This is a genomic window from Paenibacillus sp. EKM301P, from assembly GCF_011800295.1.
Classification (GTDB): domain Bacteria; phylum Bacillota; class Bacilli; order Paenibacillales; family Paenibacillaceae; genus Paenibacillus; species Paenibacillus polymyxa.
On sequence record NZ_JAALFM010000001.1, the window covers coordinates 980418 to 1038088 of the forward strand.

At 43.4% G+C, this 57671-nt stretch carries 50 protein-coding genes and 1 pseudogene (2 of these 51 cut by a window edge); 20 read left to right on the forward strand and 31 right to left on the reverse strand.

Going from position 1 to position 57671, the window contains the following annotated elements:
* Nucleotides 1-86: the 3' portion of an amino acid permease gene (locus HFD99_RS04435; RefSeq protein ID WP_016821827.1), read on the forward strand. The gene continues 1258 nt to the left of window position 1, outside the view; the window shows 86 of its 1344 coding nt (coding positions 1259-1344); the start codon falls outside the window, past its left edge; the stop codon is at nt 84-86.
* 7 nt (nt 87-93) lie between these two features.
* Nucleotides 94-1257 (forward strand): VanZ family protein, encoded by a 1164-nt coding sequence (locus HFD99_RS04440; protein ID WP_123797493.1) that lies wholly within the window; start codon nt 94-96, stop codon nt 1255-1257.
* A 142-nt stretch (nt 1258-1399) separates the two neighbouring features.
* On the opposite strand, the gene HFD99_RS04445 is transcribed toward HFD99_RS04440, so the two are convergent.
* The 8 genes from HFD99_RS04445 to HFD99_RS04480 form a co-directional block, all read right to left on the reverse strand.
* Nucleotides 1400-2053, reverse strand: a complete 654-nt coding sequence (locus HFD99_RS04445; RefSeq protein ID WP_016821829.1) for a nitroreductase family protein — start codon at nt 2051-2053, stop codon at nt 1400-1402.
* A 50-nt stretch (nt 2054-2103) separates the two neighbouring features.
* On the reverse strand, nt 2104-2496 hold the full coding sequence (locus HFD99_RS04450; RefSeq protein WP_026065410.1) for a MarR family winged helix-turn-helix transcriptional regulator: 393 nt from the start codon (nt 2494-2496) through the stop codon (nt 2104-2106).
* Nucleotides 2497-2779: 283 nt separating this feature from the next.
* Entirely contained in the window at nt 2780-4156 is a 1377-nt protein-coding gene (gdhA, locus tag HFD99_RS04455) for an NADP-specific glutamate dehydrogenase (RefSeq protein WP_019688217.1), read from the reverse strand.
* A 417-nt stretch (nt 4157-4573) separates the two neighbouring features.
* Nucleotides 4574-5965: a threonine synthase gene (gene thrC, locus HFD99_RS04460; protein WP_123797494.1), complete on the reverse strand. Its 1392-nt coding sequence runs from the start codon at nt 5963-5965 to the stop codon at nt 4574-4576.
* A 215-nt stretch (nt 5966-6180) separates the two neighbouring features.
* Complete coding sequence (locus tag HFD99_RS04465; protein ID WP_123797495.1) at nt 6181-7524, reverse strand: TldD/PmbA family protein; 1344 nt, start codon at nt 7522-7524, stop codon at nt 6181-6183.
* A 3-nt stretch (nt 7525-7527) separates the two neighbouring features.
* The gene (locus HFD99_RS04470) at nt 7528-8922 is read right to left on the reverse strand and encodes a TldD/PmbA family protein (RefSeq protein WP_123797496.1); all 1395 of its coding nucleotides are present in this window, start codon (nt 8920-8922) and stop codon (nt 7528-7530) included.
* A 404-nt stretch (nt 8923-9326) separates the two neighbouring features.
* A complete protein-coding gene (locus tag HFD99_RS04475; protein WP_029515560.1) occupies nt 9327-9632 on the reverse strand; it encodes a hypothetical protein in 306 nt (101 codons plus the stop codon).
* Nucleotides 9633-9987: 355 nt separating this feature from the next.
* Nucleotides 9988-10860, reverse strand: coding sequence for an AraC family transcriptional regulator (locus HFD99_RS04480; protein WP_031461979.1), 873 nt, complete (start codon nt 10858-10860; stop codon nt 9988-9990).
* A gap of 372 nt (nt 10861-11232) precedes the next feature.
* Here HFD99_RS04480 and HFD99_RS04485 point away from each other — a divergent pair, with 372 nt between their 5' ends.
* On the forward strand, nt 11233-12105 hold the full coding sequence (locus HFD99_RS04485; protein WP_123797497.1) for a copper amine oxidase N-terminal domain-containing protein: 873 nt from the start codon (nt 11233-11235) through the stop codon (nt 12103-12105).
* Nucleotides 12106-12909: 804 nt separating this feature from the next.
* Here HFD99_RS04485 and HFD99_RS04490 read toward each other — a convergent pair.
* Nucleotides 12910-15150, reverse strand: coding sequence for a carbohydrate binding domain-containing protein (locus tag HFD99_RS04490; protein WP_031461980.1), 2241 nt, complete (start codon nt 15148-15150; stop codon nt 12910-12912).
* Nucleotides 15151-15350: 200 nt separating this feature from the next.
* Here HFD99_RS04490 and HFD99_RS04495 point away from each other — a divergent pair.
* Nucleotides 15351-15602 (forward strand): annotated as a pseudogene (locus tag HFD99_RS04495) (phenolic acid decarboxylase); the annotation flags it as partial.
* 171 nt (nt 15603-15773) lie between these two features.
* Here the strand turns inward: HFD99_RS04495 and HFD99_RS04500 are convergent.
* Entirely contained in the window at nt 15774-15941 is a 168-nt protein-coding gene (locus HFD99_RS04500) for a hypothetical protein (protein ID WP_017426816.1), read from the reverse strand.
* Between the two features lie 595 nt (nt 15942-16536).
* Between HFD99_RS04500 and HFD99_RS04505 the strand changes: the two genes are divergently transcribed.
* The 6 genes from HFD99_RS04505 to HFD99_RS04530 all read left to right on the forward strand — a co-directional run bounded on the left by HFD99_RS04505 (nt 16537) and on the right by HFD99_RS04530 (nt 24696).
* Nucleotides 16537-19749: a CdiA C-terminal domain-containing protein gene (locus HFD99_RS04505; RefSeq protein WP_167440811.1), complete on the forward strand. Its 3213-nt coding sequence runs from the start codon at nt 16537-16539 to the stop codon at nt 19747-19749.
* A gap of 1 nt (nt 19750) precedes the next feature.
* Complete coding sequence (locus tag HFD99_RS04510; protein ID WP_031461983.1) at nt 19751-20278, forward strand: hypothetical protein; 528 nt, start codon at nt 19751-19753, stop codon at nt 20276-20278.
* A gap of 101 nt (nt 20279-20379) precedes the next feature.
* On the forward strand, nt 20380-20802 hold the full coding sequence (locus tag HFD99_RS04515) for a hypothetical protein (RefSeq protein WP_031461984.1): 423 nt from the start codon (nt 20380-20382) through the stop codon (nt 20800-20802).
* A gap of 695 nt (nt 20803-21497) precedes the next feature.
* Nucleotides 21498-21983 (forward strand): hypothetical protein, encoded by a 486-nt coding sequence (locus HFD99_RS04520; protein ID WP_031461985.1) that lies wholly within the window; start codon nt 21498-21500, stop codon nt 21981-21983.
* Nucleotides 21984-22289: 306 nt separating this feature from the next.
* Nucleotides 22290-22649, forward strand: coding sequence for a putative zinc-binding protein (locus HFD99_RS04525; RefSeq protein ID WP_013311396.1), 360 nt, complete (start codon nt 22290-22292; stop codon nt 22647-22649).
* A gap of 619 nt (nt 22650-23268) precedes the next feature.
* A complete protein-coding gene (locus HFD99_RS04530) occupies nt 23269-24696 on the forward strand; it encodes a pyridoxal phosphate-dependent decarboxylase family protein (protein WP_031461986.1) in 1428 nt (475 codons plus the stop codon).
* Between the two features lie 274 nt (nt 24697-24970).
* Here the strand turns inward: HFD99_RS04530 and HFD99_RS04535 are convergent, their stop codons facing one another.
* From HFD99_RS04535 to HFD99_RS04560, 6 genes are all read right to left on the reverse strand, one after another.
* A complete protein-coding gene (locus HFD99_RS04535; RefSeq protein WP_167440812.1) occupies nt 24971-26476 on the reverse strand; it encodes an alpha/beta hydrolase family protein in 1506 nt (501 codons plus the stop codon).
* A gap of 147 nt (nt 26477-26623) precedes the next feature.
* Nucleotides 26624-26929: a hypothetical protein gene (locus tag HFD99_RS04540; protein ID WP_031461988.1), complete on the reverse strand. Its 306-nt coding sequence runs from the start codon at nt 26927-26929 to the stop codon at nt 26624-26626.
* Nucleotides 26910-27422 carry a stalk domain-containing protein gene (locus HFD99_RS04545; RefSeq protein WP_031461989.1) on the reverse strand — a complete coding sequence of 171 codons (513 nt, stop codon included), beginning with the start codon at nt 27420-27422 and terminating at the stop codon, nt 26910-26912. The genes HFD99_RS04540 and HFD99_RS04545 overlap by 20 nt, the downstream gene beginning before the upstream one ends.
* Nucleotides 27423-27471: 49 nt before the next feature.
* The gene (locus HFD99_RS04550; RefSeq protein ID WP_123797500.1) at nt 27472-27996 is read right to left on the reverse strand and encodes a VOC family protein; all 525 of its coding nucleotides are present in this window, start codon (nt 27994-27996) and stop codon (nt 27472-27474) included.
* Nucleotides 27997-28047: 51 nt separating this feature from the next.
* Nucleotides 28048-28674 carry a type 1 glutamine amidotransferase family protein gene (locus tag HFD99_RS04555; RefSeq protein WP_123797501.1) on the reverse strand — a complete coding sequence of 209 codons (627 nt, stop codon included), beginning with the start codon at nt 28672-28674 and terminating at the stop codon, nt 28048-28050.
* 109 nt (nt 28675-28783) lie between these two features.
* Entirely contained in the window at nt 28784-29746 is a 963-nt protein-coding gene (locus HFD99_RS04560; RefSeq protein WP_123797502.1) for a helix-turn-helix transcriptional regulator, read from the reverse strand.
* Nucleotides 29747-29994: 248 nt separating this feature from the next.
* On the opposite strand from HFD99_RS04560, the gene HFD99_RS04565 reads away from it, so the two are divergent.
* Genes HFD99_RS04565 through HFD99_RS04595 form a run of 7 tightly spaced genes read left to right on the forward strand, consistent with a single transcriptional unit; the run spans nt 29995 to nt 37776 of the window.
* Nucleotides 29995-31494, forward strand: a complete 1500-nt coding sequence (locus HFD99_RS04565) for a hypothetical protein (protein ID WP_123797503.1) — start codon at nt 29995-29997, stop codon at nt 31492-31494.
* Nucleotides 31495-31514: 20 nt separating this feature from the next.
* Nucleotides 31515-32618, forward strand: coding sequence for a pentapeptide repeat-containing protein (locus HFD99_RS04570; RefSeq protein ID WP_123797504.1), 1104 nt, complete (start codon nt 31515-31517; stop codon nt 32616-32618).
* Between the two features lie 12 nt (nt 32619-32630).
* Nucleotides 32631-33143 (forward strand): imm11 family protein, encoded by a 513-nt coding sequence (locus HFD99_RS04575; protein ID WP_044787571.1) that lies wholly within the window; start codon nt 32631-32633, stop codon nt 33141-33143.
* Between the two features lie 12 nt (nt 33144-33155).
* Entirely contained in the window at nt 33156-33785 is a 630-nt protein-coding gene (locus HFD99_RS04580; RefSeq protein ID WP_031461995.1) for a hypothetical protein, read from the forward strand.
* 30 nt (nt 33786-33815) lie between these two features.
* Nucleotides 33816-34295: a DUF4280 domain-containing protein gene (locus tag HFD99_RS04585; protein WP_123797505.1), complete on the forward strand. Its 480-nt coding sequence runs from the start codon at nt 33816-33818 to the stop codon at nt 34293-34295.
* A gap of 25 nt (nt 34296-34320) precedes the next feature.
* A complete protein-coding gene (locus tag HFD99_RS04590) occupies nt 34321-37284 on the forward strand; it encodes an HNH endonuclease signature motif containing protein (protein ID WP_123797506.1) in 2964 nt (987 codons plus the stop codon).
* 18 nt (nt 37285-37302) lie between these two features.
* Complete coding sequence (locus HFD99_RS04595; RefSeq protein WP_123797507.1) at nt 37303-37776, forward strand: SMI1/KNR4 family protein; 474 nt, start codon at nt 37303-37305, stop codon at nt 37774-37776.
* A 1048-nt stretch (nt 37777-38824) separates the two neighbouring features.
* Here the strand turns inward: HFD99_RS04595 and HFD99_RS04600 are convergent.
* The 11 genes from HFD99_RS04600 to HFD99_RS04650 form a co-directional block, all read right to left on the reverse strand.
* Nucleotides 38825-39337, reverse strand: a complete 513-nt coding sequence (locus HFD99_RS04600) for a stalk domain-containing protein (RefSeq protein ID WP_031462000.1) — start codon at nt 39335-39337, stop codon at nt 38825-38827.
* Between the two features lie 112 nt (nt 39338-39449).
* Entirely contained in the window at nt 39450-40628 is a 1179-nt protein-coding gene (locus HFD99_RS04605) for a hypothetical protein (RefSeq protein WP_123797508.1), read from the reverse strand.
* Nucleotides 40629-41157: 529 nt separating this feature from the next.
* A complete protein-coding gene (locus HFD99_RS04610) occupies nt 41158-42039 on the reverse strand; it encodes a carbohydrate ABC transporter permease (RefSeq protein WP_045244276.1) in 882 nt (293 codons plus the stop codon).
* A 55-nt stretch (nt 42040-42094) separates the two neighbouring features.
* Nucleotides 42095-42976: a carbohydrate ABC transporter permease gene (locus HFD99_RS04615; RefSeq protein WP_017426800.1), complete on the reverse strand. Its 882-nt coding sequence runs from the start codon at nt 42974-42976 to the stop codon at nt 42095-42097.
* Nucleotides 42977-43002: 26 nt separating this feature from the next.
* Complete coding sequence (locus HFD99_RS04620; RefSeq protein ID WP_017426799.1) at nt 43003-44346, reverse strand: extracellular solute-binding protein; 1344 nt, start codon at nt 44344-44346, stop codon at nt 43003-43005.
* A gap of 136 nt (nt 44347-44482) precedes the next feature.
* Nucleotides 44483-45283, reverse strand: coding sequence for a response regulator (locus HFD99_RS04625; RefSeq protein WP_017426798.1), 801 nt, complete (start codon nt 45281-45283; stop codon nt 44483-44485).
* A gap of 2 nt (nt 45284-45285) precedes the next feature.
* Nucleotides 45286-47046: a cache domain-containing sensor histidine kinase gene (locus HFD99_RS04630; RefSeq protein WP_167440813.1), complete on the reverse strand. Its 1761-nt coding sequence runs from the start codon at nt 47044-47046 to the stop codon at nt 45286-45288.
* 273 nt (nt 47047-47319) lie between these two features.
* Nucleotides 47320-47763, reverse strand: a complete 444-nt coding sequence (locus HFD99_RS04635) for a HEAT repeat domain-containing protein (protein WP_016821892.1) — start codon at nt 47761-47763, stop codon at nt 47320-47322.
* Nucleotides 47764-47916: 153 nt separating this feature from the next.
* Nucleotides 47917-48258, reverse strand: a complete 342-nt coding sequence (locus HFD99_RS04640) for a cupin domain-containing protein (protein ID WP_016821893.1) — start codon at nt 48256-48258, stop codon at nt 47917-47919.
* Nucleotides 48259-48332: 74 nt separating this feature from the next.
* The gene (locus HFD99_RS04645) at nt 48333-49583 is read right to left on the reverse strand and encodes a PTS ascorbate transporter subunit IIC (protein WP_025365550.1); all 1251 of its coding nucleotides are present in this window, start codon (nt 49581-49583) and stop codon (nt 48333-48335) included.
* Between the two features lie 340 nt (nt 49584-49923).
* Entirely contained in the window at nt 49924-50940 is a 1017-nt protein-coding gene (locus HFD99_RS04650) for a substrate-binding domain-containing protein (protein ID WP_016821895.1), read from the reverse strand.
* 337 nt (nt 50941-51277) lie between these two features.
* Between HFD99_RS04650 and HFD99_RS04655 the strand changes: the two genes are divergently transcribed.
* Nucleotides 51278-52471: a glycoside hydrolase family 5 protein gene (locus tag HFD99_RS04655; RefSeq protein ID WP_045244271.1), complete on the forward strand. Its 1194-nt coding sequence runs from the start codon at nt 51278-51280 to the stop codon at nt 52469-52471.
* 391 nt (nt 52472-52862) lie between these two features.
* Here the strand turns inward: HFD99_RS04655 and HFD99_RS04660 are convergent, their stop codons facing one another.
* On the reverse strand, nt 52863-54293 hold the full coding sequence (locus HFD99_RS04660; protein WP_031462010.1) for an aldehyde dehydrogenase family protein: 1431 nt from the start codon (nt 54291-54293) through the stop codon (nt 52863-52865).
* A 179-nt stretch (nt 54294-54472) separates the two neighbouring features.
* Here HFD99_RS04660 and HFD99_RS04665 point away from each other — a divergent pair, with 179 nt between their 5' ends.
* Nucleotides 54473-55135, forward strand: coding sequence for a TetR/AcrR family transcriptional regulator (locus HFD99_RS04665; RefSeq protein ID WP_016821898.1), 663 nt, complete (start codon nt 54473-54475; stop codon nt 55133-55135).
* Nucleotides 55136-55288: 153 nt separating this feature from the next.
* On the opposite strand, the gene HFD99_RS04670 is transcribed toward HFD99_RS04665, so the two are convergent.
* Together HFD99_RS04670 and HFD99_RS04675 are read right to left on the reverse strand one after the other, a co-directional pair.
* Nucleotides 55289-55870, reverse strand: coding sequence for an NAD(P)H-dependent oxidoreductase (locus HFD99_RS04670; RefSeq protein WP_031462012.1), 582 nt, complete (start codon nt 55868-55870; stop codon nt 55289-55291).
* Between the two features lie 74 nt (nt 55871-55944).
* Entirely contained in the window at nt 55945-56529 is a 585-nt protein-coding gene (locus HFD99_RS04675; RefSeq protein WP_031462013.1) for a TetR/AcrR family transcriptional regulator, read from the reverse strand.
* Between the two features lie 246 nt (nt 56530-56775).
* Between HFD99_RS04675 and HFD99_RS04680 the strand changes: the two genes are divergently transcribed.
* Entirely contained in the window at nt 56776-57447 is a 672-nt protein-coding gene (locus HFD99_RS04680; protein ID WP_080724236.1) for an oxidoreductase, read from the forward strand.
* 39 nt (nt 57448-57486) lie between these two features.
* On the opposite strand, the gene HFD99_RS25900 is transcribed toward HFD99_RS04680, so the two are convergent.
* Nucleotides 57487-57671 carry the 3' end of a DUF4183 domain-containing protein gene (locus HFD99_RS25900; protein ID WP_090889783.1) on the reverse strand. 421 nt of this gene lie beyond the right edge of the window, so the window shows 185 of its 606 coding nt (coding positions 422-606); its start codon lies beyond the right edge, outside the window — the gene reads right to left on this strand; it ends in the stop codon at nt 57487-57489.

A 57671-nucleotide genomic window follows, 5' to 3' on the forward strand; every position in this document is an offset into this window, starting at 1 on the left:
ATCGGATCAGCATCAGCGTATGCGTGGCTTTCATGGCATTTTTGGTCATCTGGTCTTTGGTGAAGTTCCGGAGAAAGCAGGCTTAAACAGCTCATGATTCAATCTTATCTGTTTCCCGTTTCATATGCTTTTCTGGCCTTCCCTGTTGCTGCGTTATTGTTTACACTTCCGTTCCTTATCGTGCAATATCGCAGACATGGCTATATTCACAAGGCTAGAGCGTGGTTGCTTTACTTGATGCTTTTATACTTGATGAACGCCTTCTTTTTGGTCATACTACCGCTTCCGGCATCGCGTCATAATGCAGCTTTGACCGGGGGAGCTTTGCAGTGGATGCCCTTGCAGTTCGTGCAAGACATCATAAGAGAAACATCCGTCTCACCTGCTCATCCCTCCAGTTATGTGCATCTGCTGAAGGAGCGTGCTTTTCTGCAAGTGGTTTTTAACGTGATGATGACCATGCCTTTCGGTATGTTCTTACGTTATTATTTCCGTGCACGATGGGGATGGTGCCTGATTTTGTCCTTCACCCTGTCTCTCTTCTTTGAGGTGACACAGCTGACAGGATTGTACGGATTTTTTGACCATGCGTATCGTGTATTTGACGTGGACGATCTGATGGCTAATACTTTGGGCGGTATGCTGGGCTTTCTATTGGGCGAATGGTTTTCACGCTTTCTTCCCCGCTTGGAGCATCTGGACAAGCATGTGGACATTACAACCAAACGGGTGTCCTATACGAGACGAGGAGTAGCCTTTTTAGTGGATTCTATCCTTTGGACGGGGTTACTCGGCATCACGGAGTCCCTGCATGTATCTGCTGCTTTCTGGATTTCCAGTGGGATATATTTTATGGTGGTTCCTTATCTGACGAATGGACGAACTCCAGGGAAATGGCTGGTACGTATTCATCTTACAGGGAGAGGAAAACGAGTTTCCCTGTGGGAGCTCATCAAGCGGTACAGTCTCTTGTACTGGTTGTATTTTGGACTGAATTACGTACTGGGTGGACCTGTGCTGCGGTCTCAAGTGTCCCCTTGGGTAAGTGTTCTGATCGGTCTTGTGCTGTTGGTGTTGAACGGATGGTTCTTTCTCCATCTGGTCATACGCCTGTTCAAGAAAGCACCGTTATTTTATGAGGAGCTTAGCCATACTTCTCACCAGATTATATGGCCCAAGCGTGATCATCCACCTCAGTATGACACTGCTGACTCTGGACAGACACCAGATGCAAATATAGGTCAAGGATCACCCTAAGACTAAAGGACGTCATCAATTCCCGAATCAGCGTTACATCCGGCAAACTAAAAACAGGCGGAGCAAAGGAATGTCCTTTGCTCCGCCTGTTTTTTATGTTGCGTATATTTTTATGTTGTATATAGATGTTAGTTCGTTTCCCTTATTTCCACTGTGCAATTTGATCAATCGGCAAACGTGTGGACGGGTGCCCCTCGTTGATTCCTTTACCCATCGAAATGAGCATAACAGGAACATAACGATCTTTGTCCATACCAAAGGCCTCGGCAATTTGATCCTTTTCATAACCACCGATAGCGTTGGTATCGTAGCCATGAGCGCGTGCCACCAGCATAAGCTGCATAGATACCAAACCACCGTCGATCAGGACCGTTTCTCTGTTCACAACTGGATCAAGGGCAGCAAAATGGGCTGTTACTTTTTCCTGTTGCATTTCTTTAATGTCTTGTGGCATATAGCCCAGTTCTACAGCTTCTCCGAAGATTTGTTCGAAATTATCAAAGTTGTTCAGATCCCCAAACACAGCGATCACGGCCGAAGAGGTCTCCACTTGACGTTGGTTGAAACGAGCCAATGGTGCCAGGGTTGCCTTACCTTCTGGGCTGTCAATCACAAGGAAACGCCAAGGTTGCAGATTAATGGATGATGGTGCACGTGTAGCTTCCGTCAAAATCTCAGTCATCTCCTCGCGGCTGATCTTCACGGACGGATCGTATACTTTTACCGAACGGCGTCCCAATGCGATTTCTTTAAAATCATTCGTTTTTACAATATTGGATGTATTCGTATTACTCATTCCAATCTCTCCTTTGTTCCTCTGTGGGTAAATGTAAAATTACAATGTTGTCAGTCCATACTGGATATATGACTATTCATCACTTGCAGCATATCAGCTAGCTGCTGCCGCTGGGTCTCGTCGAAGCTCTGTAGCAGCTGAGCTACAAACTGCGAGCGCTCCTGCTTAAAGATGACAATACGCGCACGCCCATAATCGGTTAGGCTTACCAAGGTAACCCTGTTGTCCTCTGGCTTCGTGCGTCGTGTGACCATTCCTGTCGCTTCCAGTTGCTTCAAATGACGCGTAACGGCTGCAGCGTCAATGCCAACCTCTTTTTGCAGCAGCGTTTGACTAATCTCCTCCACTTGATACAGCTTGCATAATAGCTGCAATCTGGATGCACTGACTCCTGCACACCGCTCGAACTTGGAGCTAATCTGCTTGTTCAGTAGCAGCAGCATATCAAAAATATAATCAGCCTCGGATGGTGTCTGGGTGATATCAATCTCTCCTCCCTTTAGCATATCGCTGGGCCTCGTGATCCAACCCTTGATCCATCAATTATTGATCTATCAAGTAATATACATCCTCTTTAGCAATAAATCAAGTCCCTGAGAAAAATAAAGTGCCTCATGCCAAATAAAAGCTGAGCGACTCACACGGAGCCGCTCAGCTTCAATTTTGCTTTTATTAGCTAGGTTATTCAATCATTGTACAATGGAGAAAAGGAATTGTGACGTTGAGTTAGATAATTCCGTGAGACAGCATAGCATCAGCCACACGCACAAATCCGGCGATGTTCGCTCCGACCACCAGATTGCCTGGCACGCCGTATTCCTCAGCCGCCTTCACGCTGTTAGCATAGATATTTTTCATAATATCATGCAGCTTGGCATCCACTTCCTCAAAGGTCCATGACAGGCGCATGCTGTTCTGCGACATTTCGAGCGCCGAAACCGCTACTCCGCCTGCATTAGCAGCTTTGGCTGGTCCAAACAGAACTCCGTTCTCCAAAAATACTTCAATGGCCTGTAGCGACGACGGCATATTGGCACCTTCACCGATAGCTTTTACGCCATTACTTACCAGCAACTGTGCTGCTTGCTCGTCGATTTCATTCTGTGTCGCACATGGCAGTGCGATGTCGCATGGGATTGACCAGATTCCCGAGCAGCCTTCTGTATAGATTGCGCCTGGACGCTCTTTTGTATACTCGCTAATCCGCAGACGATTCACTTCTTTAAGCTGCTTCACCAGCTTGAGATCAATACCGTCTGGATCATAGATATAACCATTCGAGTCACTACATGCCACGACTGTAGCACCGAGCTGCTGTGCTTTTTCAATCGCATAAATGGATACGTTCCCCGAGCCCGACACAACAACACGTTGTCCTTCAAAGGACAAACCTTGAGCTTGCAGCATCTCGTTTACAAAATACACACAACCGTATCCAGTCGCTTCTGTTCGTGTGAGACTGCCTCCGTAATGAATCCCTTTACCTGTCAGGACGCCGCCTTCATGTCCTCCGCGAATCCGCTTGTACTGCCCGAACATGTATCCGATCTCACGGCCGCCTACACCAATATCCCCTGCCGGAACGTCGGCATCCGGGCCGATATATTTATACAGCTCCGTCATAAAGCTTTGTGTAAAACGCATCACTTCGTTATCTGATTTACCTTTGGGGTCAAAATCCGAACCGCCTTTGCCACCACCGATAGGAAGACCCGTCAACGCATTTTTGAAAATTTGCTCAAAACCCAAAAATTTGACGATACCCAGGTACACAGATGGATGGAAGCGAAGTCCACCTTTATAAGGACCAATCGCACTGTTAAACTGTACGCGGAAGCCACGGTTGACCTGTACATTGCCTGCATCGTCTACCCAAGGTACACGGAAGGTAATGACACGTTCTGGCTCCACCAGCCGTTCCAAAAGCCCCTGCTGCATATACTTAGGATGCTTAGCCAATACCGGAATTAGCGAATCCAAAATTTCTTTGACGGCCTGATGGAATTCATTCTCATGAGGATTGCGCGCGATAACCTTCTCAAAAACGGACTGCACATATTCGGCTGCTGCTTGTTGACTCTGCTCTGGACGGATCATGGTCATTATTTAATACACCCCTTTTATAATTAGCCCCTCTGTTAAATGACGGAATGACTTTTATTCTGCACCTTCGAGAGTGGAACTTTATGTATTCATAAAATTTAGTTAACTATACATGATTTTTTATATAAATACATCCAATTTCCCTATAAAAGATTTTTGTATCCTTCATTAAATAACTCTATGAACCTACCACTGCCTGTTATATTCCTAAAGCCAAATCCCTTGATTTACGGGCTTTTTCACGATTTCTAAGGCTCTAACACCTTACTCTATGTGGCATTATAATGTGAACAAATTGAAACTAAAACATACATCATATCTGGAAAATATGGATATAAAAAAGGAGGCTAGCGCCCAGGGCGCAGCCTCTTTCCCATCCGTAAGAATGTAACAACTCACCATTACGGAAATATTCTGTTACACATAAAAGGCTTCAAGCTGACGCACAATTTCGGCCTCGTCATGCTCTATCACCTGCTGGTATTGCGGCTTGGAGAACAATTGTTCAATTTGCGCCGGGAACTCTTGCTTAATGTCCACCAGACGGATCGCCTCATCGAATTTGGCCGGATGTGCTGTCGCAAAGGTCACACAGACTTCGTCTGCGCCATTATACGCCTCATACGCGGCAATACCGCAAGCCGTATGCGGATCGAGCAAATAATCGTATTTAGCTTTATATTTTTTGATCAGCTCCAGACACTGCTCATTCGAAGCACCCAGCGCTTCAAAATCCTGCTGGACACGTTTCAAATCCTCTGCACCGATCACAATCCGTCCCTCTGTTTTGAGGTTATTCATGTATTCAGATACCTTGGCTGCATCCTCTCCGAGGAAGTAGTACAGGTATCTTTCGAAATTACTTGCCACCTGAATGTCCATGGAAGGACTGTATGTGCTTTTGAAATCGCCCGGCTGGTATTCGCCTTTCTTCACGAAGCGCTCCAAAATATTATTTTCGTTCGTGGCAATGATCAGCTTATGGATGGGTAGACCCATTTTCTTCGCAAGAAAGCCGGAAAAGATATTGCCAAAGTTGCCGGATGGCACGCTGACATTGATTTTCTTCGTACCCGCAGACTCCTGCGCCCGGAAATAAGCATAGAAGTAATATACCGTCTGCGCCAAAATACGCACAAAGTTAATCGAATTAATCGCCCGCAGATGATGTTTGGCTTTGAAGTCCAAATCTGCAAACAGGTCCTTAATTACTTTTTGACAATCGTCAAAGTTCCCTTTTACAGATAGATTCAGCACGTTCTCATCGTCTACTGTCGTCATTTGTAGCTCTTGTACCTTGCTCACTTTTTGATGCGGATGCAAAATACAGATTTTGATGCCTTCCTTGCCACGCACGCCTTGAATCGCTGCTGCTCCCGTATCGCCCGAGGTTGCACCCAAAATATGAATAATCTCATTCTGCTTTTTGGACACATAGGAATAAAATTCACCCATAAATTGCAGCGCCACATCCTTAAACGCAAACGTAGGCCCATGGAACAGCTCCAAAATAGACAGGGAATCGTTGATCTTCTTCACTGGCGTAACTTCCGGATGACGGAAGCTTACATAACTGCGCTCCACCAGCTGTTCCAAATCTTCGCGAGGAATCTCATCATTGATATACAGCGCAAAAACTTCCAGCAGCAGCTCTCTGTAGCTCAATGTCGCCCATTGCTCCAGCGTAGCTGCCGACACGGTCGGAATCTGCTCCGGCACCATTAGTCCTCCATCGTCAGCTAACCCCATGAGCACAGTATCAATAAATCCCTTGGCTTCTACGCGACCTCTAGTGCTTATATATCTCATATACATCCCCCAATAAAAATTCAATTCGAACCTTTTTTCGAATATATTATTGTCTATAATACCCTGTCGCGGTGCTGTAACCAAGCCTTTTTTTCATATTTTAAAGACTTTCTCCTACTTTACCATACCCCGATGCATCAGGCATCTGTCATTGCTAGACAATCAGAACGTCAGGAACAGGTCGTAAGTCTGAAAAAAGAAGGCTGCTCCAGCCATTAGGAGCCTGAAATCGAAAGTGCAGCCAGCTTGAGCGAAGGAGATGTGCAGCTTCCTGTAAAATGCAAATCGTTGCCAACTTCCTCTACCTGCTGTAGTACATCAAAGAAGTTGCCTGATACGGTAATCTGATTGACCGCTCTGACCACTTGCCCTTGCTCAATCCAGTATCCCAAACAAGCCAGCGAAAAGTTACCAGACGCCGTATTCGTACCTGCATGCAGCCCTTGCAGCTCGACGATCATCAGCCCACGATCCGTCTTGCGAATCATGTCCTCCAATGTAGACGTGCCTGGAGCCACGTACAGATTATGATACGACACCCCGATTTTACCGTTATAGCTGCCTTTGGAAGCATGAGAGGTACTCTGTACCCCAGCCTTGCGGGCCGTCTTGCGGTTATGGAAATACGTCCGCAGTTCGCCATCCTTGATGATCTCGTTGCGGCGTGTCGCACTGCCTTCCGCATCAAACGTGCTGCCTGCCGGAACGTTCTCCATTAGCGGATCATCGATCAGCGTGATATGTTCGCCTGCCACCTTTTGCCCCAGCTTCCCAGCCAAGCGTGAAAAGCCTTTATCCACCGACTCCGCAGAAAATACCGACGTATAGGCAGCCAGCAATTGCGCGGCTGCATCATGACGGAAAATGACTGGATAGTTATCCGATTGGATCGTGTGCGCACCCAGCTTGGAAACAGCCTCTTTTACAGCTTTATGCGCCACATCCGCAATATCGATCTCCTCCACGCTCCGCAGCGAATAATCATGCCAGCCCCCGGTAACCGTCTCGCCATGATCTGCTGCAATCACATATACATAAGCGGTCGCCAGACTTTTGTGACGATGACAATGCAGTCCTTTGGTATTCACAATCAGGACCTCATTCTCACGAACGCTGACCGAGCAATGTCGAGCCATCACGATTCGTGGATCTGCGGCAAGCGCTGTACGCTCCATTTCCAGCGCCGCTTCGATCAGAATCTCAGGAGCTGTGTCGACAAGCGTTGAGGCATAAGCAGGCTGCTTAGGGTAGCTCTCAGAGCCTACAAACAGCTCATCCTGCTCCTCGCTCTCCAATATATCCGCGTTGCTACGTGCTTCTTCCAATAAAAAGTCGATCACATCTGGTTCCAGCTTCTCCGTAGAGGCATAGCCCATTTTTCCGTTAATGACGCCACGGAAGGAAAGTCCGCCATTTTCAACGATGGTATATTGGTCAATTTCTCCCTTCAGTACCTTCACCGAGGTAGAACGTCCATTTACATAGTAGATTTCCATATCCGCGTAGCCCATTTCCCGACCTTTCGCGAACAACGCTTCCTGAAATTGCTGAATATTCATTGCCTATTCCCCCTTTCGTCCGCCGACGGTCATTTCGGATACACGAATCGTCGGCTGTCCGCAGTTGACCGGAAGACTTCCACTAACCGAGCCGCACATCCCCTGACCATGATCCAGATTGTTGCCGACCCTATCAATATTTTGCAGGGTTTCAATGCCTTTGCCGATCAGCGTTGCGCCTTTGACCGGCTCGGCAATTTTACCGTTGCGAATCATGTACGCCTCTTCGACTGCAAAATTAAACTCGCTCGTCGAGGTGTTCACCGAACCACCGCCCAGCGATTTGGCATAGATCCCGTACTCCGTATTGGCAATGATCTCTTCACGGGTAGACTCGCCATTCGCAATGAACGTATTGTTCATACGGGATGCAGGCGCAAATTTATAGGACTGTCTTCGTCCTGATCCCGTCGCAGGTACACCCATCTGGCGCGAGCCCATGCGGTCGATCAGATATCCTTTTAAAATGCCGTTCTCGATCAATACGTTGCGCTGTGTCGGTGCACCTTCATCATCGATATTGAGCGAGCCCCACGCATTCGGAATCGTTCCATCGTCTATAGCTGTAACGAGCGGTGAAGCCACCTGCTGCCCGATCTTATTCGCAAACACGGAAGTTCCATGCGCCACCGCCGTAGATTCCAGCCCGTGTCCACACGCCTCGTGGAAAAGAACGCCACCAAAGCCATTCTCAATCACGACAGGCAGTCTGCCACTAGGCGCATATCCCGCTTTGACCATCGTGGACGCAATGCGAGCGGCGTGTCTGGCATTTTCTTCGATATTCAGGTTCTCCAGGAATTCAGTCCCTGCATACGCTCCCGGCCCACGGAACCCGGATTGTCTATGCTCCCCATCAGTCGCAATCGCGCTTATTCTCATGCGAGTATACGTACGGGTATCCTCCACCAGCAGCCCGTTGCTATTGGCGATTAAGACGTTCTGGATTGAATTGCTAATCCCAACAGAGGTTTGCGTGATGGAAGGATCGTATTGGCTTGCCGCCTCATGCGCCCGTCTCATCATGTCGATCTTGGCGCGTTTCTGTGAACCGTCAGGAATGATCGCAATCGGATGTTGGTTAGGGATCGCATGGGGATGGAGTGTAATCGTGTGTGTACCTGGCGCTCCACCGCCACGAATAGCCTTAGCAGCCGATTTGGCCAGTCGGATCAGGCTCTGTTCGCTCATATCGCTGGTGTAAGCATACACCGAGAAATGCTCCTTCATAATCCGAATGCCAATCCCGAAATCCCGGCCCGACAGCGCCGTATCCACGACGCCCCCAGTCATACCCAATTGTCCATTGGTGCGGTCCTCGACGAACACCTCTGCAAAGTCTCCGCCTGTCTCCAGCGCGGCTTGCAGCATATCCTGAATCTGTGTTGGATGTATCATCACGTTCCTCCTCGTTTTTGCCATGTTACATATTGTACGTCTAAGCGATCAAGATCATATGCGGGTTCATGTTTATTTCCCATAACTTTACTATACATGATGTTGGGAGTGGGTGTAACTATCTGGGCGTAGGGTGATTGCGGGGGGAGTGAAGATTTATGCGCGGGGGAGGGAGGGATTGAAATGAGAAAACCCGATCAGACCGAGAAGGGTCATGTCGGGTTTTTGAGCGTTTTGATTACTGGGTGGATTGAGCAAGTAAGTGCATATGAGGCCGCTACGTAGACGGATCATTCTTCCGATCGTTGTTGCCCCCAGATTTTTTTGATTATAGTTTAACGGTAAAAATCCGGGTTCAAAGGCGAACGCTCCGCTTCTTCAGAACGATTCCGTCTCCTCCGCTGCTATGCTTGGGTTTGCTTCATTTTGTTTGCCAAAATACTTTTTTTCAAACGAACTTTAAACAGTTCTCTTCGTAAATCCAGTTCCATGATATGAAGATGATCAGCCGCTTCTTTGACGGTTTCCATGTGAAGTACGCTTGCCTTTTGAGAAATAATAGCCAGCGCATCCCAAATGAGCTTTGTGCATGTTTTAAGTCTCTCTATGTGTTCGTCTTCTTGCTGTACCAAACTTTCGTATTCTTTAGCCGTATTTTCAGATAAGTTTGTATGTTCCACGCTCTTTAGTATCTTAGGTTGGGTATCCAAGTTATCATCTCCTTTAAAGAAAGTGTAGCAAAGGATGATGTCGGATGTGGTACGTAGATACGTAGCAATGGGAGAATAATAGATAAGATTATTATGACAATTTAGTGTGCAAGATAAAATAAGACTCTTTGACATTCCAAGATAAGGATTATATCAAACTTAAAAGTTTTAAAAGTACAACTAAATGAATAGATATTATTTCTATTCAAATCATTAGTCTCGTGAAATAAATTATCCTTTCTTTCACGCCAAATGGCTGTACCTTAAAAGAAATACCTTCTTCACAAAATGAGCTCAATTGTAAAAAGAGCTGCCGAAACAGCTCAAGAAATACCTCATGATCACACGCATTATTTTACTTTTTCAAGATGGGTATCCATATTTCACTTTTGAAAGTCGGTGAGGTTATATCTTTACTCTCATTCCACAGGATTTCCGGACCTTCTATTTGTTCATAGTTTGAGGATGGAAACCATTCGGAATAAATACGCCCCCACACATCTTGTAAAGTATCAGGAAATGATCCGATTGCTTCAAATACTGCCCATGTTGAGGCTGCAACTTCAAGTTGTGTTAGGTTATCTGGACACTCCTTTGTTGTTGCAACGCCAATATAGTGATCAAGCTCCCCTTTTTCCTCCATTCTACCTTCAGAAAAGTTTGTGGATGCGCTAAGCAACCCCATAGGCTCGACATTAGAAATACTTTTAAGATTATTGATCGTTTCACTCTCTAAACTTTCCCACATCGCAGCAATCTCTGGATTGACTCCGTTGAAAATAATGGGAACTCTTTTCTTGATACCAACGATGCAAAATGCCCCTTTTTCTTCAATTCGATAGTTCATTTCACTTCCCCCTTTAATGGATAACTGGAAGGTCATTCGTGGATATGCTTTAAGTGAACGGCCATTAATTCTGGCTTCAGACGGCGTTAATCCATGTAAATTTTGAAAAGCTCTTGTAAAAGAATCTGGTGAATTGTACCCGTATTTAATCGCGATATCAATAACCTTTAGTTTGTTGTCTTTAAGCTCGAATGCTGCAAGAGTGAGGCGTCTGCGGCGGATGTATTCTGATAACGTAACACCTGCAAGAAAAGAAAACATTCTTTTAAAATGAAATTCAGAGCAGTAAGCCAACCTTGCTACCTCTTTAAAATCAATTTCGTTAATCAGGTTCTCTTCAATATACCTTATCGCTTCATTCATGCTCTTAAGCAAATCCACTATATGACCTCCTTCATCAATAGAATAACAGTAGTTGAATGTATCCATCCGACAATTCCTGCGCAATTATGTAGGGTCTATTCTTATTCATAAATTTAGTGCGAATACATTATAATAGAGCGCGTTTGAGGTACTTATCAGGAATAGATGGTACAAGCTCCAGCAAGCGTTTGACTGTCATGGAATTTTAAAGTCGTATACATTCGAGATGATGGAGAGATTCTTGCAAACAAGTCCGAATTATTGGAGCAGTGGTCTAATGCAGAGCAAGTTGGAGAAAATTTATTTAAAACTAAAGAAGGACAAACTATCACTGCTCCGAAGCAAACATGCGACCTAACACAACCTATCTCAATTCACGGGGGTTGAAAAATGAAACGAAAATATTTTTATAGAACGGCCGTATTATCTCTTGTGGTTTTTGTGAGTGCTATATTTGGAACCTCTTCTTTTAACGCTAATGTAGCACCGATTAATCACTCTATTCATATCAATGGAACCTCTTTGCTCAAAGTGAATGATTATGACGTTTTGTACTGCACACCGATTGGTCCCTACGTTAATGAAGAAAAACGTCTCATGGTTCCGCTTCGTTCCGTTACCGAGCTTCTTGGCGCAAAAGTTAATTACAACGGTAAACTTCAGGAAGCAAAAATCAGGTGGAGATCAAACGAAATTGTGTTTCAAAAGGGAGCAAAAACATATAAACTGAACGATACTTCAGCACAGATGGACACTCAGCCCGAAGTGATTCAGGATGCCTTTGTCATTCCGCTTGGGGTATTGCTGAGAAGTATGAATATCCCGTTTGAGTACATGAACAACAAAGTGATTGTAAAAGATCCAGCTTTTGACCAAAGCAAGATTTTTCAAAGAGTAATAGAACTGGATCGAGGAAGATCCATTGTTGACAATCCTTCTGCACTGAGTATTCAAAATTTCAAACTTGTGGAAGAGAAAAACTCAGCAAGCGAAACCAGAGGGAGTATCACGGTGAGTGGGTTAAATGGGACAGGCTCTACGATTAGTGAAGGGAAAGAAGATTTGCACATCATTGGCTTCTTTAATCAAACGGTAGAAATGGATGCAGATTTCGCGTCTGTAGATATCCCGGATCGAAAACGTCTAAAAGTTAATCAGGAAGGTCACGTGTCTCAAAGTCTGTCGTATCTTAAAATAAATGACCCTTTACAGTATTTACTAGCTGCCGGAAGAACATTACAATCGAAGAATGAACGAAAATAGTAATATCCCGTTGGACTGAGCCTTTTAGTTTTGCCAGGACCAAGGAAGCTTGTTTTAATATCTACTGGATAAAATCGTTTAACTGATAAGATTATGTCTTGCACCATGGCTTTTCTTATGCCTATAAAGAAATTATAAAACGTATCTCCATTTTTAACACTATAAATAACTATGACTTTCCATCCTCCTATCAGAGTTAACATACACACTTAAATCGCGGAAGGGCAAAATCCCACGCCAATTGGCCAGATTGGTTTCTCGAAGGATTACAGCAGTTGTACTAACGTAGCAGAATTCTACAACTAAAAGCTCTCACTTAACTCAATGTCTTAAATATTTCATGTCTACATTTGGTCTACAATAAAAGTGATTAAAAACAAAAACCCGCTCAATGAGCGGGTTTCAGTATAGAGGCGTGGGGAGTTTCCCCTCTGTTCCAAACTTTTTTACCAGACATTAAATGTTCCTCAAACCCTACAACAAGACTTCAAGAGCAATTGATTTATTACCCATTAAACTATCAAGCATTATTTCTTAATGTCAACATGTAATGTTATGGTCTAGCCACTCATCTCATCTCGATATAATACTACCACGCACTCCACGTGCCTTGAGTGTACAAAAATGATGACCCTAAGGCCTGGTCGCCCCTTGGCGGAAAATCTATCGTTTTTAGATCAGAGTCTTATGTCTTTCTTTTTTATTTTCTACTGAAAGTGTCCCTCCTGATCCATCTGCCCCAAGGCAGTCTTGGTTTTTCTGACTTTCTGACAATCCTCTCAAACATAAAACCAGTAAAATAATTTATTGCTCAACTACCCCAAAATCATCCACATAAACATATGCTGTACCAGGATTCTTGTAAGCATACACTGTTGCCCTGGTAGCGCCTTCTCCGGTTGTAAAAGGAATGTTTACCATTGTCCAGGATGTACTGTCAGATGTTGCGGATGCATCCGTTCCTTCAAAGCCATTAACGCCAATCTGAATCCGCTCTCCTATGTCTGCCTTAACCCAGGCGGTACACATATAGCTGGTATTAGGACTTAGCCCCGTAAGTACCTGCTCGATACCATCTTCTCCGGGTCCCAATCTAACACTCTTAGAGCCGCTTCTTGGTACCGATACACTTGCAGCAGTATCTGAATATGTTGCCGCCCATGGTGAGATTATCCCTTTCTCGAAATCAGATTGACTTACGTTATTAACATAAAGTAAGCTGACACTCTCAAAAACCGGGTCCGGAGGTGAAGAAAAATCATGCCCGGCAGTCCAGTCAGTTCCACCGAACTCATATGCTCCAATATCCGGTGCCGAACCAACATAATCATTCGTGATTCCAGATATTACAACCCCTGCATTAATAGCTGGAGAAGTAGACTGCAACCTGAAATCATATGCTGTGGGATTCACAAATAACGGATTGGTTTCTGAGGTAATATTATTTCCCTCTATATGAGCACCAGGCAGTGTAAAGGCTGTAGTAAAGATATTGTTGAAAATTCTGTCGCCGTACATATCTGACTGAAAATTACTTCCCCAATATCCTACATTTCCGTTACTGTAGGTGGTATTGTTATAAATCAGGTTAAAATTACTGGGTGTATTCAATCTTATCCCTGTATAGTTTCCCCATACAACATTATGATGCACAGTATAGCCCTTGCTACCGTTATCCAGATAGATACCAGTGCCGGAATAATTCTTTGCCAGATTATCATGGATGTAATTATGATGAATTACCGTCCCTTGCCCATCCCAGGCAAATTCATAGAGTATTCCGCAGTCTTTTGTCAGCTTTCCTGCATTGTACAGATTATTATATTGTATCTGGCTGTTTTGGGTAGGCATAAATATCAGATAACGCCCAGCGTTATATACCGTATTATGACTGATTAGATGGTTTGCCCCCAATAGATAGATTGCCGGAATATCCGCTGCCGAATAATTTGCTTCATGAATAAGATTATTAATTACCTTATTTCCTGTTCCCTCTATACTCACCAGATTACCGGAACTGTAGGTCAAAGTACTGTCTCTAAGCTCATTATTGGTACCGGACATAAATATCCCTGTACTGTATTGTCTGGTAACATCCGAATCATGACTGACATATTCCGCAATCATATTAGAAACTGTACAGTAATTAGAATTAGACATTTTAATGCTGGAGGCAAAGATATTAATTCCGGTAATATTTATGTAAGAGCGGGAACTTAAATCAAATGCATAAGTCCGCTTCTTTGCTTCTACTGTCAAAGTATTCGGATCAACTCCACCAGGTGCCCATAAATAAAGTCTGCCAGTAATGCTGTCATAATACCATTCTCCCGCACTGTCAAGATCTTTAAGATTACCAGTAATATAATAGCTGTTACCGCCTGTCGCTGAAGTATCTATTTGATCAAAGGTAATGGAGCCGTCACTTGAGCTGGTAATGGTACTTTTATAAGATTTGTAGCCTGTTCCCGGAACACTCCAAACCGTTTTGCCAACCCAGTATCCAGGTGGCTGAGTTAAGTCCCCATCCTTGATGGTTGTAGTGGAACCGGAATCAACTGTTGCATATGTTGAATTTAAGGGATCAAGTGTTGATGAATTGGGCCATCTAGCTTCAAATTGCATTTGCTTATTAACAAATATCTGATTTTTTGTTCCAAGGGAACCCCTCATTTCCGCATAATAGATGGATCCGGAGTAATTTTTCCAGCCAGTAACCGGATCGGCACCGGATACCGTTACGTTCTCTCCTGTATAAGCCTCAAAGTTTATGGGTTTTGCAGAAGTTCCGGAAGTATGAAGTGTTACTGTTTCCCGGTATGTACCACCTCGTATGATGCAGGTATCTCCGGCTTTCATGGTATCTGCTGCCTTTTGTATGGTTTTCCATGGATTTGATAGTGTACCGGTCCCAGTGATGTCATTCCCCGTTGTAGAAACATAATATACGGAATTTGCCTTTACAGTTTCCACACCCAGATTAAAAGTAAATACATAAATCATCATAATTACAACTAAAAATCTAAAGCCTGTTCTCTTATTCATCGCTTACCTCCTGGAATGAATTCTATTTTTAGATACGGCTTCTACGCCTGGGCTTAAGTTCACTGCTAGATATGTTATAATATAGAAATTTGTGTATATATAAGCCCTTAATTATTTAATCGACTTATACCGACTTAAAGTTTATGATTCTTTCGGCGAAGCTTCTCCGATACTGAACCCATCCAGCCATTTCATTGACCATGCATGGTATTATTTTCTTTCCGAAATGGGTGCATGAGCATCCAGAGATTAAAGTACGCTATCAAAATGATTTCATCCCTCTGATGGAAGAATCGCGTGAAAAGTATGAGACTTATCCGAAGCATGTAGTTCCTGAATTCGCATATATTACTTTTATTGAAAATGCAGGTGTGAACAACGAGAAGTTGATTGCCCAGGCACCTTACGCGGGCATGACAGATGATATTCGTGCGGGTAAGTTGCAAGCATAGTCAATCAAGACGAATTGAACTGAAAAGCCTGAGCCTGTGCCTCATAACGTAAGACAAATTAAAACACCTACCAACCTGGTCATACCCTGTCTACTTGACAGGGGTATGACCAGATTGGTAGGTGCCCAGCATCTTTTTTAATGTTCTCTATAACCATCTAATCTCCATTGGCTATTCTTCTTTCTCTTTTTCATCATGAAGCATCATCTCTAATACAACATATACAAACTGTGCTCCGTCCTTCATGCCCTGCCAGTACAAAGCTTCATTCTCCAATGCTTGCTTGTAATGATGCTTATCCTCCCATTCCGAGAATTCAGGTCTGTTCACAATATCCATCTCAGAAAGTCTCTTCGGTTCCTCTGGGCAGGGCATTAGGATCAATATTTACGCTAATTCCCAGTCAGGTCAACAACCAGGTTCTCAATCGTACTTTTATCGCTTCCATTATTCCCCGCAAATACATACATCATTGGTATATGTTGACCTTCCCTGCATCTGTTTTATTAAAGTAATTGAACCACAGCAAGTTGATTGCACGTCACAGAAGGGAATAACCTTATTTTATTCAACTCCAAATCCTTACGTTCAAAAATGGTATCCGATCTCGGCACTTGCGTATTACCATATTCCTATATTAAATCATGTTACACTTCCCTCCCGTATCACCTGCTTCCAAAAATAAACATAGTAAATCCCCCAATCAATGGGTCATTCTGTAAACTAAATCTCTCTTTTAACCGATAAATACATATGCTGGGTTGTTTATTAAATATCACCTCTCGTTCCTTTTTAGCGTACAAACCTTGTTATACATATTTATATGGACTCACTGTTGTACTCATCTGCGGCTTCGATAATTCAGAAGCAAATGCAAGATGACGTGCTTCACTTGAAAATACCCATCGCATCTAGAAAGGAGTTATGAACTCACTTGAGCGTATTATCAGATGGGATCGGATATGAAAGCCTACGCTTTTATGGTCCCTTTCAGCCACAACATATCGAACAACTTCAAATAACACGTACCATTAATGATCATGCCTTTTTACATATCAGTGGCATGCTCTCCGAAGAACAGGGAGCGGCTTGTATTGGTCAAAATATGGAGCAAGAGCCGATTGTGATTCGTCAGTTGAATGATCAGGGACAATCGCTGAGAAGGCTGTTCCATGGGATTGTTACACGTATGTCCGTACACTGCGTACGAGGCGTGTATACGTTTGAATTGGAGGCCGCTTCCCATTCGTACCAGATGGATATTAAACGTAAAAGACGCTCCTATCAAGATATTCACCGCACCTATGATGATCTGGTCACAGCACTGGTTCGAAAATATCAGTACGGAGATGCCATTGATACGATAAGCAACCATGCCAAATTGGAGACATTTGTTTTACAATATGAGGAGACGGATTGGGCATTTTTAAAACGTCTTGCTTCTCGCTTTGGTTCCGTCCTTGTGCCAGAGGTAACCGCAGCTTCGCCCAAGGTTTTCTTCGGTATGCCAGAAGGCAAGCAGCATAAGGTGGAGCGGGATGTATTTTATCGAGTACGGAAAACGTTTCATGAGTTGGATGCGGAAAAGCCGGGAGAACGTGCTGGCTCGTATGTCACCTATATGATCGAAAGCCTGCAATACTATGCACTAGGCGACCTTATCACGTTACCTATTGGACAAGGCAAAGAACTGGTCGTGGTTCGAGCAGTGACAACCTTAGCAGATGGCTTACTGTACACCCGTTATGATCTTCAAGCCGAACAAGATATCCGCTATGCCCGTTATGAAAACGATCAGGCTACTGGAATTTCGCTGACAGGAACGGTACTGAAGGTACAACAGGATTTTGTACAGCTGCAACTGGATATTGACCCGAAGCAAGATCCTGCCAAAGCCTGCTGGTTTCCCGTCGCCACCCGTTATGTCGCTGAAGAACATAGTGGCTGGTACGATATGCCTGAGGTTGGGGAACAGGTGGAACTGTATCTGCCTACACACCGCGAACAAGATGCCTATGTCACGGATTCAGTGCGACAACAACGCTACATAAATGATCAGCCGAATGTGAAGGTATGGCAACATGTGCAAGGTAGCTCCGTCGAAATGTCTGAGCACAAGCTGACCCTATCCACCTCCGGTGAATTTTCCATTACACTGCATGAAAGTAGCGGCATTACGATTGACAGTCCCGGGAATGTGCAGATTCAGGGTGGTCACGTCAAGCTTGATGCTGGGCAGGAGCTTTCGCTCGAAGCTGGAACGGCGCTGTATCTAAAAGGCGGAGCCAGCAGTATGGTACTGGACGGTGAGACGGATACCAAGGCTCCAGTGATTTATCAGGAAGGTACGGTGAAAGCTCCTGTTTTCGTAGCTGACCTCCCTCCTGTGCCTGAGCCACCACTCATGAGCATCAAAGCATACGAGGCGGCGCAAGCTGCATCAGCAGCTAGGGATTCATCTAGCAGCCAAGCCTCTACCCCTAAAGCAAAAATCACCATTCCAGCAGAGCTTAAACAGGCAAATGCCTTGATGGGTACGGTGTCCAAGCTATTGGGTTCTATTCCAGTGATGGGAAAAGTGGCTGGCGTTGTTGCAGGAGCTTTAGGCGGACCTGCGGGAGGTATGATTCTGAGAGCAACTGCAGCGATCCCTATTCGGAGCAAAGGAACCCCTACCGTTGAAGGAGCTAAAGGGAACGGTATTCATCCGTTGAAACACTTGGCTGGTTTGGCTATGCAAGGGTTGATTAGTCTACACGAGCATGAGAAAGCTAAACAAGCCTATTATAGTAAATGGATTCTTGGGAAAGTGTTTACGAGCGCCCGTCATATAGCGCATTCCGGAGGCCCATTGGAACTAGTACAGAACCTGCTTAAAGAATCGAATGCCATGGTTCATGCGTATCAGCAGGTTCCGGAAGAAGTAAGAAAACGCTGGAGAGCCGATTACGACAGCCGCATGGCACAGCAACAGCCTAAACAACAAGTTGAGAAGCCTAAGTCTTGGTGGGATCGTTACCTGGAATATACGGGTAGTAGTGCGATGATAAAAAGTCAAATAGCAATGGAACAGGCACACACAGCACAATATGTGACTACAAAGTCGGCAGATAGCCTAACTGAAATAGGAACAGGAATTTATGAAGCTAATATGGAAAGGATCCAAAAACGCTACGATTCAGTTGGTGCATATTTGGATTACTTGTCGTACGGTATTCCTAAGGGAATCTATCAGGCTTATATGGAGCGTGCACGTAATCAGGGGAATTCTGGTAGCGATGCTATCAATTTCGCTACGTTCGGAATAACAGAGACTATACGTGGAGCGTTGACACCTAAAGATCCTTTGTCAGCAGAACATTGGTCCAACATTATTGGTCTAGTAGGGATTGTTGAGGGAACCGGTTCATTTTCCAAGCCGAAACCTACACTAAAATTGCCCGTTAAAGAACCTATTCATGCAGGTCCTAAAATCAAAACAGAGCCACCCCAACCTCCCAACCTGAAGCCTAATAAAGAGATTGAGGGGATGGGTAATTCTGCAAAGATACCTAGAACAGGACCAGAATGGGATGAGTATTTCCGTTCAAGATATGGCGATAATAATGTAGACTGGAAAACTAGTTCTGAATACAACCTATATGGTCCTAATTATATTCCTTATACACCAAAAATCAGACCGAATGCTATCAGTACTAAGCCTTCATTACCTAGAGGGGGGAAACCGGAGGGAAATTATGCTGAAACTAAAGGTAAAGGTAGCCGAGGTTTAGAAAGACAAAATGAAGCTGCAGATGTACTCACAGAACAAGGATATCGTACAACAATGCTTGACGAACTTGATAATGGAAATGGTTATGGTATTGATCCTAAAAAAAGTCCAGATTTCATAATAGAGAGACAAGTATTTGATTGTTACGCTCCTGATACAACTACGAGTCTACGGAACATTCTTGATACACTCAGAGAGAAAACTACAAAACAAGCTAGAAGAATAGTGTTAAATTTAAATGATTATCCTATTGAAAAAAGACGCGAGCTTATTGAAAATTTAAAAAGTCAAACACATAAGGATTTAAAACATTTAGATGAATTGCTAATCATTGAAGATCGTCAAGTAACTAGAGCGTACTGGAGGTTTGAGTAAAATGGACTTTAGGTTATCTATTGGCTCTAATTTGTCTAGAGAAGCCTTGGGAAAGTTGCTTTATAATATGATATGTGAAGTGTTAGTAATGGAAATAAATTTTTATGAAGTGGAAGTAAAAGATTGGTCTGATGCTCGACAGGTTAGTATTAGTTGTACTTATTTTTCTATAAGCATTAATTTAGATGATGAGGATGACTATTTAGAACGTTTTCAAGAAATGAATCTCGAAGATCACGGCGTAGATACAAATGTTCTTATTAGTATTCAATTTATATCACGTACTTTTGACATTGGATGGTTAAAGCTACTCGAAGTTATTGGAAAACTATTGCGATTGAACGATCAAGATTTGGTTGTTGAAGATGATTCCTCATACCCACTATTAAAAAGAATTAAAGGGCGTTTATTTATCAATAATAATCTAGATGAATATCAAACCAGGTATATCACTAAAGAAAATCTAGAGCTACTGAATTATCCTTATTTAGAAGAAGATTTTTTTGAAAATAGCGGGTATAGAAGGTAACTTTTTTCTGTTTATTACATGTTAAAAGTGAAATGAGAATATCTTAAATAACGTTTTTCAATTATGTCGAACGAGTCGATTATGGTCAGATACTACCATGATTGACTTATTTTTTTGCTTTCCTCTTGGCCTTAATGCCGTTTGGTATTCATAATAAAAATGATTATTTTACAGTCAACTGGTGGCAGGATGAAAACAAGCTAAAACAAGCAGAGCAAGCACTGTGCACTGAAATTACAAAGAAGCGCAAACTATCACTGTATGATATTAAAGATTCTAATAAATTGGCCACCATACAGCGTATCGTCAACGCAAAACGAACGCAGTTATGGGATGAAGGAACTCTCAATGCCATCGAAGATGGTTTAGTAGCGATGGGTGTGGACTCTACAAATGCTATTGAGTTGGACAAAATCTGGAGATTACATGGAGAGGACAGGCCTAAGCGGTTTAGTCGAAGACACGACTTATGGGATTGTAACAGCTCATATAGGTATGGGGAGTGCAGGAAGTTCTCCTGCTAAGTCCAGCCAGCCACCTATTGCAGAAAATCCGCCTGCAAAACCCACTCCAAAGGGTGGTCCAGGTGTAAACAAACCCATTGATGAGTTCAATGATTCAGCGATTTATAATGGGGCAAATTCAAGTAGACCTAAGGAGTCACCTAAACTACCGAATTCGAGCAAGAGCAAGCCTCCTGAGGATACTCTAAAAGCTTCTAAATGTTGGTAGTGTAGTCAAGAGTGGAAATAAAACGAAATATACGAATTCGGCTGGTAATGAGTTAATTTGGGATGATCAACATCCGAAAAATATTAATCGCGATATTGATATCTTTTAAACAGTAAAGACCCCGGAAAAGCTACTGAGGCAAAAGTAGCTTCTGCTGTTAGAGAAAATAAGGAAGTAACAGCATTTGCCCAGAAAATTCAAAGGGCAGATGGTAACCCGGCGGGCGATTTTGACGTAGTAACTAAGGATGAATTATTGAAGTTAAGAAATCATTAAAAGCCATTACAAATGTTGAACAGTTTGATAAATACGTTAATGTAAATCATGACGGTTATTTTAATCATAACCAGAAGAAAGTCATTTTATATATTGACAAGCCGTTGACTAATTTACATCAGAACGATCTGAATAAATTGGAAGTTATTAAATCTAAAGGTGTTACTATTGTAAACTCTATAGATGAACTCAAGGAGGTATTAAAGTAAAGATGGGGACTTCGGCAGTTATTTTAACGAATAAAGAGAGATATTCTCCTGAGAAGCTGTTAGCAGATACTATAGTTGCAGCCTTTCATTCGGATGCATCTCTCTATTTCTACAACAATAAAAATTACTCAAATGAAGGGGATTTTTCATATACAACGCTGAATATTAATAATAGATCATTTGCGGAGAACTACGAATCTTCATTAATCTTTTATATTCATAGTATTAATAGTTCAAGTATTGATTTTTACTATCACGAAGATTTAGGATTAGATACAAATTTATTGCTGTGTCAAGTCGGTCATATTGAAGATATCTATGTTAATCAAGAATTGATATTCAATTTTATTTACGAATACCTCAAGCTAAATCCTGATGATTATTTTTGGATTGCAGATTATGATTGGGTTTACAGTTGGGAAGACATACAAAAATTAAAATTATTACCGTATGACCCAGATTGGTGCTATAAGAATCCCAAAAACTAACTTATGAGTACAAGGTGACAACAAGATCCTACAATACAACAAACCAAATACTAAAAAAGACATAACTTTCAAAAGCTTATTCCAACTTCAATCTATGAGTTGGGATAAGCTTTTTTCTAAAGATCTAGCTGATTTATATACACACACAATTAGCCCTATAACAGATTTCACAAAAATATTGTCGTGATCACGATCACGGTTTAGACTGTAAATTTAAGTTAAAATACAAACAATTTTAAATTTATTTTATCTAAAACCAAAGATACTCTGATGGATCACAAAGAAAAAACAAGGAAGTGTACAAAGATGAAAAGAACTGATTTACCTCTTGTCTATTCTTGTTCTGGATGTTCCTCCGCAGCACAAACCGCTAACATGATCGCTATACAAATGGATCGAGAAAAAGTCGCTGAAATGTCCTGCATAGCTGGTGTTGGTGGTGATGTCAAACCACTTGTCAGAACAGCAAAATCGGGACGTGACATCATTGCAATTGACGGCTGTCCCTTGTCCTGTTGCAAGAGTTGCTTAGCAAGACATGAAGTTCAACCCAAACACCATTTCCTGCTGTCTGACTTTGATGTACCCAAAATAATAGGAGAAGATCCTAACCCCGATCATTATAGGAATGCTTACACACAAATCTTAGAACAAATTGGACAATAATTCCCGACCGAAGTTAAGGTGTTGTGTATATATAGTAAAAGTATAGCTGGCTCATATTATGTAACAATATTGTAAATTAGTTTGTACTGGTGGCTCCTAACACATCTTTAAGGGCCACCAGTATTTTTTCTCCCGGTTGAATCAATGGATATAAAAATCCTAAACAATTTGGAGCTCTAATTGGGGTCATTTTTCAAATCTTAAGTAGCCTAGCTGCAACATTTGGCAAAGCGTTTCGAGCACTTTACTTACAAGTGACTATACATTTATTCTCTTTTTTAATTATTTTCAGATAACTAAGGTTCCCCTCCTATATTACAAGCTCCCCGCCTCCTTAGCTGCCTTGTAAAATTACTCGTCGTTACCATCCAAGCACACAGCAACTATGTAGCTGCTTACCAGCCTTGAGCTGGAGCACTATCTCATTCCCAACATCACATTTCCAGCATTTGCACTGAACGGGGATTTTGAATAGCCCTCTTTGCCTTTGAGAATTACTTTGCGTAATAGCGAAGAGCCTAAAAATAAACGTAATGATGAAATCGGTGAATATCACAATATGACAACAGATGTTATATTATACTTTGGTTGAAGTTAAACAAAGGAGATGGAGATGCTTATGATGAATCAAGAACCAAATCAGCAATTAGGTGAAATTATTGAGCAGTTCATACATTCATACATGGCAGAAAATAACAATATCCGCTCTCAAAAAGTAATCAACACTGCAGATGAGGATACCATAGCTCATTTAAGGGGAATTGGTTTTCCCAAAAAAGGAAGACCGATAAAAGAAGTTGTCAATGAAATGAGGAAAAACGTCTATTCTTATCAAACGTTCATGCAACACCCTCGCTTTTTCGCATTGGTTCCTAGTCCAATGTCTCTTTACTCGTGGTTAGGAGATATCATGACCAGTGCTTATAATACCCACGCCGGAAGCTGGATGCTGAGTTCGAGCGCAAGCCTTTTAGAAGGGGAAGTGATCCGGTGGATGTGTGACCAAGCAGGATATCCCGATACGGCTGGAGGCTTATTTCTGTCCGGCGGATCGTTGTCCAATTTGACCGCTTTGGCAGCTGCACGCAATGCAAAGTTATTCGAGCAGGAATATGCCATTGGAACTGCTTATGTTTCAGACCAAACTCATTCATCGGTCGCCAAAGGGTTACGCATTCTCGGATTCCGTGGTGATCAGATCAGAAAGATTCCAAGTGATACAAATTTTCGTATGGATGTTTCAGCCTTAGAAAAAAAAGTAATGGATGATCAGGCAGCTGGCATGAAGCCTTTTGCCATCATTGCCACGGCAGGCACAACCAATACAGGAAGCATTGACCCGCTAAACGAAATTGCTGACCTATGTGAAAAACATAATATTTGGTTACACGTGGATGGAGCTTACGGTGCGTCAATTTTGGCTTCTTCGAAATATAAGTCCCTTTTGAGCGGAATATCGCGTTCAGATAGCATTACCTGGGATGCACATAAATGGTTAATGCAGACCTATTCCTGTAGCGTAGTTTTAGCCAAAGAAAATCAACAGCTCAGAGACTGCTTCAGCACACATCCAGAATATTTGAAAGATGCTGAGACTAATGAAGAACATATTAATTTTTGGGATCTGGGCCCTGAATTAACGCGGCCTGCTCGAAGTTTGAAACTATGGGTGACACTGCAAGCTTTAGGAACTAATGCTGTCAGTGAAGCCATAGAGCATGGTGTTCAACTCGCAGAATGGGCTGAAGATGAAATCAAAAAACATAATCATTGGGAAATTGTATCCCCCGCACAGTTAGCGATTGTTAATTTTCGATATGCACCAACTGGATTATCTGAGCAAGAGTTAGATTCGCTCAATAAAAGGATTTCCCAAGAAATGGTGACCAATGGATACGCTTCGGTGCTTACGACACAACTTAATGGAAAAACGGTTCTCCGAATCTGTGCAATTCACCCAGATACTACGGAACATGAAATCAGGAATACAATTCAGCTTTTATCGAATATAGCACGCTCATTGAATGAGACAAAAGCCTTTTTGTGATGAAAAATTATGAAATGAAATGCTACACTTTCTGTAAATAAATAAAAATGCTCAACATCACGCAAGTAAGAGGGGCACGCCGCCCCTCTTTGGTCACTCTTTGAAGCAGGTCAAAATATATTTTTAAAATTTTATGTGTATGATGGCTAGTTTCTCAATCGTATTGTATTCGTTCTTCTTAGACAAAGGAAAACTCCCCTTCAAGTAGCGGTTTATTTATTAAACCTGTCTACTTGAAGGGGAGCATGTCAAAATCGGCAGCCTGTTCCGTAATTTATAATAGCGAGGTTACGAACTTCACCTCTGGAAAGCGGCTATCCGGTCCTTTCATTAAGATTCCGCCTTGATTTTTCAGATACATATCAAAGAAATCCAGCATGTAGGCATTGATAACGGAATTCGCTCTTTCGGGTGCAATCTGTCCTGTAATGCCCAGCATTTTAAAAATCGGAGAAATGAACTGTACGTCGGTAAAATTCAAATGCTCCGTATTTTCGATATAGAGGACTTGTCCCCCTTCGTCGACCGTTTCGCGCATCCGTTCAAGCTCCAACTTTTTATCTTCCGTTACTTGATCCTCCCACTCTCTTGTTGATCCCATACGCTTAAGCTCTGCATCCGTGTAGACCCGGTTATCCATCACCATTTTTAATTTTTCGAAATAGCTTTCCGAGTTGATAAACAAAAACGGCTTTCGCAGACCCTCTCTGTCACGCAGTCGATATAGCCCTCCATCAAAGTCTATTCCAACCGCGATTCGCGGATCGTAAGAAGCGTCATAGGCCGTCGCTCCGCCGATGGAATGGCCGAACACCCCGACATGACCGAGATCAATCTTCCCTTTTAGATGACTTGGAATCTGCCCCGATTGGATGAGCTCGAATTGGTCCAGCGTAAACGCTACATCGCCGGTTAAAACTTTTCCCAACTTGTCACGATTTCCCCTTTCTGTCCGGTAATCATGGTCGGGCGAGAATAAGTCGTTGGTTGTGCTGGTCGTGATTCGACCGTCCGGAAACTCGGTTGCAAATGTATTGTAGGTGTGGTCGATCACTGCCACGATATATCCGTGACTCGCGAGATTTTCGGCTTGCGACGTGTGGAGGAACCTGGACGAGCCGTTGCCGGGATTCGCAAGGATCAGCGGGTATGAAGTCTGTACCGAAGAGACTTTGGCTCCCGAATAAGCATGACTGGATACGTACTTCAGGTGTTGAAACGTAAACCCGGGAAGCCCATAGTTCTCAGCCATATAACGTAAAATCTCGGGATCGGAAATAAATGGAGCGTACTTGCCGGTGCTAGCTTGAGTCGGATACCAGACCTGAACCATCAATTCCCTCTTGCCTGTCTCAGTTTTGCCAAATGTCTCCTCCCGGCTTGGATCAATGAAATGAAAGACTTGCGTGCCTACCTTCAACTCGCCGGTTGGAGCCGGAAAGTTGAATACGGGAAACACATAGAGGAAGCACCCTGTTGCGATTAGCCCAATCACGATAAAAAGGCGGCCCAGCACCCTACGGATTCGCGAGGCAGTCCGAACGACTTTCGGCGTTATGAAAACGTTTATAAGCGAAAGCATAAGCATCAGGAGCGTAAATCCGTATAAAAATAAAAGCTGAACCCTGTATCCTTCGACAAGCAAATGTATCACTAAAAAAATGGAGCTTGCTCCGCTTGTCAGGAGCAAGGCTGATCTTCGGATACGTTGATTGGTAATGAACAGGAGTGCCAACAAACAAGCACTTGAAAAGAATAGCAGCATTTCAAAAATCCTCACGCCAACTCCCCCTTAACAAATAATCCTATCAATGGATTAGTATAGAGGAGCAGCTAGGTTGGTACCATTGATCTAGATGACAATTGCCTAACACTCTTGTAAGGTCGCGTGACGATGGCGCAGAAACGCCAAGAACTATCCAAATGACTACATCCCTCCAATCTCCGATACAATGATTTTCAGAACTCGGCTTCTTGCTTCGTTTATGGAAGATTCAAGGGCGAGATTGACCGAGACAGCGAACAGCCCCCGTCGCCGGGATCTGTTCGCTGTGTGGTCGGAATGGTGAGGATGAACGGAAATCGCAGCATACAATCTCTGCACGATTTGCTCCAAGACCGCCTGCGAAGGATGAACCAGATCAATCGCTTGGTTTTCCGGCGACGATCCAGGAGCTCTGGACAAGCTGTTACCTCGGTCAGCATCACTTCCGCTATTTCTTAATGTCAACATGTAATGTTCCATTGATCGTCGTTGTATTTACTATAGCTCCCAGAACTTCCGAAACAAATCTAAGAGGAACCATAACCCGATTCGGATATTCCGGCATAACGGGAGCACTTGGCATCATCTTTTCTTTATCGTTCACGTACGCAACTTTGCTACCCACGGTTAATCGTACAATTGTACCATTCGTCGATTTAATTGTAACTTCTTGTGTAGGTCTGTTCCATGTTACAGACTCTCCCAAGCCCTCAGATATGAATTTAATAGGAACATATACGGTGTTTGTGGATTTCTCTATATACGGACTGGTGTCTGTTGTCAAAATGCTATTATTTTCATTTGTGGATTTCTCTCCAAATGGATCTAATGTCAAAACGCTGTTATTTACAGCAACTTCAACATTATACCTAAATTTGGATCCCGCATGCGCGCCCTCAACTGAGACAGAAGAAACGAACACAAAGATAACAGCTAAGGGTAAAATTATACGTTTTAACATGGCTTATTACCTCTCCTCGTTTATCAACTTAAAACACTAATACATCCTGTTATTCTCCACTAAAGCTTTTGGCCCATTCAGCAACCCTACGACTGCTTTCTTCTTCGGACAAATCCTCAATCCTCGTCATAATAGACCACCTTACTCCACAAGGATCCAATATACTTGCAAATCGATCACCTGAAACAAAGTTTGTAACGGGTTCCCTTACTTTCGCGCCTCTTGCTATCGCGTTTTCAATGACCTGATCCACATTCATAACGTAAATTCCGAAAGAATAACACGCATTATCTCCATCTGGCGGCAAGACCAATTGATATGCCGGATTCGCTGCTCCCAGCTGCAAAAAACCATTTCCAAAGTCTAATTCAGCATGAACAATAATTGTATTGCCATTCTCATCAGGGTATACAGTAATATCCTTAACCCTTGCATTGAAAACACTTTTATAGAACTCTATTGCTTCGGATGGATTCTTCACGGTAATAAACGGGGTAATAGATGTAAAGCCGTTGGGCATTCCATTCTTTGTATATTTGCCTGACACTCCCGCATATTCTCTGCTTTCAGTCATTTTAACTCCTCCTTTAAATGATCGTAACAGTTCAATTTAATGCTCATCCCTTTATTGGATTGAATCCATCAACTCATAGTAATGTTTGGATGCACGAGTCTTATTTAGACTATACCAAGCTTCTAATGTTTTAGAAGAAAACACGCCCAAAGCTTTCAAAACATGTACGCTGAATTCCAACGGAGCCGTTCCAGATGCAGTGATCAGTTTTCCATCCGTTATAGCAGACTCCATTTTGTAATACTTTTCGCCCGTATAGGTGGGACAGATCATTTTAAGATACTCCAGTTCATTGCTTGTATGCCAACGTGAATTCAGCAGCTCTGCCTGAGCAAGTCCGATGGTAGCACCACAAATCGCTGCAACCCATATACCTTCCTCTAAACATCTCTCAACCATTTTTAAGATCGGTTGGTGAATGGTTTCTGTCCATGTATTTCCACCAGGTAGAATCAATGCATCCGTACTCTCAATACTGCACTCGTCCAATTTGATGTCAGGCAGGATTGTCAATCCACCCATGGTAGTTACAGGAGTCTTTTCCATTCCCACAGTAACTATTTTGGATGGGCCCAGCCCCTTTTTATAATATCTCCCCGAGTTCAGTTCGGCAGTTAAGTAACCGATCTCCCAGTCTGCCATGGTGTCAAATACATAAAGATATACCGTACTATTCATTCACAGGTTCTCCTTATTTTATAATTTATCAAGTGATACCAGCTCTCGGTAATCCATGATTATCCTCATTATAAAAAAGCTTCACTGACATCCGCTGTCAGTGAAGCTTTTAACGTTGATAATATTCCATTAACTCCGACGCAACCGCAACAAGCTTTTCCTTCAAGCTCTGTGGCTCGATGACTTGAATTGATTTCCCGTAGGGTAGGATTAAATAAGGGACATAGGTATGAAGTGATTTTTCCTCAAGCCAAAAGATGGCTTGATTGGATGTTCGCTCTTTCAAATGATGCCCCAAAAACCAATGCAGACATAAGTCATCCAATGCCTCTGACCTGCCTTCGATCATTAAAGAAATTAAACCGTCCTTGCCCACTAAATCAGGTAACAGATTTTGCATAAAAAATTCACGAGCCGAAAAAGCCTCAGGACGCTTAAATAGGTTTGGAGTACGCTTGATCTGTAAAATCCGCTCTGCCCGAAAGCTACGGATCTCATTCCTTAGGTGACAAAATGCAACAGTATACCATTTGTTGTTCCAGTAAACCATTCCATAGGGGTCTATCACCCTATTCTTGGGTTGTTCTTCATGACTTGTGCGATAATCCATTTCTACAGAAAATTCGTTGCCTACAGCCTGCTCCAATTCTGCCAATATCGGCTGAAGAGAAGGATCTCCCATGCGATTTATCACTTCAAATCCGGCTAAATGACGGCTAAGTATACTTTCCTGCTCTTGATTCGAATACATTTTCAATTTTGAGGTCGCACTGCTTAATGCCTCACTTAAAGGAGATCCAGCTTCTTTTGCAAAAACAGCAGCATGAAGGAGTGCCTTTTTTTCCGCCATATCAAATAGTAAGGGTGCTCTAACAAAATTATTCAGCAAGCTATACCCGCCATGATGACCCGTGTCGGATATTATTGGCACTCCACTGGCGCATAGAGCGTCAATATACCTATAAACTGTTCTTATATTTATTTCTAACTTTTCGGATATTTGTTTTGCCGTCATTTTTACACCCGAATTCAGCATCCATAAAATGGCCAGCATATTATCGTTTTTTGGCATAACCTGAACCCTCCTCTCTCATTAAAAGCTAATCTTTTATACATAACTCTTTGTACTCTTCTTACCACCTATTATATGCTTTTTTCCATCTTATACTTCCCTCTCATATCTTCTAATTCCAGATTTACACATAGCAAATACCATAATGAATGGGTCATTCTGTAAACTAACTCTCTCTTTTAACCGATAAATACATATGCTGGATTTATAATTCCTCTTTTTAAACACAACTACAGAAGGAGACACCTATGGAAAATATCGTGACATACGGTCATATCGAAATCATGCCTTATGAGTTCGTCCGCCTTCATGAACTTAAAATCTTAAAAACAGTCAATGACCATGCCCGAATGATCTGTACAGGCATCATCTCAGAGAAAAAGCGAGAGCTGTATGTACGTGCTTCTGACGAAGAAACCCAAGTCAAAGCTTTTGTTACAGACAAAAATGGCAATCGACAGCCCCTTTTTCGAGGCATTGCCTTGGATGTGGAAGAAAAAGTGGTTCACGGGGTCCATTACCTGACCGTCGAAGCCATCTCTCATACCTACGAGTTAGATATTAAGCGCCATCAACGCTCTTTCCAGAATCCTAACCTCACCTATACGGGTTTGATTGAAAGTATTGTATCGGACTATTCCAAAGCAGAAGCCATGGATGTTGTGTCCCATAAGAAGCCCATCGGCACCTTTATCATGCAATATGATGAAACCGATTGGCAATTTCTGAAACGGATGGCTTCCCACTTTTACTCTCCGCTCATTCCTGCAGTGGGCTATGGAGTTCCCAAGTTTTATTTTGGTCTACCTATGGGACTCAGCAAGGGCGAAATACAATCTACCAATTATAAAGTCACCAAACGGGTCGCGGATTTTCAAACCGCCTCAGAGAACCATATCCCTGGCGTGCGTGATGCGGATTTTATCCAATATGAGGTCGAGACGGAGAAATTATTGGAACCTGGCTACGAAGTGACCTTTCGAGGTCATAAGTTGATTGTAGCTGAGGTGCTAACGGAGATGAAGGACGGGGTACTGACCCATAACGCCAAGCTGTCACCACGAAGCGGCTTACGTCCGATTAAAGACTACAATCGTTCCATTATCGGCGCTTCCATTCAGGGCAAGGTACTGAGCGTTCGCCGAGACAAAGTACGCGCCCAGCTCGATATGGACGATCAGCAAGATCCAAACACGGATTACTGGTTTCCCTACTCTACCATTTATGCCTCTGCGGATAACACGGGCTGGTATTGCATGCCTGAAGATGGAGACAGCATCCGCATCTATTTTCCCAGTTATAAGGAAGAAGAGGGATATGCGATCAGCTCGGTTAAAAGAGAACCACAACCTTCCGGGGGAAAATCTACTACTCCTGGACATGCCACAGCTTCTGCTTCGTCTGCTGGATCAAAGTCTTCTTCGGCACTGTCTGCGGCAGCTCCTGCGCCAGATCGAATGGCTGATCCTGCCATTAAGACGCTGCGAACCAAATACGGCAAAGAAATCATGCTCGCCCCAGATCAAATCGTTATTTCTGGCAATGGCATGTCCATTGTCATTAACGATAAAACAGGCATTGATATTGTAAGCGGAAAAAATGTGAGTATTAGCGCGGCTTCGGATATTGTTATGAGTTCCGGTAACATCCAGCTTTCCGCCGGAAAAATTGAGCTGTCTGGTAAAGGCAACACGATCACGTTGGATGACAAAACCACCTTCTCTGGCACGGAAATTAAGATGAACTAACGGAAGGTGAGAACTAGCAGATGAATAAACAAGCGGCATTACACCATTTTAAAGAGCATCATTTTACACCTTTGCTGGACATTCAGTTGGACAGGCTGGAAGCCATATTTCACCGCTACCAAGCTCAATTGATCTCCGACTTCAAAGAATCGTTCAGGGATTTGTGTATACACATTTTGAACATGCAGCAACAAGGTCAAAAAGAACCCATTGGATATATTCACTATTCGTTCTTACGCACTCAGATGCTGGAGCAATCCTACCTGTATATGGTCGAAGCTTATTCTGCTGAATGGTACGAAGATGATTCCGATTGCAAGTTAACCTATGACGCATCATGGGCTTATGGACCGATGAGTACCATGTTGGAAGCCTTGGAGCAGGAACGAAAAATATATATGGGGACGATCACTTCAGTGGACGTTGAACGATTGATGTTGGAATCCGCTCCTTTGTTTCACCAGTTTGTGAACTCCCTCCTGCGCTTAGGCATGGCAGAAGTGGTTCAAATGCCTGAGTATCTCGCTATTCATAAAGCTGATCGTGTAGTCATCCGAACGGGCGAATACATGGATATCAGCGAGAATCTATACGTCGAAGATCAGGAAGCACTTCTTGCAGATCATGTGAGAGAGCAATTGATTCACTCCAGTGAAGAAGAACCCTTTGTTTACGAAAACCTAAAGCGGCTCACTCTTCCCCATCTTCAGCTGATGCAAAAAGATTTGCGTTATAACGATTTTAGCCTTAGTGACTTACGGGAAAGCCGGTTCCATACCTGTATATTAATCGGGAGCAGCTGGCAACGAGCAAATATAGAAGGAGCTAGCTTTCAGGGATGCTTACTGACCGACGCAGATTTTAGATATAGCAATCTAAAGGGTGTCCATTTCTGCGGTGCCAGCGGACAGCCTTATCGGGAACATGGAGTTCGGGTTCCGGGGTTATGTGGCCTTCATTTTGAACACTCCATCCTGGATGGGGCCGATTTTACGAATGTACATTCGTTTGAACATGCGTATTTTGAGGGGGCTTCGATGCAAGGAACCCTTGTCCCGCGAAAGTACCAACAACATTGGAAACTAAGCGAAGCACAGTGTCAATCCATTATGTGGGCGGAATAAGGAGGAATATGTATGCGCCATTATTATGTGCTGGTCGATGATCATCGTGTATCCCGAAACATGGAACCGATGAATTTAGACCTTTTTAAAACGCCATTCGTTGGTATGCCTCCAGCTCAGGTTTTAGATATTCATGCGACAGAAGATGCCGAGTATACGGACTGGCTCCCGTTTTCAACCTCACAACCACTATTTTCCGATCCTATGAAACAAATTCTAGAATTATACAATACACAAGCTCGTTTTAAGCAGGTGTATATCGTGAACCGGGAACCTAGCCGTCAGGAATTATATTGGATTTTATCCATTCCCTCTGTGGATGGCATTTCAGAGCAGACTGAATTTTATCCGCACGACCAAACCCTAAAACGACTTGTGCTGGATAGTCAAAAGGTGAATGGACACCATTTTTTCCGACTCTCCAACGTGAGAGAACCTTATTTCATCGTTAGCTTGGAAGCGGCTGAAAGCTTGCTGCGGCGGAGCTTGAGTGGTTTTCAGCTACAAAAGCTAGAACTCTTATAAGGAGGTTCAACCTTGACGGAGCATTGGGATGAATTTTTTTTAAAACTGCATCACCAACAAATATTGAAAGAGCAATTAAGTACAGCAGAAAACGATGAAAGCTGGATGATGATATCTATTGAAGAAGCGATGAAGGGAATTTCGAAAGGCTCACTAACGCTGGCAGATGGACAGGAAATTCGGTTTCAAACCCTTCCTGTCTTTGAAAATCAACTCACCATTTCTCTGCCTGGCTCTCTTATTCCAGAAGTTCGAGCAGGACAGACGGTAGCTTCGTCGAAAAGCTTCGTTGTTCAGGACAAGCTGGGGGGAATCCTGTTCGGTCTGCACCAAAGCGGGCAAGCACTTGACCCTACGCAAATAGAAATCTATCAACAACAGCTAATTGAGCAAACGAGTCGCGCACAACCAAGTATGAAGCTTGTGGATGAAAAGGCTCTTTCTATTCAAGATACCATCATTGGCTGCTATGAAGCTATTTTTCTAGTTTCCCCCTCTCCCTATTATCAGATTGTCTTTGTGCGTTCCTGGCGTGGCAAAGCTGTGATCGGGAGTTGCCAATTTAAGCTGGAGGATGCTTCGCTCTGGGTCCCGTTAACCTATGCCATGCTGCACACTGCGACATGGTCGGAGCTTACTTGATTCTATACCTTTATCCAAGGAGGTACTTATATGTTTTTACCTATACTTATTAAAGCTCTGGCCCAGGGTGCGCTCAGCGGAGAACATTCCTATGTGGTGAGAGGAGCCAAGTTACAGTGCAGTCAAGGTACAGACCCTGGTGTACTCAATATGATGTACAGCCACGGTGTCTTCATTAAAGATAAACCCGTTCTGAACGTGGACGATGCCATTTGTGGAGCCAATATTAGCAAAATCAATGCTTTTGGTCTGTGTAAATTGAAGCATGGTCTTCCTTGCGAACCTGAGATTGCATTTGGGTCCAAGTGGACCGGTGGGAAAGAAGATGTATTGATCGAGGGGGCACCCGCCTTACTCAACAATTCGACCTTAATGTGTAGCTGCCAAGATGTTCTGACTAATACGTTCAATTTCATGATAGACCCCAGTGATGATGGTACCCTCTCTTCTGCGATAGGACCTAGTGGTGGGGGCATCATCTCGATTCTCGATGACGGGCAAGACAGTTGACTTTATCAAGCAAGGAGATTCAGGAATGAACATCGTAGCGAAAGACCGTTTTACCTATCAGCATCTACATGTTACCTGGCCCTATGGCAAGCTGCGTCTTCGTAATGTCCATATGAATCACGAGCTCGGAGAACATGCCAGACTGAAGATCACGGGCGTCTTGGAGGGCAATCAAGCAGACACGATCATTACTAAAGCAAGTAGCGACGACGAAGTTGAGCTATGGTATTCCGATGCCAAAGATCAGAAGCATCCCTTATTCATAGGGCAACTATACTGCGTAGATGTGGAGCACACGCACCAGGAGGTCTTGGTAACCCTCGACATCATATCTCATAGTTTCAAGCTGGATACGCAGCTCAAAAATCGTTCCTTTCAACATATCAATCAAAAATATGTGGGGATTGTAGATGCAGTGCTGGCCGATTATAAAGGCTCGGATAAGATCGATGAAGCTTTTGAGAAAAAAGCGACAGGCCAGTTTATCATGCAATATCAGGAGACGGATTGGACTTTTTTAAAACGGCTGGCTTCGCATGTGGGAGCCCTGCTCGTCCCCAACATCGTTTCACACCATGCGCAAATTTGGATCGGAATCCCGCAAGCCAGGCAGCATATTCATTTGAAAGAGGTCCCTTTTTCGTTACAACGCAAGATCGCTCCCTATCTGGATCAGGAGGCGAACGGCTGGAGATCTGCAAACATCGGAGATTACACTCGGTATACCTTTGAGTGGGATCAAATGCTGCAATTGGGAGATGAAGTTGAACGCAATCACGAAACTTACGTCATCACCAAACGTGAGGGTCAATTGATTCGTGGCTTGATGACTTGGTCGTATGAATGCGCCCTGTCGGCGGGCTTGAAGGTCCCTAAAATCTATAATCGAACGATCATTGGCGCGGCTATCGAAGGAAAAATACTGGAGGTCAGCCGGAATCAGGTTCGATTGCATCTGAATATAGACGGTCATCAAAATCCAAGGGATGCCCAGTGGTTCCCCTATTCTGCAGAAGGGAATCAGGTGTGGTATCTGATGCCGGAAAAGGGTGCACAGGTGAAGCTGTATTTTCCAAGTGCAGACGAAGACGATGCGATGGTCATACAATCGGTCCGAACGAAACCATCTAGTGTTGCTGTCTCTTCATCTCACGCAGCTCAAGGTGCGGTGATCGAATCACCTACAGAACGTCACCAGCGTAAAACAGCCGATCCTGGGGTTAAATCCTTTGCAAATCCACAAGGAAAAGAAATTTCCTTAGGGAACTCCGAGCTTTCGATGAGTGCGCAGGAAGGATCACTATACATCTCCATGAATACCCATAACGGTGTCAGCCTGAACAGCACCCAACGTGTACAAATTCAAGCCGCTGGCAGTCTTAGTCTTTCGGCAGGTAGTATTCTGCTGCAAGGAACCAACGGCTTACATTTGAATACAACAACGGATACGCTTGATTTGGAACAGGAAGTCAACAGCGTGAGTTCGGAAATCCAGTTTAAAGCTTCCCTCCATCAATACTACCCAGATCCGATCTTATCTGACTTTGAGAAACAAGTCGCTGAAAAGGGAATCCAAGGCGTAATGGGAGCTCGTGCTAAAGAAAACGTAGGTGCCACCCTCAAGGGAGAATGGGATGCGGGTTTGGAATTTATAGGCGGTGTATGGGACTCGGTTGTCGATATAGTGGATATGGGGACCATGGTAATGACCCCTCTTGTTATGCCGGGAAATTACACTGGTAAAGGTTTTCTGGAGCGCAATGAGACGCTCGAGGGTATTAAGAACGGTGCGAAGTTTGGCTGGAACTATATTGCCGATTCATTCCAGGGGAAGAAAACAAAGAAAGATGTGGTTCACGATCTTGGAACTGTATGGGATGGCATAAAAAGCATACCCGATCCGATTGAGCGAAAATTGAGTAATTTCTTCCCTAATCCATTGACCGATACCAAACAGGAAAGTTACGATGCAGGATACGACAGCATCAAGGCCGTTGAACGTGTTGCAGACATTTATGCGTTTGTTAAAGGCGGCACAAAGTTAGTTAGAAAGCTGGGAAAGTTGGGGAAAGAAGAAGCCTCCTTATCTAGGGGACTCAAGGAAACTGAGGATAAGAAAGCCAGTAAAGGTGGCGCGCCGGGTTTATTCGGAGATTCAGCAAAGGCCGACTCTGCTCTGGCCAAGATTGGAGATGGTAAATTCAAAACGAATGCCATCCGTTTTCCAACCAATTTTGAATCCTTGGGGAGTTACTTGCAAAGTGTATCTAGAAAGATGAATATCCGTTTGACTAAAAGGTCACCCATCTTCACAACTGCTGGAGGCCATTATCGGTTTCATGATCCTGGTCCTGATGTCCCACATTCTAAAGGTTCTGGTGCAAAAATTTCGCCTGAGAGACAAAAACAGATTGATGCGTTAGAATCAGGAGAGTACACGGGTAAGAGCACTAAGGGGACGGGAGAAGGTGGCAGTGGTAGTAGTAAGCAACCATATTTAAAAAACATTGATGGTTTCTTGTCAGGTAATAAGAATTTTGATGAAGTATTAGATGACTTTGCTACAGTTTATGCAGAGAAAGTTAACTCAAACGTCCCCTGGAAGTGGAGAAATGTACCAGGGGGAGATACTCTAACACAAAAGCAAATTAAGTTAATTAGAGAACGAGCGAAAGAACTAGAGAAAATACCTGATGTACCTATGAAGCCTGGTACAAGACATCCTGATTTTGAGAAAGCTGATTTAATCATAAAGTTAGAGGGGAAACCTGTTATTTTACAGTTGCCGAAAGACTATTGGAAGAAATCTGATCCTAAACAGTTCCAATGGCTTGATTCACAACTTCCAGGTGGAACACGCCCACCTGGAACAACATGGCATCATTCTGAAATTGACGGTAGAATGGAATTAGTACCTTTTGGAATACATAATTCCATAAATCATAAGGGTGGAAGGGCTCCAGGTGGTTGGGCACATGCTAAAAGATAAGAATAGGGAGTGAAAACAGTGAGATTGGATGTTAATACAATTGTTTTTCCATTACCAACCGACGAATTATTGAATGTAGTTGAGCGAAGCTTGAGAGTCTCATTTCCTGAAACTTATAGGAATTTTATTAAGGAAAATAATGGAGTTGTACCTATCACGAATGTGTTTAGTTTTGGTCATCATGAATATATAATTGAAAAATTTCTTTGTATATTGAATGATGGTGAAGCTGATCCTATTAATGGATGGTATGATATTGAAGTTATTATTACTCAAATAGGTGATAGATTAACTGATAACGAAGATTTAGTGGGGATGAATGTAGTTCCTATTGCGGCGCTTTTTTCAGGGGATTTTATTTGTTTGGATTTTAGAGAAACGGAAGAGCCTACTGTAGTTATTTGGTTTCATGAAGAGTCGGAGGAGTTTTCTCCTGTGACACAAAGGGTCGCCCCAAATATATCTGAATTTTTTGAAATGCTAAAAGAGTAGTGTTTTTCTAGTTCATGTTAGCACGTGATGAATAGACTACACCCAGCCCAAATAAGTCGGGCGTCTAAGTCCAAGTGGACCTAATTTTGCAGGGGCTGGAAGTGTTGAAGGTGCTACTGATGATATAATGGAATGTTTTACAAAACTTCCTCAAATAAATTGAGAGATGAAATGTACACACGAAAGTGCTAAAAAAGGATATCCTATTTAACAAATACACTGAACAGGTCATTATGGTTAGATACTACCATCATTGGCTTGTTTTTGTTATTGTCTTAGCCCTAGTCCAATTAGGTATTTCATAACATCACCAAGCATAATGGGGGAAGAACAAAAGGAAACTGGGCAGACGATCCACGACATTAATTTGAGAGGTGAAATATTTCGAAAATACAGAATGAAAGTATAATTTTCCCTCTTCCAGATAGAAATTTAATTATGCGTAGATGATTTCATTTGTCTAGATTTTAGCGAAAGTAAGACCGACCCAGTAATTTGTATTTGGTACAATGAGGAGTCAGACGAATATGATCCAGTTACAGAAAAAATCGCTGATAATGTAAATAGTTTTCTTGATATGTTAGAAGAATAATTGAGATGGACATATTATGAAGTTATCACTTGCGTCTATTTATATTATGGTGTAAAGATGTTTGCGACCCCAGCGACAAGATCATACATGACTACCGTTAAAACAAACACAAATTAACTTGACTATGAGTTAGGAATAGCCTCTTCCAGCTAAAAATAATGCTTGCCCCCCAACAGAGTTAGCATACACACACTAAAACTACGGGATGGAAAATGCGCTACGTCAGATCGGTCACCAAACTCGATGCCTTAATATTTCATATCTACATTTGGTCTAAAATTAAAAGTGATTAAAAACAAAAACCCGCTCAATGAGCGGGTTTCAGTATAAAGACGTGGGGAATTTCCCCTCTGTTCCAAACTTTTTTTACCAGACATTAAAATTTATTATTGTTCCTCAAACTCTACAACAAGACTTTAAGAGCAATTGATTTGTTACCCATTAAACTATCAAGCATTATTTCTTAATGTCAACATGTAATGTTCCATTGATCGTAGTTGAATTTACTGTAGCTCCTAGAACTTCCGAAACAAATCTAAGAGGAACCATAACCCGATTTGGATATTCCGGCATATCGGGAGCACTTGGCATCATCTTTTCTTCATCGTTCACGTATGCAATTTTGCTACCCACGGTTAATCGTATAATTGTACCATTCTTCGATTTAATTGTAACTTCTTGTTTAAGTCTGTTCCACGAGACAGACTCTCCCAAGCCCTCAGATATGAATTTAATAGGGACATATACTGTGTTGGTGGCTCTCTCTATATACGGACTGACGTCTGTTGTCAAAATGCTATTATTTTCGTTTGTGGATTTCTCTCTAAATGGATCTAATGTCAAAGTGCTGTTATTTACAGAAACTTCAACATTATAACTAAATTTAGATCCCGCATGTGCGCTCTCAACTGAGACAGAAGAAAGGAACACAAAGATAAAAGCTAAGGGCAAAATTATACGTTTTAACATAGTGTATCACCTCTCTCCATTCATTAACCAGAACCTCTTCGATTTTTTTGGATCAACTGCCCAATAAACTAAATTTCCAATTATTACATTTAGAATGTTGTAATATTATATTTTATCGGGCATAGAATGAGTACTTCTCGACACTATTACTATTCGTATAATCAATTCTTCCACCATGATCCCACACATCATCATTTAAATTGGTTACATTTTGGGGATATTTCGCGCTAGCGCTGTTATTTACTAAAAAGCGCATATTATTCCAAATAGCAGATGTGAATCCATGCTTAAAAGAAGTAGCACTATTTGATACTCCATTCATAGCTATAGCAGTCACTCTCTTAACAGACCGTCCAGTCGTACCCAGTCCATTAAATTTAACCACATAGATATTGGAATAATTAATTTGCTCTCTAATGGTTAAAGTAGGCTCATCAGATTTTCCAGCATAGTAAAATACTTTGTATCCATTTATAGTAGCACCATTATCAAATCTTTTAGATCTATAAACATAGGTTATATCTCTAGAATTCGGCTGGCTATAGCCGTTGTCATCTCCTTCGTTGACAGTATGGAGTACCTTTGCATGGAAAACAGGATACCACCCGGCTGGAGTAGTCTTAGATCTCAAACCCTCAAACCCAACTTCCGCGACTCCATCTATTCCTGTATACATATAAGCAGCTTCATTATCATCATCGGCATTTGCAATATCGTAAGTTGGTAGGGTGATAGAATCTGCCATTACACCATTATACACGATGGATGAATTGCTAGCTGGCGTTTGAAGTCGATGAAATGCTCCTGTCTCCTTTCCAGCAGTATTGCCTCTATTCGATAAAGTAGATTGAAGGGTAATTTTATGGTCGCTCACTTTACTCTCGCCCAGCTCATCGCTTTTATAAGTTGCATCGGTAACTTTCTTTTCAAATTGGTCTTTAATATCTCCTTGTTTGGAAGAAGTAGCATCAACCAGATCGCCAGTTTCGTCAATATTCAATATAACCACTTCGGCATCCTGCAACTTTTCGATTTTTTGAATTGTATCCTGTTTAAGTACTCCTTTTTCCAAAAGGCTATCAACAGAATGATCAAAATCTTTGTTGCTTAATGTTGATATTCCTTTTGCAGCCGCAGGAGCCGCCAGTTGGATTTCTTGCTCAATAGCGTCTTTAATGTATTGGTTAAACTCATTCGACGAAGGTTCTTGACCTTGAGCATTTGCAGCCAAGCTTGGAATGGAAACAGCCATAAGTAGAATAGAAAGAGTAATCTTAGTTTTTTTTAACATAATATAAACTCACTCTCCACATTTTAATATAATGCTATAATCGAAAGCTGGCCAGCGTTTCTTTAATTATGGAAATTTATTCATAAAAATAACACTACGTGCATTATAGTGGATAACATTTACAGAATCAATATTTTTATTTTTTCTTTTATTTGTATATATAAAAAAATAGAATGTACCAGCTTCTATCTTTCTATTAACTTCATTTAAAAAACTGGTCAGTTAAGCTCGCCAGCGAACAACAGGCTTCATGTTTATTAGGAGATAAAGATCTACTTACCAAAATTAACATAGCCTCATCCCCTTCTTGTTTGCTCACTATTTATTTTCTAAGAAGGTCCTTAAGCATCAGCATTCTAATTGTAGCAATTACGCCTATTGCACTTTAAACGTGCACTGATTCATTTATGTATTCCCTTCACCACAAACTAAACTCACAAAAAAATGCCCCCTAGCATTCATCGGACAAACCAAGAGGCTTGTTCCAATGTCACACTAGGGGGTGCTCTTCTAATCAGGGGAATTTGCTTTACCCTTTAACCGACCCGGCTGCGATTCCTTCCACAATCCGGTCACTCATGATGAGGAACACGAGCAAAATGGGCAAAATGCTGATCATCAACGTGGCTCCGATCGCTCCCCAGTCGGTCGTATATTGTCCGATAAAGTTTTGAACGCCGACGGTCAGTGTTTTATTTTCGTCCGAACTGATGAACGTATTGACGAAAATAAACTCGTTCCAGTTGTAGATCATATTAATAATAGACGTCGTTGCCATGACGGGGGTGGTCATGGGCAGCACAATCCGGAAGAACATCCGGTTGACGGAGCAGCCGTCCATAACGGCCGCTTCTTCCACTTCACGGGGCAGGGCGTAATAGAAGCCCAGCAAAATCATCATCGTGGTCGGTAGATTAAAAGCGACATACGACAGGATGATGGATACTGAAGTGTCTGTTAAGTGCAGTTTGAGAAACATACTGAATAGCGGGATCAAGGTCGAATGGACCGGAATCATGAGTCCGACCATAAAGAGCCCGAGGACCAGTTGGCTTCCTTTCCAACGCATCCGTGTAATGGCAAACGTTACAAAACTGGCGAGCAGCACGGTCAGCGCCACGGATATAACCGTAATCCATACACTATTGAAGAAATACCGCCCGATATTGCCACTGGTCCACACATTCATATAGTTTTCCCAATGCGGCTGAGACGGGAACGCGAACGGTGGAAGGTTAAACACTTCCTGATTATTTTTAAGCGAGAAAAGCATCAGCCATACCAGTGGTAAAAGCTGCGTCACCGCCAAGATGATCAAAAGTATATACAAAGCGGCATAACCGACCCGAATTAACATTTTGCCGCGGGTAGCGACTCCAAGCGGATAGTTGGCGGCTGCCTGGGTTTTCATATCCGTTCCTCCCTCTTCCTGTCCTTTGTTACCCCTGATCTAACACATGAATGTCCTATGAATACTGGATGGTGTCACTAGTAGCGGTCACCTTGCGAATCACCCACGTAGCAACCAGACAGATGAGCAGCAAAGCAAAGGCTGTAGCGCTACCATATCCGAAATCGAAGCTGCGGAACGCCTGGTGGTACATGTACGAAGCCATCACTTCACTGGCTCCGTTCGGCCCACCGTCCGTCATGACGTAGATCAGGTCAAAATATTTGAGCGAGCCGACAATCGACAATATGATCGTCACATTAATTACCTCGCGCAGCAGAGGTAATTTGATACGAGTTGCAATCTGCCAGGCACTGGCTCCGTCGATGCGGGCAGCCTCCATCAGCGTTTCGGGAATGTTTTTCAGTCCGGCATAATAGATCAGGATATAAAAGCCTGCATATTGCCAAATAATCGGAATGAACAAGGCAAGCAGCACCAGAGACGGATTAGCTAACCACTCGGGTGGGTTGTGAACTCCGACTGACGCCAGCAAAGAATTCAGCACTCCGTTGGTCGGGTGATACATTTTGAGCCACAATTGAGCGATCGCTACAGAAGACAGCAGCATGGGAATCAGATAAATTTTCCGCAGCAGGTTCGCTCCCTTGATTTTTCCTGACAAAATCATCGCAACGACCAGATAACCGATCAGACTGATACCTGAAAACAAGGCCAGCAACAGCGAATGCCAAGCACTTTGCCAAAACGCCGCGTCTGTGAACAAATGTTGATAGTTATCCAGCCCTACGAAAGTCATAGCGCCGATTCCATTCCACTGATTCAGACCGTAATAGCCGGTCAGTACGATGGGCACATAAATCACGGCGAATAACAACAGCAGGGAAGGCAACACATAGAGAGCAATGACGAGCTTATTGGACATGACCTTTTCCACGGTCAGACCTCCTTAGGTGGTCAATTTCAATTTCCTTTCTCAATGGCAGCCTTATGCTGGTCGGCAAATTGCTGCGGTGTCACCGCTTTACCAAACAACGCCTGAATCATATTCAAATGCACCTGTGCCGCATTCGGCTTCATCTGAACATCAGCGAATAATGTAATGTTGCTGGCTTCGTTCAGCCCATTCAGCAGATCGACATACAGCTTGGGCAATTTTTCTTTGGAGGTATCCACTTTTGTCGCTGGAATAACGCCTGCCTGTGTGACCGATTGCTCTCCCCATTTTTCTACGAAGTATTCAACGAATGCTTTGGCTTCTTCTTTCACTTTGGAATTTTCCGAAACGAACAAGCCTACTCCCGGACCTCCTACCCAGCTGTTCTCGTCGCCCTTGCCGCCTGCAACCATCGGGAATTTAAAGAAGCCAATTTGATCTTTAAACGCTTGTGGAATTTCGGGATTAGTCGTAAAATTCGGCAACTCCCAGGTAGCCATCAAATACATCGCCGCTTTGTCGTTCATAAACTCGGATTTTCCTTCATCATTGGACAAGCCGTTAAATCCTTTGTTAAAGGCATTCATATCCACCAGCGTCTGAATTTCGGAGGCCGCCTGAATTAAACCAGGATCATCGAACGATCCTGAGCCGTCAATTGCTTTTTTCAGCGTTTCGCTACCTGCTATACGGTCTGCCAGATACATGTACCAAAGCGAGCCCGTCCAGCGATCTTTATTGCCCAATGCAATCGGTGCAACTCCATGATCTACGAGTGTTTTCACCACCTGCTTAAATTCATCAAATGTCGCAGGTACCTTCAAGTTGTATTTTTGGAATATGGCTTTGTTGTAATAAATGGGTGTTATGTTCAATTCGATCGGAAGCGCATACGTTTTGCCATCCAGCGCATAGGCATCGGTCGTTCCCGGTACGAATTTGTCCTTCAGCTTGGAACCTTGCAGCAGGTCATCCATCGGCGTAAATAATCCGCCTTTAACGTAAGGCTCCATGAAGCCCGCTGCCCAGGTGATACCGATATCTGGCAATTCATTGGAAGCTGATAGCACTTTGAGTTTGTTTTTGTATTGTTCATTTTCCAGCACTTCCTGCTGAATGACGACATTCGGATGATCCTTTTGGTATTGATCTATAATCTGAGTTACAAGCTTGCTTTGCTGTGCCGAGCTTCCCTCTGGCCACAGGTGCATCATTTTGAGCGTAACCTTGCCCCCTGCTCCACTGGAACCGCCTTGACCATCCTTACCAACACCACAACCGGACAGCACTAGCATGAATGACAGCAGCAGGGTCAACCCAGCAACCCATTTTCGATGTGAGCGCTTACGAACTGAATACTTGTTGGACATCGTTAGACCTCCGTTATTGTAATTATATTTTTTGTAACCGTTATCATTTGTAAGTTTAGCACTCTATTCCTGCTTCCAACAGGGTACGCTCATTGGGTATAATTCCACTTTTATTGGGTTGTGAGCAGCCTATATGTCAGTCGATATTCTCCGGTCCTTTACGCATCTGCTGCCTATAGCGGCTGGGACTTACCCCCTCGGTCGCTTTGAATACTTTAATAAAATATTTATCTGTCCGGTAGCCTGAGCGCTCGCCGATCTGGGCAATCGTCAACTGGGTATGCAGCAGCAACTCCTTGGCCCGTTGAATCCGCAACCGGTGCAGATATTCGCTGAAGGACAAACCACTTTGCTCCTTAAATAAAACACTAAAATAGCTCGCATTCAGGTGTGAATGCGCCGCAGTCTGCGCCATCGTAATGGGCTCGTGTAGATGCTCCGCCATATAGGCGAAGGCTTGCCGTACCGGATCGCTAAGCGTAGCCGTTTGGAGGTCAAGCTCCAGCAGAACAGGGTCAGCCAGCTTGTCCAGCTTCTTGTATCGCTGCCGCTCCTCTTCCAGCTGAAGCGCCTCATTTACCGCATTCAGCAGCTCCTGCTTATCAATCGGCTTGAGCAAGTAATTAACGGCTCCGAGACGAAGCGCCTGCTGGACATAATCAAATTCCGCATATCCCGAGATCACAATGATCGCCGGACGATATGACTCCCGTTCCAGAGAACGAATTAAATCCAGCCCGCTGAATTCCGGCAAACGGACATCTGTAATCAGCAGATGAACCCTCTCCGCTTGCAGCATATGTAATGCCTCCAGGCCATTCCCCGATGTCATAATTCGGTATTTCCCGGAGGCCCACTGCTCCAGTGTCTGATGTATCCCCTGACGTGTTCTTTGTTCATCGTCCACAATAACAATAGTCTTGGATGAAAAACTCATTCCTACCGCCCCCCGTATTCATCAGGAATTTCAAAAGCGACCACAGTTCCTTCCTGCACAGCACTGTGGATCAGCACGCCGTCCGTTCGATAAGATGCGCTATCATAATAGAGAGCAAGCCTGCGCTGCACATTAACCAGTCCCATACCAGTTCCCTTGCTCTGACAAGCAGATCCCTCCATCAACGCTGTACGCACAGCTGCAAGTTCCTCCTGTGTCATTCCAGGTCCGTTATCTACTACCTCGATCTTAGTCCAGCCCAACCTCGCCGAAGGAGTGATTCGAATTTCAACACGGCCATTGCCGATTCGATTTTCGACACCATGTAAGATTGCATTTTCTAAAATGGGCTGGATCAGCAGCTTAGGAAGCGGAATTCTTGCTGCCTCTGGTGGCATATGAATTTGCCAGCTCAGGCGTTCGCCCAGGCGCATCTCCATCAGTTCCAGATAACGACGGACTTGTGCTATTTCTTCTCCAAGTGTCACCCAAGAGTCATGGTGAGCCGGTTCGATCACATAACGAAACAGCCGCGACATGGACACCATCAGCCCGGCAAGTTCTTCCTCTCCCTTCTCCTGTAGCGACCAGTTAAAAGCATCCAGCGTGTTAAAAAGAAAATGCGGGTTGATCTGCGCTTGCAGTGCTTTAAGCTCGGTCTGGCTTTGTAAAGCCTCCTTCTCGCAAATGACATGGATCAATTCATTGATATCGACAATCATCGTGTTGTACTCTGCATTTAATTCCCGTAGTTCAACCGCTGCTGCCGGTTCTGGATTCAGGGCCAATGCCCCTTCCCGTGAACGACGCATGGCCTGAATCAAGTGACCTATCGGTCTGGTAATCAATGTTGACAACATAAAAGACATGAACAGGAACAATACGGCACCAAGAGACGCCGAAATAATAAGTGTCGTCCGTAAAACCGTAATTCCGTCTGTGACGACGCTAACTGGAATGAGGATCAGCAGCGACCATCCTGTCCGTTCCGATTGCTGAACTGCCTTCACATACTCGCGCTCTCCAATATGAATCGTCTGTGTCTTGCTGTGCAATACATCTAACAAATTAGTCTGATTCATAGGCTCACCCGATAGCAGCTCGCCTCCACGATCTACAAGCAGCATGGTCTCATTTGCTTCTTCATTGGTCGCTGACGTACCATTTAGCCCAAAATAACTTCGGTCCATGCGGGTAATCAGATATCCTCCGCGTGAAAACCAGCGATCTACCAGGCTCACCTGCCGAATCGCCAGCAGCGACTGGGGATTTTCAGGATCTATGCCGATCCAGACCAGCCTGCCTTTCATCTCATTTGCTTCCCGAATGTCCGCCTGTCCGATACGGTCCTCCAGACTGCCTTCTCTAATTGGAAACAACATCTTCCCTTCGGCAGTATACAGCTCCAGCGAGCCAACGCTCGGCATATAGGCCTGATAGCTATGCATCACTTGCAGTAGCGATTGACGCTGTCCGAAAGTCACCTTGCCCCCATTGCGCTCCTCCAGCAAAATATGCTGAACAGATGGATGATTCGCCACTTGTTCCGTCAGGCTGTCCATCTGGCCGATTAATGCATCCAGTCTGCCACTTGCTTGTACTGCGGTCTGACCAATATGCCGCTCGGCGCTGTCTTTTAACAGGTCAGAGACATTGAGGTAAATGAACGCCCCCGCCACACTCATCATAATGAGCATCACCAATATAAAGCCGATAAAAATCTGATTACGCAATGTGTTTAATGGTTGGAACCTTGAACGCATAAGCCTTCTCCCCCTGAATCATTGCAGAAAAGTTGATAATGATAGCGCTTTCTATTTTCTATTCTAGCGCATCGTTCCCCTTTGTTGGCATCTTTTTAGCGAGATTAATGAAAACGGCCAGCACTCTTTGGATTCATTACGTTTGATAATAACACGTAATAACGATGTATATTAAAAAAGCCTTAACAAAGATAACACCTTATCCTTGTTAAGACTTCGTTTGCATTACCAATAATAATCCTCAGCATTACATTCAATGACAGGGTTCAGACATTATCTTGTGGATAACGAAGCCCATTTTTGCTCCAGCCACTGATCAAATTCAGCACCCTTGTCGCCTTCATATGCGTCATAAATATCAACTCTCATCTTGTGCAGCTTCTCGCGAAAATCGTTATAGGTATGGTCGGCTGGCAGGCTTTTTTTAATCCGCACCAGAATCTTCGTCAGCCCCTTAACAAGCTCACCCTCTTTGCGCACAGGCGGCTGTACGTTTTCTCCCCATTCCTGAAGCTTGTGGTAAGCGGCTTCCTGAACAGCATATACCATATCATTATTCATTCGGTGCGTCAGCAAGTCAATTGTCTGCTGGTTCTTCCATGCACCCAGATCATTCACTGCAGCTAGACGCGCTTTCCAATCGGAGGTTCGGTTTGCAGCCACCTTAAGCTGCTCATATACTTCTGCAAATTCCTGCTGAGTTTCGTTGTTTTCCAAAATAATCTCATCCTTTTCTAAAAATCACTACACTGCTGTTTATCACGATTGCCGTTTGTTAAATATAACATACTTGCAGGTCTTCTTCTAAAAAAGATCAGAATGAAATGTAGCGGATTCCAATTTAATAAGAGCCTTGCTTAGTAAGGAAATTTATAAGAAGTCCGCACGTGCTGGTGTAAATGCATCTAGCAGAATTCCGTCATCCTCCAGCGGGATGCAGCCATGAAGAGTGTCAGATGGAAAATGAATGCTGTCTCCTTCTTTAACAATCTGCACATCCTTGGTTTCGCCATGATCGATCATGAACTTAAAGCTTCCCTTCAATACATAAGTGACCTGTTCATGGACATGCTTATGCAACAGGATCTCCCCAGTTTGAGCTTTAGCAAACATCACTTTGACATACATCAACTGGTCACTGTGGGCCAACACTTTCCGGGTCGTATTACTGTCTACTGTGTCCATTTGAATATCTTGATCGTAATAAAACATGAATCATTCCTCCTCATTTAGAACCCAATCTATTTAAGATGAGTTATTTTTAAAGATTCATAAATCGGTTTAGCTTAAAACCAGCGGAAAATAAGCCAAAGTAATCCGGAAAGGGTAGTAAAGTCGGGATCGGCGAATGTCACTCCTTCGGCACCCAAAAAAGAAAAGAGCGGCAAGGTGAGAGCCGGCAGCAGACAGAGCAAAAATCCATTAAGACAACTGGAAATGACTGCTCCTCTAAAACCACCGCTGGAATTGCCAAATATCGCGGCTGCACCGCCAGCGAGAAAACAGGCCATGATCCCCGGTACAATAACAGGCAGTCCGATAAGCGGGAAAAGAAAGACGCAGGCAACACCTGTGAAAAAGCTGACCAAGAAGCCTACCAACGCGGAATTAGGTGATTTGTCGAACAGTACCAGAACATCTACCCCAGGGATTGCTCCAGGTGCAAACACTTGGGAGAAGCCTTTGAAAGCGGGTACAATTTCAGTCGTGAACAGCTTAACACCTGCTTTTGCGATATACAAGCCGGCAGCAAAAGTAGCTGATTGTTCGAGGATAAAGACGAGGTATTCTTTGCCGTCAGATAATTTGCTGACATAATCAGAACCAGCAACCAGTCCAGATACCAACAAAAGCACCAGCATCGTCAAGGTCGTTGCCACATTGGGATCACGCAAAAAACTGATGCGGTCATTTATTTTTACATTTTCGGTGTCATGTTCACGATTGCCCAAAACTTTTCCTAAATAGGTACCGAGAATGTAAGAAGTCATGGAAGCATGAGCAATTGTATATTCATCCGATTTGATAATATTTTTGCTGGCATTCCGGAGCAGGTAAGGAAACACCGCCATGTAGCTCCCAATGACCAAAGAACCAACGATGATTGTAGTCAGCGAACTGAGACCCAGACCTTTCATAACGGCTGTAGCGGCAAAGCTCATGAACAGAATCAAGTGAAGAGACAAATAAATGTACTTGAACTTGGTCAGGCGCGCAAGCACGATGTTAAGGATCATGGAAAAGAGTAAAATGAGTGCAGCATCCGCCCCGATCTGATCAATGGTCAGTGCCATGATAGCTTCATTACTTGGTACGACACCTTTAAGGTTGAACGCAAAAGAAAATATTTGGCTGAAGTTTGTGAGCACGCCTCCTAAAATTCCGCCGCCGACCTTGATCATGGTGAAGCCCATGAAAGAAAGGGTGGTTCCCGTTATGATCTCGGATACTTTCTTCCTCTGGAATACGAGACCGAGTAATGTCACAATCGCAATAATGATGGATGGCTCCCTGATAATGCTCATAAACATTTCCATAGTGATCTCCGACCTTCTTTTATATATTTTTCATTCTTACTAAATCGATTTAGTAATGCTTGAAAAAAATTTCCCTTCCGGGAATGTAAAAAGAAGTAGAACTGCCTTTTGTGAATTTTAGTACAAGTTAAATCATAAATTTCCGTTTAGGGTTCACTCCTCCCCTCTTTTAAGTTGCAGTCATCATTACACTCAGCAACATACATACATACATACATACATACATACATGAAAGGGTATTCATGACTCGAATCATAAGATCATTATAGCTCTTTATTTTCTTTTTACAATAGAATCCATAAAAACGTTTTCAAAAAGAAAAAATACTTATTCCAACTATTCAGTTTAACTTTTGGACAGATTCTCTGTGGTTAATGACCGGATTCAAACGGATGATTTCTGAGGGCTGCTCCTGCTCTTTTTGATCGATTTTATCGAGCAGTAGCCTCGCACTTCTTTTCCCCATTTCAAAACTCGGCTGGGAAACGGTAGTGATTGGCGGATTATAAAAAGATGCAAAGGATACATCATCTATCCCAATCAAGGAAAAGTCGTTAGGTATGGTCAGATGATTATTTTTGGCATAGATCAGCACCTGCTCCAAAATCATGTCATTCGTAGCAAGGATTGCGGTAGGCGGGTTCTCCATATGAAATAGTTGTCTAATAAGATCAGGCATTTCATCCAGCCTGCCGCTTTTGATATAGTTTTCATGCACGGATATATCATGTTTGCCGAGTGTATTCCTATAGCCGGATAGCCGCTCACTTCGTGTAGTAATCGCTTTTTTGCCTAGAGGAAACGTGATGATGCCAATGTTTTTGTGACCATGCTCAATCAGCGCTTCAATCGCAAGCTCGCTAGCTTTTTCATTATTCAACAGCACCGTGTCTACGCTGATTTCATCAATTTTTCGGTCCACAAACACGAACGGATAGCCACTTTTGACAAGGGAAACATATAATTTTTTGTTCTCTTCTGTAGGAAAAATAATAAGTCCATCCACTTGCCGAGCAATCATCGACTGGACGTACTTTTTCTCTTTGAGGGAATCATCATCGGTATTGCAGACAATGACCTGGACATTTTCCAGTTGGCATTCATCTTCAATCGCGCGCACAATCTCTGTTGTAAATCTCGACAAAATAGTTGAAGAAATAACCCCCACAATAAAAGTCTTCTTTTGCTTGAGACTGCGCGCCACCTCATTGGGAATATAACTGAGCTCCTCAATCGCTTGCTCAATCTTCTTCTTGGTGCTTTCACTCATATAGTTGTATCTTTTGTTCAGAAACTGCGAAACTGTGCTCTTCGACACCCCTGCACGTTCTGCGACTTCTTTCATCGTTGTTACCATGATTCCCCCCCTTTCTATATTTGCGTATTAGGCATGTGCTCATTTTCACTATATCTGTACTCTGCAACCTGTATGTAATGTGAATTTCCTTTATTATATACCTTCTTTTACAGGAGGAAAATATAATAAATATGAGTTGAAACGTGCCTTCACCCCATACCCCTACCCCATAAATGCTGGACTCCTAACCTAAATATACCTTGTTGCAAATCTAATAATTTCGAACAAAATCTTAAAAATATACGAATTTTATGAACTTGTTTGATGGAAGATTTGAACATAAAATGAAAATGTAATCGGTTACAATATCATTTATATAAAGGAGGAAGCAAGAATCATGAAGAAAAAAGGGTTCAAAAAAACATTTTTCGTCATTGCCTCCCTCGTCATGGGCCTTACACTGTATGGGTACACTCCACCTTCGGCAGATGCAGCCAGCGTGAAAGGATATTATCACACCCAAGGAAACAAGATTGTAGATGAATCCGGGAAAGAGGCCACATTTAACGGTCTGAACTGGTTCGGCCTGGAAACCCCTAATTACACCTTGCATGGACTGTGGAGCCGCTCAATGGACGACATGCTGGATCAGGTGAAAAAGGAAGGCTATAATCTCATCCGTCTGCCTTACAGCAATCAGTTATTTGATTCCAGCTCCCGTGCTGACAGTATTGATTACTACAAAAATCCTGATCTGGTCGGATTGACTCCGATTCAAATTATGGACAAGCTGATCGAAAAAGCTGGACAACGCGGTATTCAGATTATCCTTGACCGTCACCGCCCAGGCTCAGGTGGACAATCCGAGCTATGGTATACCTCTCAGTACCCTGAGTCCCGCTGGATCAGCGACTGGAAGATGTTAGCTGAACGTTATAAAAACAATCCTACCGTCATCGGTGCAGATTTACACAACGAGCCACACGGTCAGGCAAGCTGGGGAACAGGCGATGTCTCCACAGACTGGCGTCTCGCGGCGCAGCGTGCAGGGAATGCCATTCTGTCCGTGAATCCAAATTGGCTGATTCTCGTAGAAGGTGTGGACCATAATGTACAAGGCAACAACAGCCAATATTGGTGGGGCGGCAACCTGACAGGTGTGGCCAATTATCCTGTCGTACTGGACGTGCCGAACCGTGTCGTATATTCACCACATGACTATGGTCCTGGTGTGTCTTCGCAGCCATGGTTCAACGACTCGACCTTCCCGTCCAACCTGCCAGCAATCTGGGATCAAACCTGGGGCTACATCAGTAAGCAAAACATAGCTCCAGTGCTGGTTGGTGAATTCGGCGGTCGCAATGTCGATTCGTCTTCCCCTGAGGGTAAATGGCAAAATGCACTCGTAGACTATATTGGTGCCAACAACCTGTACTTTACGTATTGGTCCCTGAATCCGAATAGCGGCGACACAGGCGGTCTGCTGCTGGATGACTGGGTTACCTGGAATCGTCCAAAGCAGGATATGCTGAGCCGGATTATGAAGCCTGTCGTTTTCGTAGTGGAGCAAGCTAAAGCAGCAGCCGAATAGTCACAGGACTTCAATCCGATTATTAAAAAAGCTAATTTCCCTCCTTCAGTCCAGTTTGTGCTGGAACTACGAAAGGGTGGAGAAACGAATGAAAACAGGGCAACGCTATCGAATAGAAACCCAGCACAGTTTGTTTTTTATCCCTATGCATTATTGGGGCCCTGCTGGTCTAGTGATCGGAATTGTTTTAATCGTTGCATCTATATTTGTATAACGTGGATTGGAAAACACGAGCGATTCCAAACACCGCGATGCGAGCCAGTCACTCCCATTGCGGTGTTTTTTCTTTTTGAAGGTCAATCTAACCTTTTCGTTGCACTCGTCATTTGAGGATCAGCGAAGCGAGCTGATGCCGAGTTGTTAAGGGGAGAGGATCTAGCACTGTGTTTGATTATTTAGCCGAGTCATAGCCTGTTATGGTTTTCGTCTCCAAACATTCCTCCAGCCCATGTAATCCGTATTCTCTGCCGAGACCCGATTGCTTGAATCCCCCAAACGGTGCCTTCATTTCAAAACCTGCCCCGTTAATGAGTACAACACCAGCAGCAATTTGGGTTGCCACTTCATTGGCTTTCTCAATGTCCGAGGAACTCACATAGGCACCGAGACCATAATCTGTATTGTTAGCCATTTCGATGGCTTCCTCTTCCGTCTCGTAAGTTAAAATTGATAAGACGGGACCGAAGATTTCTTCCTTGGCGATCGTCATGTCTTCTGACACCTGAGCGAAAACCGTTGGTTTAACAAAATATCCTTGTTCCATCCCCTCTGGATGCCCCAGACCTCCGATGACCAGTTCAGCACCCTCATCAATACCAGACTGAATATATCGCTGAACTTGATTGTATTGCTTCTCTGTTATGATTGGGCCAAGTTCTGTGCCTTCTTCCCAGGGATTACCGACTTTGATGCGTTTCACAGTTTCTTTAGCTATCTGTTTCACTTCTTCCAGCCGTTGCTTGGGAACCAAAAGGCGGGTCCCTGCAACGCAAGCTTGCCCATTATTGTTATAACACTGTCTTACAGCGGTCGGAATTGCCGTGGAAAAATCAGCGTCATCTAAGATGATATTCGGCGATTTGCCGCCTAGTTCCAGCGTGACCCGCTTCATCGAATCTACAGCACCTCTCCGAATTTCTTTCCCTGTTCGAGTGGAACCAGTGAAGGTGATCATTGCAATATCCGGATTGCGGGTCAGTTCGAATCCAACCGTTTGGCCAAGACCATGAACTACATTAATAACACCAGTTGGAATATCAGCCTCATGGAAACATTCAGTGATCAGATGTGCCTGAATCGCGCTAAGTTCACTTGGCTTGATTACCACTGGACAGCCGGCAGCTATGGCAGAAGCAAGCTTTGCAGTAATCTGAGAGTAGGTTGCATTCCAGGGAGTAATAATTCCAATAACTCCAATTGGCTCTGCTACTACTTTCGCTTTCCCGATATACTTAACGAAATTGAATTCCTCAAGTGCTTCTTTCGTGTCCAAAAAATTCATAGCTGCCAGTTTAACTCGGCCAATGGCAGCGGGCTTCGGAGCACCATATTCATTGATATTAGCCTCCATCAGTACTTCTAATTTTCTCATAACTGCGTCATGTAGTCTTTGCAGTATTTGACTGCGCTCTTCCACTGAAGTTCGTGAGAAAGTCTTAAAGGCTTTCTTTGCTGCCGCGATTGCTCGTTTGGCATCCTCTTCGTTCCCTAAAGTGACACGTCCGATGATTTCCCTAGTTGAAGGATTAATAAGTTCTTGTACCTCTGTGCCATAAGGCTTTACAAATTCCCCGTTGATATAAACTCGATTAATTGTTCTCATTTAAATAACTCCTTTGAATTCATTTAGGAGATGCCCCCTTCGTGCTCTTGCTAAAAAGAATGATAGCACACAGCAAAAACAAAGTAAACAAAATACATATAAATTGTCTATATTGTATAAACCGTTTATATCCTATTGGAAACGTGTATAATAGAAGGAACAGATAAGGGGGAGCGTAAATGTCAATGGAGAATCAGCAAGATAAAGCAAAAAACAAGCTGCTGAAAAAACTGATTCCGTCCCTCATGAAGGACGGGTTTCAACAAATGAGGATGGACGATATTGCTAAATTCATGGATGTTAGCAGAGCAACGATGTACAAGAATTTTTCTTCAAAAGAAGAAGTCATCGAAGGCGTCGTTCGCATTTTTGTTGACTATATAGAACAGCTAGAGGATCGTACCAATGAGGATGACGATCGATCATTCGGGGTTTGGTTTCAGCAATTGTTTGAACAATCGGTATCGTTAGTTGGCAAAATATCTGATGTGTTTCTGAAGGATTTACAAATGGTATTTCCAGAATTGTACGAAGTTTTGAAGACTGCATTGGATAAAAGGGAACAGCAGACCCTTAAATTTTATCAAGATGGGAAGGACAAAGGGGTTTTTAATCCGATTAATGAGAAGTTCATTTTACTTCAAGACGATATTTTGCTCCGGGAAATCATGAATGTGAAGTATTTGCTTTATAACCAAATAACCATTCAACAAGTCCTCAATGATTATTATTATTTTAAAAAAATTCAATTGTTCAAACCGGAAAAGATGTCCTTAGTGGACGACTCACGAATTCACCCCGTCATTGAACATTTTGTCGAGAAATTCAATCGTGCTTTATAAGTCAAGGGGCTGTCCCTAACTACTATGGCTTAACGGCCGCCACCATGAATGAAAATGAACTGGGCCTGTGAATCTGTATGTTCCATACTGGAACTGTAGGTCACAGGCCGTTACTTTTGGTTAGGACAAACACGCTGGTCCCAAACCGGCAACCTAGCTCATGCTTCGACCTAGCTGCTCGACCTTGCTCAGCCATTCGTTATGCTGTTGATCTGTCCTCTTATTCATAAGATCAATGGTCGTAGAACGCACTGGCTTGACACCGCATAAATGTAGTGTGGAATCCTTCATCATCCGATGCCCAGGCTGTCCCTGGAAAAATCGATAGTACCAGTGCGGACCGTCCATCGTTGTAATGAGGCGGGCTGTTCTTCCTTTTAGAAGCTTGTCAGGCAGGGGTTTTCCTTTTTGATACTTAAACGCAAACCCCGGCATAAAGGTACGGTCAATGAATCCTTTCATTAATGCAGGCAAGCTGCCCCACCAGATTGGAAAGACAAAAACGAGATGTTCTGCCCATTTAATCGACTCCTGTGCTTGGATCAAATCAGGTTCCAACGGCAATTTATTACGATATCCACCTAATAGATTTGGATTAAAGTCCAACGCGGATAGCTGCAACAAACGAACCTCTGCTCCTGCAGCCTTCGCTCCTTTTACATAGGATTGAGCCAGCGCTTCACCATAACTGCCAGCGACCGGATTCCCTTGAATCACCAATATTTTTTTAGACATATAAGCCACTTCCTACCCTCATATTATGACTTTAGTTAGAAAACACTAACTTTATATTTAAAAAGAAAAGGTCATTACTGACCTTTACTTAATAAAGCAGTTAAACGTTGTTTGACCTCTGCTGCCAATGGAGCCAGTTGCTGTGGAAGTTCCCCTTCCAGGCTGGACACGGACAAGCGTGTAATGGCTCCAATGATGAGCACACCGGATAGCTGAACATCCTGCTTCGGCAGTTCACCTTGTTGAATCCCCTGTTCGATGAATTCAGTTAACGCCTCCAGCGGCTGACGCACATTCTGGCTCTGGCTTGCTTCAACATACAGCTCATGATGCTGTGATAGTAGAAGCAATCCATACTGGTCCTCATCATGCATATTCAGCACTTCATCCACCAGTTGATGGAAACGGCTGACGAAGCTCCCACTCTGCTTGCGATAGAAGTCAATTAAGGTGGTGTAGCTATTACAATATTGCCCGAATACCTCCAAGGCCATTGCATCTTTACTCTTAAAATGCTTATAAATCGCGGCATCCGTCACACCGGCAGCCTCTCCAATTTCTTTGACTGAAATCCCGTCAATCCCTTTGGTTGCAAATAAGCACATCGCTGCCTGTAGAATATCTTTCTTTTTGCTGTCTACATGTGTTTTCTTGTTCATAAAATTATAGTAAGTGAAAACTAACTAAAACGCAAGTCATATTTATGCATGCTCATCCTGTCTATGTGCTTAATTTAAAATCCATCGTAATAAACCTAAAATACCATATTTTTATAAGTGAATGTTCATGAATACGTTAAATGATACGTGTATTGCCTCATTTTATCCCCATAAAATACATATGTAACCGAAATAAGGCGAGCGTTCTGAACCGTTAATAAAAAGGAGTGAACCCAATAGAGCTTACTGTTTCAACCACTTCAAATACGCGATGTAGAGCTAAAAAATCGGATTATGATGTCTCCCATGGGTACCGTCTCAGCGGCAGAAGACGGAAAAGCAACCGATTGGCATACGCTGCATTACGGCGCTAGGACGTTAGGACAAGTGGGGCTAATCATGCTTGAAGTGCATGCAGTCACCCAGCAGGGAAATGATTCAGGCAGCCTTGGCATATGGAGCGACAAGCACATTTCCCCGCTGCAAAAAGTGGTGCAAGCCATTCATGACCAAGGCTCTAAAGTCGGTCTCCAGCTTTGGCATGTCGGACTCAAGGGCTCGTTGCCTCAAGAAACAGCTGTATCCGCCTCTGGTTTGCCTCACCGCGAACGGGCGACCTCCGCACTGTCTTTAGAAGAAATCCATAATCTTGTGCTTGCCTTCAGAGATGCCGCTGTACGGGCTTCGCAAGCTGGAATAGATGTCATTGAATTTCGTCAGACTGCTGGTATAGCTACCGCAGCCGTAGGCTTGATTACTCACGGTATTCAAGCCAAGGAAATTTTGCGTAATGGTCGGGCGGATCTGGTTGCGGTAGGCCGGGAACTGCTGCGTAATCCATTCTGGCCCAGACAGGCAGCCGAACAACTCGGTGTTCGTATTGAAGGACCTGCACCCTATAACCATTTTTGGTTTTAAAATAATGTCCATCACTTGAAGTATTCATCGCGAGCAATGTCATGCACTGTATCGCACACTAAATTGAACAATTTCCACAATAATAGGTGTGCCGGAGGAAATTGTCTCCCCTTCGCGGAGGTGAATCGTCAGCGATGAAGGTGTCAAGCTGAACAACGTTCTTTCTTGTAACATCCCGTTAATATACAGATTAGCATAACTATTGCTTCCGACATGAAACCTCT

Excerpts from the sequence above, each read along its gene's own strand:
- HFD99_RS04560 (WP_123797502.1), bottom strand. The coding sequence starts at position 29,746 with ATGCCAAAAAACGATAATATGCTGGCCATTTTATGGATGCTGAATTCG.
- HFD99_RS04660 (WP_031462010.1), bottom strand. The coding sequence starts at position 54,293 with ATGAGAACAATTAATCGAGTTTATATCAACGGGGAATTTGTAAAGCCT.
- HFD99_RS04540 (WP_031461988.1), bottom strand. The coding sequence starts at position 26,929 with ATGTTGACATTAAGAAATAGCGGAAGTGATGCTGACCGAGGTAACAGC.
- HFD99_RS04500 (WP_017426816.1), bottom strand. The coding sequence starts at position 15,941 with ATGGATATTGTGAACAGACCTGAATTCTCGGAATGGGAGGATAAGCAT.
- HFD99_RS04650 (WP_016821895.1), bottom strand. The coding sequence starts at position 50,940 with ATGGTAACAACGATGAAAGAAGTCGCAGAACGTGCAGGGGTGTCGAAG.
- HFD99_RS04555 (WP_123797501.1), bottom strand. The coding sequence starts at position 28,674 with ATGAATAGTACGGTATATCTTTATGTATTTGACACCATGGCAGACTGG.
- HFD99_RS04645 (WP_025365550.1), bottom strand. The coding sequence starts at position 49,583 with ATGGAAATGTTTATGAGCATTATCAGGGAGCCATCCATCATTATTGCG.
- HFD99_RS04620 (WP_017426799.1), bottom strand. The coding sequence starts at position 44,346 with ATGTCCAACAAGTATTCAGTTCGTAAGCGCTCACATCGAAAATGGGTT.
- thrC (WP_123797494.1), bottom strand. The coding sequence starts at position 5,965 with ATGAGATATATAAGCACTAGAGGTCGCGTAGAAGCCAAGGGATTTATT.
- HFD99_RS04470 (WP_123797496.1), bottom strand. The coding sequence starts at position 8,922 with ATGATACATCCAACACAGATTCAGGATATGCTGCAAGCCGCGCTGGAG.
- HFD99_RS04450 (WP_026065410.1), bottom strand. The coding sequence starts at position 2,496 with ATGCTGCTGCTACTGAACAAGCAGATTAGCTCCAAGTTCGAGCGGTGT.
- HFD99_RS04670 (WP_031462012.1), bottom strand. The coding sequence starts at position 55,870 with ATGTCTAAAAAAATATTGGTGATTCAAGGGAATCCGGTCGCTGGCAGT.
- HFD99_RS04600 (WP_031462000.1), bottom strand. The coding sequence starts at position 39,337 with ATGTTAAAACGTATAATTTTGCCCTTAGCTTTTATCTTTGTGTTCCTT.
- HFD99_RS04510 (WP_031461983.1), top strand. The coding sequence starts at position 19,751 with ATGGACTTTAGGTTATCTATTGGCTCTAATTTGTCTAGAGAAGCCTTG.
- gdhA (WP_019688217.1), bottom strand. The coding sequence starts at position 4,156 with ATGACCATGATCCGTCCAGAGCAGAGTCAACAAGCAGCAGCCGAATAT.
- HFD99_RS04550 (WP_123797500.1), bottom strand. The coding sequence starts at position 27,996 with ATGACTGAAAGCAGAGAATATGCGGGAGTGTCAGGCAAATATACAAAG.
- HFD99_RS04465 (WP_123797495.1), bottom strand. The coding sequence starts at position 7,524 with ATGAATATTCAGCAATTTCAGGAAGCGTTGTTCGCGAAAGGTCGGGAA.
- HFD99_RS04675 (WP_031462013.1), bottom strand. The coding sequence starts at position 56,529 with ATGAACAAGAAAACACATGTAGACAGCAAAAAGAAAGATATTCTACAG.
- HFD99_RS04525 (WP_013311396.1), top strand. The coding sequence starts at position 22,290 with ATGAAAAGAACTGATTTACCTCTTGTCTATTCTTGTTCTGGATGTTCC.
- HFD99_RS04610 (WP_045244276.1), bottom strand. The coding sequence starts at position 42,039 with ATGAAAACCCAGGCAGCCGCCAACTATCCGCTTGGAGTCGCTACCCGC.
- HFD99_RS04575 (WP_044787571.1), top strand. The coding sequence starts at position 32,631 with ATGCGCCATTATTATGTGCTGGTCGATGATCATCGTGTATCCCGAAAC.
- HFD99_RS04655 (WP_045244271.1), top strand. The coding sequence starts at position 51,278 with ATGAAGAAAAAAGGGTTCAAAAAAACATTTTTCGTCATTGCCTCCCTC.
- HFD99_RS04445 (WP_016821829.1), bottom strand. The coding sequence starts at position 2,053 with ATGAGTAATACGAATACATCCAATATTGTAAAAACGAATGATTTTAAA.
- HFD99_RS04590 (WP_123797506.1), top strand. The coding sequence starts at position 34,321 with ATGAACATCGTAGCGAAAGACCGTTTTACCTATCAGCATCTACATGTT.
- HFD99_RS04490 (WP_031461980.1), bottom strand. The coding sequence starts at position 15,150 with ATGAATAAGAGAACAGGCTTTAGATTTTTAGTTGTAATTATGATGATT.
- HFD99_RS04570 (WP_123797504.1), top strand. The coding sequence starts at position 31,515 with ATGAATAAACAAGCGGCATTACACCATTTTAAAGAGCATCATTTTACA.
- HFD99_RS04640 (WP_016821893.1), bottom strand. The coding sequence starts at position 48,258 with ATGTTTTATTACGATCAAGATATTCAAATGGACACAGTAGACAGTAAT.
- HFD99_RS04520 (WP_031461985.1), top strand. The coding sequence starts at position 21,498 with ATGGGGACTTCGGCAGTTATTTTAACGAATAAAGAGAGATATTCTCCT.
- HFD99_RS04545 (WP_031461989.1), bottom strand. The coding sequence starts at position 27,422 with ATGTTAAAACGTATAATTTTACCCTTAGCTGTTATCTTTGTGTTCGTT.
- HFD99_RS04630 (WP_167440813.1), bottom strand. The coding sequence starts at position 47,046 with ATGCGTTCAAGGTTCCAACCATTAAACACATTGCGTAATCAGATTTTT.
- HFD99_RS04485 (WP_123797497.1), top strand. The coding sequence starts at position 11,233 with ATGAAACGAAAATATTTTTATAGAACGGCCGTATTATCTCTTGTGGTT.
- HFD99_RS04440 (WP_123797493.1), top strand. The coding sequence starts at position 94 with ATGATTCAATCTTATCTGTTTCCCGTTTCATATGCTTTTCTGGCCTTC.
- HFD99_RS04665 (WP_016821898.1), top strand. The coding sequence starts at position 54,473 with ATGTCAATGGAGAATCAGCAAGATAAAGCAAAAAACAAGCTGCTGAAA.
- HFD99_RS04625 (WP_017426798.1), bottom strand. The coding sequence starts at position 45,283 with ATGAGTTTTTCATCCAAGACTATTGTTATTGTGGACGATGAACAAAGA.
- HFD99_RS04585 (WP_123797505.1), top strand. The coding sequence starts at position 33,816 with ATGTTTTTACCTATACTTATTAAAGCTCTGGCCCAGGGTGCGCTCAGC.
- HFD99_RS04530 (WP_031461986.1), top strand. The coding sequence starts at position 23,269 with ATGATGAATCAAGAACCAAATCAGCAATTAGGTGAAATTATTGAGCAG.
- HFD99_RS04565 (WP_123797503.1), top strand. The coding sequence starts at position 29,995 with ATGGAAAATATCGTGACATACGGTCATATCGAAATCATGCCTTATGAG.
- HFD99_RS04605 (WP_123797508.1), bottom strand. The coding sequence starts at position 40,628 with ATGTTAAAAAAAACTAAGATTACTCTTTCTATTCTACTTATGGCTGTT.